The following is a 52,867-nucleotide window of genomic DNA, read 5'->3' on the forward strand; positions in this document are numbered from 1 at the left end:
TCCGTCAGTATGAAGCGATCCATATGGTCTTTGAAACACATCATGGCCCTTTAGAAAACTCAATTCCCAACAGCCCCCAAAAGGCTGTAGAAAACGTCGCCTTTAAAAAAGGCGACACCCAAAACTTTTATTTATCAAAATGCTCATCCCGACTGTCCTGCACCATGACCTCCCCTTTGGCCATGATGCAGGATATCGGCTGAAATAGTGCGGGCGTAACCAGCCGAATCAAGGCTATCGGGAAAGACACCCAGCAGTTTAAGTTCATCCACATACCGCGCGATCTGTATTTTCAGGTCGTTGCCCACGGGACTGACCCCCAGCACTTCGTGGCGCATCATCTGCAGGATCGTGTCCTGATCCATGCCGTCCACACGTCCATCCAGCAGGGCGGCGGCTTCCGCCATATGTTTCGGCAGCCAGTGCGCGGCATGCGACAGCGCCAGCACAAGGGCCACGGCAGCACCCGGCGTCCGCGCCAGCAGGTCCGTTGATATGCCCAGCGCCAGGTTGGTGCGTTCCGCGTACAACCCCTTCACACTATTGACCAGTTCCACCAGATCCAGCGCCCGGCTGTTCAGCAGCTGCCACGCCAGCGGATCATGCAGGGCTACGGCATCCACCGTGCCTGCAGCCAGGGCGTCATCAATCTGGTCTGGCGGCATGATCACCCAGTCGGGCGCCGTATCCGGGTTCAGTCCCTTGCGGCGCAGGATGACGGAAAAGAACAGCCGGTCTGCCATATCCGCATTCAGCACGGCGATCCTGCGCCCCACCAGATCCTCGATCTTGGCAATCCGCAACCGCCGGCGCACCAGCAGGCGGAATGTCCCCGCCTGCAATCCCATGACCAGCCGCGCAGGCAGGGCCGCATCCGCCTGATATGCCTGCAGCCATGACAGGACGGGAGCCACGGCGGCCATGCTGCGTCCCGCCCGCAGGTCGGCAATGGCGTCACGTCCCGTTACCGCGCCGGACCGCAGATGCACATCCAGCCGAAACTGGGAAAAGAAGTCCTGCCGGAGTGCGACATTGTACAGGATCGATACCTGGGCAAAGGGCCAGGAAAGCGTCAGGTCATGCGGTTCCCCATCCAGCAGCGCATCATCATGCCGCACGATACGGGCCTGCTGCCGACTTTGCAGCCACTGTGCGCCCACCACGGCGCACCCTGCCCCGACCAGCAGCGGCATAACCGCACGGCGCAGCAGCCGTGGCGGCTGCCCTTCCCTGTTATCATCGACCATTGGTTAGCGTTTCTCCTGCTACACGAAGGGATTACCGCGCTTTTAGCCGGTCCAGGTTCCCTTTTTCCCCTTTTTGAAAAAAAGTTCAAAAGGGGGGTTTACGCCCCCCCACCAGTGTGGCTATAAGCTGCTCAACGCTGATCCCGAATAGCTCAGTTGGTAGAGCAAGCGACTGTTAATCGCTGGGTCGTAGGTTCGAGTCCTACTTCGGGAGCCACCTTTCCTTAAAAATTAGCGCCAGAAATCATATGGTTGAAGATTGCATGCAATCTGGCCTGCGATTGAAACCATAAAGGCAATGTCCTTTCCGGGAATGCGCAGATCTGTCCCCTCGGTTCAGTCCTGCCCTGCCGCTCCGGCGCGGGGCATCAGATGTTCCAGAACCCGGGCAAGCACCCTTACAGCCGGATCGATCTCATGGTCCGGCGTGCCTGCGTATCCCAGCAGGAAGCCATGCTGCCTGTCTGCCCCCCGATAACATCGAGACAGGGGCGAGACCCGCACGCCTGCGGTCGCCGCTGCAACCATGCCGATACCGTCATCGAATACCGGAGCCAGATCACTGGCAGGTCGGACAACCACATGCATGCCACCGGAATCCGGTATCACGGTCATCAGACCGGCAAGGTGACGATCGACTGCTTCCATCAGCGCCTGCTGTCGCCCGGCATAAAGCAGCCGCGTCCGGCGCAGGTGCGAGATCAGATGCCCCTCAGCAATGAAACGCGCCAGCGCCCCCTGCCCCAGAAGCGGAGCAGGCGTGGAAATTCGTGACATGACCGTCTCCGCCACCGGTATAAGGGAGGTAGGAAGAACGATATAGCTTAGACGCAGGGCCGGAAAAAGCAGTTTGGAAAAACTGCCCAGATAGGCGACCCGCCCTGCCCGGTCCAAGGCGCGCAGTGGGGCCAGAGGGCGACCGGTATAGCGATATTCGCCATCAAAATCATCTTCGATGATCCAGCCGCGCATCCGTTGCGCCCAGGCCAACAGGGCCAGCCGGCGCGGCAGTCCCTGCACCATACCGAACGGAAAGTGATGGGATGGCGTAACAATCGCCAGCCGGGCATCCGGTGCGGCCGCCAGTGCAGCCTCGAGCGCAAAACCCGATTCATCAACACGAACCGCAACGGGTTGTACCGCGGCGGCAAGGAGGGCTTCGGCTATGCCGGGATAGCCCGGCTCCTCGATCCAGACCCGATCCCCCGCTGCCAGCGCGATACGGGCAAATAACGATACACTATGGCGCACACCGGACGTGATGACGATGGCATCCGGTTCACAGCCGAAACCACGCGCAGTCCCAAGATAGGATGCGATGGCCTGCCTCAGACCCGGATGCCCGAAGGGATGGCATGCGCCTGCCCTGTCCCAGGCAGGCCTGCGCCAGTCACGTTCCAGGAATTTTGCCCATAACGGAAACGGAAATGAGTCCCGGTCCGGTTGCCCGATCGGAAATGCAACAGGCTGCACGCCGAACCCCGGCATATCCAGGTCGGTTGCCGGTCCGAGCATTGCCATGGTGCGATCCGGCAGCATCGGGGGACTGGGGCCCATGGCGGCCGGCGGCGCGTTCACCGGCATAGGGGCGAGCATTTCATCAGGCAGGTCCTGGGCCACAGACAGACCCGACGCCGCCCGCGCCACCAGATAGCCTTCCGCCACGAGTTGGTCGAGTGCTGCCATTACGGTGCCCCGGGAGCAGCCAAGTTCGGCTGCCATCAATCGTGAAGACGGCAGCCTTGCCCCACAGGCAAGCCGCCCCTGCAGGATCGCACTGCGAATCTGATCGCGGATCTGCTGGTACAGGGCATCCGGTCCGCTCCCGTCCAGCGTAATGCCCAGCGGCACCGCCGCGCGCGTCCGTCGCCCCATAACTGGTCCATTCTGTTTTTCGCTATCTGGCACTTTTTCCCAGACCATTCCAGCACGATCCTTGGGGGTGCAACCACATCCCGGAATCAGCAACAATGAATGTACGGACACCATTGCCCCAGGATCAGGCGACTGACGATTTTCCTGTAACCCCCGCCAACCGGGTCAGACGCGCATCAACCCGTGGCCGTTATGACAGGACCACGATCCACGCCATACTGGATGCCGCCCTGCTGTGCCATATCGCCTATACTATTGAGGGTCGGCCCTATTGCACGCCAACCAGCTTCTGGCGCGAGGGGGATTATCTGTACTGGCATGGCTCGTCAGCCAGCCGGATGATCCGCGCACAGGCGCAGGGCATCGCGCTATGCCTGACCGTAACCCATCTTGATGCACTGGTCATGGCACGCTCGGGCTTTCATCACTCGGTCAACTACCGCTCTGCAATGATATTCGGACAGGCGCATGCCGTCGAAGACCCGACGCAGAAACTCGCGCTGATGGAACGGCTGATTGACCGTATCTATCCCGGTCGCTCCGGGATCATCCGCCCGCCTAACACCGCCGAGTTCAAGGCGACCACCATGATGCGCATGGAGATCGAGACTGCCTCCGCCAAGATCCGGGATACGCATGTATCTGACGACGAGGAAGATTACGCCAATGTTCCGGCCTGGTCAGCACTCTACCCGGTTACCCAGATACTGGGCGAACCCTCCCTGTGCCCCCGCCAGGCTCCTGACTTACCCTATCCGAAAGAAATGGCCGATTTTCAACCAGGCGCGCGCCTTGATGATGTCATGGCCAAAACCTATCGCTGCACGTTCGGGACATAGTCGGAGCTGATCCATCACTGGCCGTATTCAGGCTACACCTGAAAACGTCTTCAATCTGGATCATTGACAAATAATAAAGACTGGACCTGACATAAATGAAAGGTTGTTTACAAACAAATCACTGACAAGAAAAACAAAACTTTTTAGGTACTGCCTTTCCTGGAAGATGGTGTCTTCAGAATTTTTCTTAAAATATCCACAAAAAACCTATTCATTATTAAAAATGTTTTAAAATTATATCAGAAATACCAAATAAAATTAAAAATAAACATTTATAATTATTTGTTATGGATAAATTTACTGAAAAAAAACACCCATTCCGGCAGCCCATCCAGCCATAAAAACATGAAACTGATATTTATATAAAATATCAATTCAGTTTATTTTATACAGATTATAATACCTTGCATTATTTCTGTTTGGATCTTTTCCCTTATACGCTTCATATACAGGGTGATAGTGATCCTTCACCCACGAACAGACCTGTGGGGCCACCGTATGGTTAATGCAGCCGGCATGGGGCATCAGAACAAAAGGCGGGCGCTGTCTCAGGTCATCCAGATAATGATCTGCAGCCTGCGGACCAAAATATATCTCGATCTGACCACAGAAGAGTATCGGATCAAATGTCTCCATGTCAGACAGATAGTACAAGGAATGATCCGAATTTATATTCAGCACCTTCTGATGACCTACAATCTGGGAAACCCGTGCGGGGTCAGTCAGTTGTGCACGCTTCATGTCATTTATATTTGAGACAATGCCGCTGACCATCAAAAACGCGGCATAAAGATATAAGGGCATCATGCGCCACGAAAGGGCACCCCCAGCATCACGGTGCACAAGCAGGCATATCAACATGCCGGGAATAAGAAACAATGAAAAATAGTGGTAGAACCCATGACCGGACAATATCGCGGCCACCACTGAAAAGACAAACCAGAGCGAAAGCAGGCGTTCGCGCAGGTTCCCCCAACAGACATCCCTTCTGCCAAACCACACGACAAGCATGGGACAAAGGGGAACGATATACAGCGCAACCAGCGCGAACGTATACATACGCTCGTCTGAAGCGCCTCCATAATGCTGGAGGAAATGATGCTGCATGTCGAAATACGCAGCCAGTTTCCCATGCCCCGCAATCAGGAATGGCAGGAAAATACCTGTCAGCCCAATCATTCCACCTGCGACGCAGGCCAGGAATTCCACTACGGTGCAGACCCGCCCCAGAAACAGGTAAAGAATGATGGGGGACAGGACACAACCCGCCAGATAATTTATGTTGACGGCGATTGCCGATACAATCCCCGCCAGAAAAAACAGGGGGATTTTATGCTCCTGCACGCCTTTGCACAGCATGAGAATGACGGAAAGTTCCAGAGGGATCTGTAATACTTCCGTATTACCCCCCAGATAGTCCCCGATAATGCCTCCGATAGACAGATAGAATAACGTCTGCCATTTGTCTGTTCGATATGCAGAACTGAACATAAACGCCACGGAAACCATACTGACCATTGCCAGGATGGCGAAACGCCCATTCAGGATGGGTTCAACCTGCGTCCATATGTAATAAAAAACGTAAACAAGGTATGGCTTGTGATCAAATATATAATCGTATGGTAGTATATGGTAACGGAATATCCCCTTCCCGATCAGTGGATAAAAAGTGGAATCCCAATCAGTAAAAGGCGAAAGAAAGAAAGTCAGGACATAAAAGAAAGACAATGCAAACATTAATAAAATAGAAAATTTTCTAATTAATAATTTACATTTAATCACTTTTTATGTCCTTGCATAAAATACAGCTTATATCTCAATCTTCCCTACCAAACCCATGCCATCATACAATTCAGCCCAGGTTTAAGGGGGGCGTTATGACATTTCCGGCAATCCGTAACAAGCACCATATCCTGCAATAACAGACCTATCATGCCTCTGGATGAAAACTATCGACGGGGTATGGACTTATAATCATACACCTTGCCATCTGAATGCAATACGCGGTCATTATCCTGAATTCTCTTTATATAATCTTGATCAATATCATATCCAAGCATATCCAGAATCAGGTATTTTGTCATTAATGCTGTATAGTATTTATCATTATTCCGCATTACTTCTGCCATATTACAGTAATGCTTATCTTTATCCAGTATGTATACCGGGACCTTGTACTGATCATACCCACCGTACTGGATCCCATGCCCCTCCCCCACTATTTCCCCATGGTCGGAAATATAAACCAGGGTGTAATCCCCCAGCTCCTTATCCGCCATGGTGATAATCTGCTGCAGGATACGGTCTGTGCGATGCAGGCTCTGGTCATACGGGTCTGCATTGGGAAGCGCCCTGATATCTTCTTCCGTGCGGTCGTCACTATAGCTTTCGTGACTGCCCATAAGGTGGATAACAAAGAACTTCTGTGAAACAGGATCTGCAAATTTTTCCTTTATGACAGGCAATAATGACTCATCACGCCAGTTCACATGGTTGGTCGCATTATTGTAATCCTGCCGCGTCACATAATCACTGAATTCGGACACATAACCAAAAGTACGGGAATATTCCCCCCGACCGGGCTGGGATGCGATCCAGAATGTCCTGTATCCATTGTCCCGCGCCAGTTCGACCAGGTTTTTTTCCGCATACAGCGCGCCCTGATGGTCAGGATCATAAAACGAAACCAGCATGGGCACTGCCGCCCGCGTCATGTTCGCGGAGGAATGGGCCTGCCGTATGATGCAGATACGCCCTTCATCCGCCATGGCCTTCATATCGGGGGTCGTGTTCTGGGCAGTATATCCATAGGTGGTGTGCCGGTCGGCAAACGCGGCCTCTCCTATGACCAGAATGATATTTTTGCGCTTTCCCTCCGCTTTCCCTGTAATGGCGGGATCGATCAGGGTATGGGGAATAGCGGGCCTGTTGTCATCGCTCATCCCCAGACCGGTCATGTACACGAAATCCCCCACCACGCCGGGCAGAAAAAAACGCAGGTTGGCCGCCATTTCCGCAACATTACTGTTCTGACGTTCCACGTTGCTGCCGTGGCTGTGCTTCCAGCCCGCATGCAACGCCACAGTGACCCCTGCGCCGGCAACCAACAGCACAACGGGGCGGAAACGTACGCATTTCCATGTGAACACCATCATACCGACAAGAACAAGCAGCAGGACAACCGGCATCAGAACGCTGACGGAACTGACCATTGAAATGGCCTGATGGGTATTGGTACCCATAATCGCCTGCAGCATCGACCGGGTAACAAGGCCGTATTTGTAGGCAAGATAGAAATCAAACAGCGCGAACAGCAGCAAGATCGGGACGAAGATGGGAGAAAGAAAACACCCGAGCGACGCCAGAAGCGGCATCAGGAGGGACAGCAGGAATTCCTTTGAAACAGAATTCATGACATCCGCATCATGTCGCGCAACGTAGAAATTAATAAAACCAAAAATGATCGAAACACAAATTATGAACAGAATTTTTTTATTTAAAATATTAGGCCATGCATTCCTGAACATTTTTTAAATATTTTTCCCTACATCCCATATCGAAATATCCCTTTACGGAAGCTATCCCGAATTCCCCTGCCACATAAGATATACCGTTTACTGGCCGGATTACTGTCGCATCCAGACCTGCACCGTTATATCATTCCAAATGGGAATTCCTAGAATCACCGGGCATAGAGTAGGGTGATTTTACATTTTGAATTATTTCAAAACATATACTGTCTGCGCCATGATTGCCGGGTTTTCCGTTACAATACCCGGAAATCCACCATATCATTGGTTCAGCCAGATTTTGGAAACCCGGCCGTGACGTCACGTCAGGACCGGGCCAGATCAGGTCAATTCAGGGATTACAGGCCAAGCGTACGCTTCAGTCCCGCGCAGTAAGCATCCATGAACCGGCGCGACAGTTCCGCGTTGGGCACGAACATGTCAAAGACATGGTACGCCCCCGGCACGACCACGACCTCGGTCGGGACCCCTGCGGCCATCAGGCGGCGGCTATAGTCCAGATCCTCGCACAGGAACAGGTCCATCGACCCCACCCCGATGAAAGTGGGCGGCAGGCCCGACAGGTCCTTTGCCCGCGCGGCTGCGGCATAGGCTGGCGTTTCATCCCCCCCTGCCGCAGCCCCCAGATAGGCTTCCCATGCGTATTTGTTGGCCGAACGGGTCCAGACATATTCGCCAAAATCAGGCGCAGGATCGACCCTGGTCGCCGTGCGGTCATCCAGCATGGGATAGATCAGCAACTGGTACGCCAGCTTGTATTCCTTACGGTCGCGCGCCATCAGCGCAAGTGCCGCACTCAGCCCGCCACCTGCACTTTCGCCAGCCACGGCGACCCTGTCACGGTCGATACCCAGTCCGGCCGCGTTGTCGTGCACCCATTTCAGGACAGCGTAACAGTCCTCGATCGCGCCGGGATATTTCACCTCTGGCGCCAGCCGGTAATCGACCGAGACAATGACAAACCCCATTTTACTGGCCAGTACCTGGCATTTCGGATCATCAACTTCCGGATGTCCCGAAACCAGCCCGCCGCCGTGGATATAGACGATAGCCGGGGCATTGGGCCGCCGCACGCGGGGGCGATAGATCAGCACGCGCACATCCGGCGCCCCGGCGGGGCCTGGCACGTATTCTTCCTGCGTTTCGACGTCCGGCAGGGGGCGCCCTTCGATCAGCCGCACCGACGTCATGAAGATCTCACGCACTTCCGGCAGTGAACGACCGGACAGGCCATCAAAGGACGGCATTTTTTCCAGAATCGGCAGGAACTCGGGATTTACGACATTTTTGGGCATGGTGCAGCAGGTCCTCTTCCATCAGAAGCCGCCCGTGGGGGCGCCTTCACTACCTGCAACCGTCACGCACGCAAGCGCGGCCGGCCATGACAGATATCAAATAATTTTCTCTATATATGTATATAAAATATAAAATTATGAGATTTTTTTATCTGTTATATTTGTAAATTAATTCATTTTATTGAATAATATGTTGCATTCAGCATGTGGATATAATATATACTTCTCATTTCGCAATGAAACCCTCACAACCCGCAACATGATGCCAACAAGGTGATGCATTCACCCCGCCGCATCATCAAACCCCTGGCTCATACCAGCGTTTCCGTACGTTTGTGTCGCATCACGGCGGATGCCTGACCGCTGCGCAAGAACTTCTGGATTTTTTATAGGCATAGTTGGACATCAGAACACAAAAAAGGGCTACCCGAACTGATGCGGCATATATTCCCAAACCTTACCAAAAATAAAAGTTCACATTTGAATTTTTTGTATATATCCTATTTCAATTCCAGATAAGAAAGGTTTGAGGTTGTCGAACATTACGGCACTTGTTCTTGATGCCGCCCTGTTTGTTATTTTCCCGTGGGCGGTATGGCGACTGGTACATAGGGCAATTCCCATTGTTGTCCTGCCGATCCTGCTCGGGATCATGCTGGCGGTCATGCATGTGCCTGTGCAGGACATCGGCATCCCGTCCATTTACGGCAACAATCTCGGCTGGCTGGCCGTGCTCGTGCTGGCCTTTACCGCCGGGCTGGAAATGTGGCAGCCGCCTGATGCCAATGCATCCGCCCACACCATTCCGCCGCCACCGCTGGGCCGCCTGCTGGGCGGGGCACTGGTGGCATTGGGCGGGCCGTTCGTTATCGGCTCCTTTCTGGTCTATTATTTTTTTCTGCCCCTGCATGGGTGGCATCCGCCGCATGTCGGCCGGCTGATCGGGTCACTGGCCATCGGGCTGTGCATCGCGGTCAGCGCCCTGCCGGTACTGATTGGCATTGTGCGTGAACTGCCCCCGCTGCAACGCTCGATCGGGCAGCTTGCGCTCAAGCTGGCGGTGGTGGATGACGCGGCATTATGGATCGGGCTGGTCATCCTGCAATTCGCGGCCCGCGGCCCTGCGGCCCTGCATGGCTGGACGGGGCTGGAGGGCGTGGCGGTCGGCCTGCTCGTCGCCCTGGCCATCACCAGCAACTGGGCGACCCGCAACATGCGCAACCCGCCGCAATTCGTCATCTGGGCGGCAGTACCGGTCTATCTGGCGGCGGGATCATGGGCCAGCATGCAGCTTGGCCTGCATGAACTGATCGGGGCGTATTTTGCCGGTGCGCTCATGCCGCCGCGCTGGGTCGCGCGCCTGCCGGTGGAAGATGTCGGACGGTTTTCCCTGATCTGGCTGGCGCCTATGTTCTTTGGCCATAGCGGGCTGCACATCAATGGCGATGCGCTGACGTGGCCTTCGGTCACCGCATCACTGTTACTGGTGGTGATTTCGGTTCTGGCCAAGATGGGGTCAGTCTATGTCTTCCCGCCCGCACCCGGGCTGACGCGACGGCAGGCGCTGGGAGTGGGTGCCCTGCTGCAATGCAAGGGACTGATGGAAATCGTGGCCGCCACCATTTTGCATGCACAGGGCATGCTGTCAGATTTCGCCTTTGCTTCCCTTATGGTGCTGGCGGTAATTTCAACCGCGCTGACCGGCCCGCTGTTCCGGCTGTTCGCCCCACGTACGGGAGAATAGCGCCCCCCTATTCCGGGGTAATGTCATCCAGCCGGTCCAGCCGCCACAGGCCGGGGAACATCCGTATCCACGCGATCGTAATGGCCAGCGTGCCGATCCCGCCCAGCGCGACCGAGCCAACCGGCCCGATCAGGCTGGCCACCATCCCGCTTTCGAATTCGCCCAGCTGGTTGGATGACCCGATGAACAGCATGTTCACCGCCGAAACCCGTCCCCGCATGCTGTCGGGCGTGCGCAACTGCACCAGCGCGCCACGCACCACCACACTGACCACGTCCGCCGCCCCCAGCACGGCCAGCGCGATGATGGACACCGCGATGGAACGCGACAGGGCGAACACCAAGGTCGCCACGCCAAATATTGCCACAGCCATGAACATGCGCGCGCCAGCCCGGCGGTTGAGCGGCCGCCACACCAGTATGACGGAACACACCACCGCGCCCATGGCGGGTGCGGCCCGCAACAGCCCCAGCCCCAGCGGCCCCGCATGCAGGATATCACTGGCAAAGACCGGCAGCATGGCGGTCGCCCCACCCAGCAGCACGGCAAACAGGTCCAGCGAGATCGCCCCCAGCATATCGGGCCGGGCGCGCATGAAATGTGCGACCTCCACAAACGTAGCCAGCGAAAGCGGCACCCGTGGCCGGGGTGTATAGACAAGCCGGATGCATAACGTCCCAACACACGCACAGGCGAAGCCGATGGCGCAGACAAGGTAACATACCCCCGCCCCCGCACCGTACAGTAGCCCCCCCACCGATGGCCCCGTTACCGCCGCCGCCTGGAACAGCGAGGACGAAACCGCCGCCGCACGCGGAAACACATGTACGGGTACAAGTGATGGCAGGAAGGTCTGCTGGCATGGCATCTCGAACGCGCGGGCGGCGCCAAACACCATGACCATGGCGTAGATCATCCACGGCGTCGTCCAGCCGCCCAATGCGCCAATGGCCATAAGCAGGGCCGACAGCGCCTCGATACACTGGCACGTCACCACGATCATGCGACGGTTAAAATGGTCCGCCGCATGCCCGGCCGGCAGCAAAAGCCCCGCCATGGGCAGGAACTGCGCCAGCCCCACCAGCGCCAGCGCCGTCGTACTGTGGGTCAGGGCATAGATCTGCCAGCCCACCGCGACAGCCTGCACGCAGGCGGAAAAGGACGAAGCCGTGCGGGCGACAAGGAAGGCGGGCAGCCCCGGATGGCGGTGCAGGGGCACGACAGCCGGCGGCGGTTCGCCCCCTGACGGGGCCGATGAAACGGGGATGGAAGGCATGATGCCGTCATCCTAACAGCACCGATGCATAATATCCTACGCCTTTGCCTTTAAAAATTACGTTCCCGTGTTTGCAAATCGCCCCCAACGCAGGCAAAAGCTGTTCCATGACAGACCCTGTAAAGCATGCAGCCGTGCCCGGCACGGAAGGGGACATGGCGACCCGCGACTGGCTTGATATCCGGGCCGGTACCGTCGTGGATGCGCACCCCGTGCGCGAAACGCCGCAGCACACCTTCCGGCTGACCATCGATTTCGGTCCCCATATCGGGATCCGGTCGTCGGTGGTGCAGGTCAATCACCGTTATGTCCCTGCCCGGCTGGTTGGCCGTCAGATCTGCGCGGTCATCAACGTACCACCCCGGCAGGTCGGTTCGCTGCGTAGTGAAGTGCTGACGCTGGGCATGCCCGACAGTAATGGAGAGGCCGTCCTGATCCGACCCGACGGCCGCGTCCCCGATGGAGGAAAACTTTTCTGATGGCCACAAACTACGCAACCGTAACATGGGACCAGCTGCACCGCGATGCCCGCCAACTGGCCAGCACGCTGATGGCCCGTGGTCCCTTCAGGGGAATCGTGGCCATCACGCGTGGCGGCATGATCCCTGCCGCGATCATCGCCCGTGAACTGGACTGTCGCCTGATCGACACCATTTCCGTCGTTACCTATGACGAAGAAAAGATGGGCGAACCCTCCGTCGTCAAGAACGCCGATGCCGCAGGCGATGGCGAGGGCTTCCTGATCATTGACGATCTGGTCGATTCTGGCGTCACGGCGCAGCTTGTACGCAAGATGCTGCCCAAGGCCGTGTTCGCCTGCCTGTACGCCAAGCCCGCAGGCCGCCCGATCACGGATATTTTCGTAGTCGAGGTCCCGCAGGATACATGGGTGCTGTTCCCGTGGGATACCGCGCCGCTGTTCATCCCGCCGCTGGCCAGCAAATCGGTCGAAAAGGCCTGACCGGGGCTTCCGCCGCCCCATTACACGCCTTGTTGTTCGCCGCGCCCGTCCACACTGCTTGCCGCAGGGACGATGGGCGCGGTATTTTTTTTGCAAGAATGTGCTTGCCAGATCAGCAGTTGCCACATAGGTTCCCGCTCGTGGTCGCGGGGCGTGGCGCAGCCTGGTAGCGCGCGTGTTTTGGGTACACGAGGCCCCCGGTTCGAGTCCGGGCGCCCCGACCATATCCAGGGAGTACGGATAGCAATGCGAGCCCGGATTTACAGGCAGTCAAAACCCTCCACCCAGTCAGGGCAGGCAGGCACCCATACATGGGTGCTGGATTACGGGCAGAACCGCCCCCGTCATATCGATACCCTGATGGGCTGGACCGGCAGTGCCGATACCCCGTCGCAACTGCGCCTGCAGTTTCCCGATCAGGACAGCGCTGTTGCTTACGCCACGCGCGAAGGGATCGCCTTCGATATCGAAATCCCCACCCCGCGCATCCGTCGTCCCAAGGCCTATGCGGATAATTTCCGTTATGACCGGATCCAGAACTGGACGCACTAGGCCCGATCTGGCACAACCACAGGCTCGCGCCCTTAGCTCAGTTGGATAGAGCAACAGCCTTCTAAGCTGTGGGTCGCTGGTTCGAATCCAGCAGGGCGCGCCACTTTTCAATGACTTAGCGGCTTTCATTTTTGCATCTTTTGCAGATCTTTTGCAGTGCACTATGGCTCATTGCGGTTTTGCCTTACCCCAGACGGCCCCGTGTAGCAGCGATGGAGACCACCTTGCTGGTCTCCCGCTCCTGATGCTGTTCCCACAATTGCATACCCGCAATCGCGACCTCAGTGCGACGCGGCAAGTATGTGTCGATGATCCGTTGGCAATAATCGATCCCGTGGCCGCTAATCGAAGCGATCTGGGGCGTCGTGGCCCCTGCTTCTGCCAGGCGGACGATACCCGTACGGCGCAGGTCACGGCGTTGCCTGTGATTTTCATCAAGCTGCTCCCTGACTTCTTCTTTCGAAAAGCCTTCACGAAAAAGCTTTCTGGCCGCTCCCTGTGCCATTCTGGCTATGACCTGATCCCATGCACGACTGAAATTGCGCCGCGCCCACTTCTTTCCTGTCGGGCTTGGTACCAGCAGCTTCGGACTTTGCTTGCCAATTCGGCCGACGACATTGCCCGATTGGGACGCCGTTTCCTGATCGATCTGACGCATGCGTTCACGCAAGAGTCCGGCCAGACGTTCATGCACGGGCACATCCAGCAGCGTCCCCGTCTTGGATTGTCGCAAGGCTATGAACAGACGCCCGTCCCGTTCGGAAATGAGGGACGCATCCATGCTCAGCACATCGCTGGGTCGTTGGACGGTGTAAAGCAGCAGCATATAGGCCAGTTGGAGCGAGGGGCGGGCGCGGGCAAGAAACTCGTCCTCCATTTCATAGCTCCAGATCTGGACGCGACTGGCGATGTGCAGCCGGCCAAAGCGCTCGGCAACATTTTCAGTCACGATCCCCTGCTCCTTTGCCCGCGCCAGCAGGATCTGCAGCAGGGACAGGATCTGATTGGCTTTGCGCGGCGTACTGCGCATGCGCTTTTTGATCGCCATGATTTCCTGACGCGTGATCGCTCTGGCAGGAATGTCACCCCAGTCGTCACGCATACGGTCCAGGTATCCGCGATAGAGCCTGCGGGTGCTCTCGCGCAGCCTGCCCTGCACGTCTTCATCCCCAAGATAATCCACGATCAGGGCGGCAATCGAGCCGGGCACGATGCCTGCTTCGGTCACTGGATCCTGAAAGCTGAGGCGGTCAAGGGCCGCCTCACGCGTGTGACCAAGGAATTTCTTGGTCACACGGTCGTAAAAATACTCAATTACCGAACCGTCGCTGCGCTTATAGCGCGTGACGTTCAGCCCGGTTCTGCGGGAGCGTGGCATTCATTCTCTCCACTAGAGATGGCTTCGTGACCAGGCTTTCTGCAGAAACGGGGGCACTGGTTGCAGCCGGTGCCCCCACCCCGATTCCAGAAGCCTGATCGGCGTATAGGTCCAGCAAGTTACGATCCCACGTCAACCTGCCGCCCCGACCGCCGCGCGGACGCGCTGGCGGCCACCACCCCAGTTTCACCTCATCATCGAAGGTCGAAATGCTGACGCCCAGATATAATGCCGCCAGTTCTTTGGTCAGATAACGTGGCCAGAATGGCAGTTGATCAACTGCTGGCATCGGTCCCCTTCCCTTCGGCCGACCACGCCTGCACGCCTCGCGCGCGGATCAGCTTCATATTCCCTTCCCTGACCAGAGGCCCCCGGAAAACGATCCGGCAGGGACTGCCGCTTTCGATCACCTGGCCAAGGTACTGACCGGTCCCGTCGCCATAGATCTCCACGTCGTAGATCTCCTGCCCGAACTGGAGACCGCGCAGGCACGGATGCGCCTGATCGTTCAGGGCATGTGGTTTCAGTCCTTTGGACGCGTACGCGGCCGCGATTAAGACATTGGCGGCAGCCCGGCGATAGTTCTGCCAGTTGGGCACCAGTGCGCCGCCACGGATGGTCTCGACCATGGCATCGGGGCCACGCGGGTCATTGTATGATTCGCACAGCGCACGCGCGCCGGCTTCCACGACTTCGCTGGGAATGGTGCTCATGCGATATCTCCCATATTCGACAGGACCAGATCATCCTCGGTGATCTTGTGTTCGCGCATGAGCTGCTGCGCGCGCGCCAGTGCGGCAGCGGCTTCGTGCGCGTTGCTGGACCTGGACAGCGCTATCAGCTTCTTGAGGCGCTCCATGACTGCTTTCTGGCTCATGGAACCTTCACCGTCATATCGACCAGGCCGGCCGCGATGATCTGACGGCAGGCAAACTGGATAGCCTCGAACTGGTATTTCTGTGCGTGGGTCCAGCTATAAACGCAGTCCACACTACCTTCGAAAATGCAGTCGAGGCCCCTGCTGCCGGGTTCGTCCAGTCGGCGTTGCAGTTCGTCCTTGATCCGCCAGCGCCCATCATGCGTGGCGACCATCGCGGGCGTGAAGACTGAGCTACGGGGATCCCAGTCGGATCCAAGGGTATCCATCCAAAGTCTCAGCCACCTCATCCAGCATTGGTTGAAATCATAGAAGTCGCTGAATACGGGATGGGCCATATCCAGCCATTCGGGCCTAGTCTCACGGCACGTGATCGGACGCGGATCCTCCACTTCCACATTATCCAAGAAATCATCCTGCATGCCTGCGGCAACGGCCCGGCGATATTCCTGATACAGGTGACGATAGCCGTCCCGGCGGGGCGTACGGACAGTGCGGTATTTCTTGCGGCCGTCCTCGACATACTGGACGTATCTCTCATCGACCCCGCCATTCAGGGCCTCGATCACCGGGGCGTTTGCCCACTGGATGATGGCCTGCAGGGTGGCATCTGCGTCATACTCTTCCCGCTGATCCGCCTTGCGCAGCAGGTAATCCATCTCCGATTCTGATGCCCACTTGATGGCCGCATCGAAAGACGAGCACGCCTGATGGTGGGTGAACGTCATGTCGCAGCCGTCGCCGGTCAGGATCAACTTTCCCCGGATCCACATCAGGTTGAACCAGTAGGCCGAGCTGTTGGGACGGCTGAAATGGAAGGACCGGCACGGCGCTTCGCTCACGACATGATCGGCCAGACGGGATGCGTTGCCGTAGCTCATGCCGCTTCTCCCTCTTTCAAGGCAGCCCGGATATTGTCGTCCCTATCCTGCAGCCAGTCCGCATCCTCGTCAGGGCTTTGTGCTTTGTCCTTGAACGGATACTCGCCGTTCCATCCTTCTGTGGCCGAGTTGAAGCCAAGCAGATAACCCTGCCGCATCGCATCTTCCCGGACTTTCGCAACCTGCACTTCCATGTCGGTGCGGCGGACAAGGGGAAGTATGTATTCTTCGCCGCTCTTGCTACAGACATCGCTATATACAGGAAGACGAGGGTCGCGCCCGTGTATTTCCAACGGCATGTCGTCTGCGGCGCCATAGCAAACCGTCTCTATATCCGCGCACGGCTGGATGACGGTACCGATGGTGGCGATAGCCTTTTCCAATGGCTGTGCGCAGTTTACCGCGTGGTAAAATCTATCGCGCTGCGTATAAGTCAGCCGCCCCGGCACAAGATACATCGGTGCTTCGGTATCCTTCTCGGTCATGACTGTCCTTCCTCCAGCGCGCGCAGCAGCTGGGACGTATGTGTGCGGTCGGCGTCGGGCCGGTTGGCAAAGCGGAAGGTCGCGCCTTTCTGGATCTGGCCGGTTGGCTCCAGGCACCACTGGGCATGGATGTCGGCGGCAGCGGCAGCGGCAGCGGCAGCGGCAGCGGCAGCGGCAGCGGACATGAGGATCAGGCGGCAAGGTTCGGTCCACATGGGGAATGGCGGCGTCATGTCGCGTCGGTCGATCCTGCCGTCACGCAAAAGCATGTCGCCCCGCGATCCCTCGCGCAGCTGCTCCACCACCACATGTGTCCACCAAAGCGAAACCTCGATGCGGATCTCGTGCGCCCTGAAATGCGCGACCAACCGTTCCCATGCCGCCGGCCGCTGTGGCAGCAGATCACGCGGATCTGTCGTCAGCGTAGGGGCGGCACTGCAGGGCATGCTGGCGAGAAAATCGACCAGATCAAGCTGCTGGGGCATCATGGGAGCGCCCCCATTTTCTGGGGCATGCCGTAGGTCGTGATGAACCGGCCATGGTCATCATATCCGAACCTGGCCAGCATGCCGCTGCGCACCAGGTCATTGAGGATCCGCGTGACGTGGCTCTGCCGTTTCAGGCCGGGCATGAAGCGGCGCACGGTCGTGGCCGGCACGGCAGGCGCGTGGGTGTAGCGGATGGCGTCGCGGTGGGCGTCCAGCACCTTCTGGCGCATGCCGATGTGGACTGTCTTCATGGCAGGCACTCCAGAACGATCAGCCCCAGAAATCCCCACACCACGCAGCACAGCAGCACATGGGCACCGACTTCCTGCGCCGTCGGCAGGTTATGACGGACATGTTCGGGCAGATGGATCATGCCTGATATCCCCCGCTGTCAGCCGTTTTCTCATCTTTGATGGCCAGAACATACGGCGTCAGATGCTCACTGATGTCGCCCTGCATATCGATACCCATGTCGAGCAGATCGACCGCTATACGTGCCGCATTTTTCCCTAGCAGCGGGAGCACGTCAGCCCCGCGCAGCTTGGCTATGCTGGATCCATAGCCAGAAGATGTGCCCAACGGGAAAAGGCATCTGGGTAATCTGGCGACCTCATCGAACGCCCTCACTGCATCCCGATATTGCTGACGCAGTTGCATCACAGTTTCCAAGTTACAAAGCCTCATGTCCGAACCTTCCCGGCCTTTCGTCGCGCGGCGATCATGGTGGCTTCGATCTCGCCACTGGCGTTGTCGATGGGGGCGGCACGCAGCAGCAGGCTTTCCATGTCCATCCAGCGGGCATCGGCCTGGCTGCTGGCATGGCGGAAGGCCTGCGCGATGCCTTCGGCCTTTGCCTGTTCGGCATCGATCATGAATCGGTTGTGCTGGTGCAGCAGGTTCATGGCGACGGACTGGTTGGTCAGGGTCGAGCGCGATGCCAGATCGCGCGGCGCCATGGGGCGGAAAATGTCGGTCATGCCGCAGCTTCCTTGTCGTTCGGTACGTGGCTGGCCACGCGGTGGCAGCCGATCTGGTGGGTAATGATGTCCTCGGCATCCATGGCGCGGGTGAGCAGCACAATGCACTGGCGGATGCGCCAGCGTTCAGCGTGGGTGAGGACAATGCCGGGAGCGGGGTTTGTGCACAGCACCAGGCGCAGCTGGCGTTCGCATTCCTGCCGACGCAGGACTGCGGTCTGCAGGTCACGCGCCTCGCTGGGGGCGATCGTGGGGAGCGGGATGGTCATTTCCCCTCCCCCATGCCTGCGATCTTCTCGGCAAGGATCGCGGCCAGCAATGTCTCCCATTTCCTATGGATATCGATGACAGCCCCGGCTTCCATATCCGATGCATGGGAAGGCTGGCCGCTGAGGGCGATAATCAGATCGAGCGTTTTTTCCCGCCGGGTGCTGCGGAGCACATGGATACGGAACGGCCTTTCATCGCGCAGGGCGGACCGTTCGGCTTCGGCAATCAAGGCGCGGGCACGGGTCTCATCCGCTGCGGTAAAGGCAAGGTAGGGTTCGAAGCGGGAGCCATCCAGACGCAGGGTGCGCAGCTCGATGACCTTTTCCGGCGGCTCGATGCGGCTCAGGTCGCCGTTCATGCGCCTGCCTCCAAGGACAAAACGTGGGGGATAGGCAACCGGGGAAGGCTGTTGTCAGCATTCCTCTCGCCTTCCATCATCGGACTTGTCACAGACTCGATGAAGGAAAAATTATGTCCGAAGATATTCCACCACAGATAGAAATGGCTCTTATTCAATCTGCCACTACTATTCTTGCGGAAAAAATTCGCGCCCGAACGAATTACTTCCTCAACTCGGCTGATATACCTGAGAAAGAATTCAAGGATAGACTTGATGCCATATTCATGAGGGACAGCGTTGCTGACGAAATGGCTTACTTGATGCAAGGTATGGAAGAAGGATACCGTATGTTTCTGGCACAACGAAAAGAATAACGTCCTAGCCATTTTGATTATCTTTCCGCTCTGAATTTGCGGAAACTCGACGTGCCCTCGCCTCTTCCACTGTCTCGCCAGGGCGAGGGCGACCTCCTTTACTTTGATCTGCCTTTAACTGGCTTGCCTCACTGACTTCATCGCCGTTTATGATCCCCTCGGCGACACAGGCGACCAGCAGCCGGTCGCGTGCGGCATCAATCTTCAGGATATCGGCAAGGGTGATGGTCTCCGCACCGATCATGAGCGCATCGAGCAGGTCCAGCAGGTCATAGGCCCGCTGCTGGCGGCAGTTGGAGGCAGCGGACCGGATGTCATCGTCAAGGACGCGACCCGCTTCCAACTGTATGCGCAGATTACGTGCGGACGACATCATGCCGATGCCGAAGTCAAGTTTCAGATGAGACGCCGGTCCTGAGCCTTTCCAAACGAAACGCTTCGGGGTGTCCGACGGGGATAAATTGGAATCGGTAGACATAAAAAACCTCCATCGCGGGTGGCGATGGAGGTAGTTAGCTTTAAGCGCTAAAATCTGTCCAGATATTTTTAGCGTAAAACGCTAATTCATTCTGACTGGACGTCCCGCCTCGATAAGTTTTTGCCCATTTCCAACCAAGCCTCTACAGCCTCGGGGCTTTTCTCACTAAACACTTCGTATGCGCGCTTCATCCATTCTGGCAAACGTGCATCCCCTGGCGCAAAAAAAAGTCGGTCTGCTGTTACGCCATAAACCTGCGCCAAAAGCTCAAGATCTTCTACCTTCACGGCGGTCTCACCACTTTCCCATTTTGCGATTGTGGCTTGGTCCATACCCGCCAGATCAAGGCGAATTTCTCCTATCCTGTTAGCAACAGCTTGGCGTGATAGCCCCTTACTCTCTCGCCATGCACGCAAGTGAGGCATGCGATAATGAACGGTTCGCTTACGTTTACTCATAGCCGCAGGATGTTCTGATTCACTGCTTACCTCCTATCGGGCTATTAGCGAAATTCGCTTGACCGCAATTTAGCTTTATGCGCTAAACGAAGCATGATGCTTAAAGATATCCGCAAAGAGCTCGGGTTGACGTTGGAGGAAGCCGCGACACGTTTGGGTGTCCATTTTTCGACTTGGCATAAGTGGGAAAAAGGGAACGTCCCTCCTCACCGGGCGATCCAGATTGAGGCTGTCTTTGGCATCTCCCGGGCAAGAATACGCCCGGATTTCTTTGATCCGACCGCAACTTGTCCCGTGATGCCAGAGCACAGGGGGGCAGCATGAGCGTGCAAACCCATGTTGCCCACTTTCCGATTACGCCGCACTCATGCGCAGAATCGCTGATAGCCACGGTATCGGATCGTTCATGCTGCTCTTTTCGGGCAATGCGTCGACCCGGAATTTCATCTTGGTCACGATCTCGCTTGGATAAGCAGGAAGGCTGGTCGCGTTCGCTTCCCGGATCACGACTACGGCCTTCACCACAAAATACCATTTCTGGTTCTGGTTATCGAACAGGCGTGTGTATTTCAGGGAATACACTTCACGGATTGCCATCTTTTACCTCTGTTTTGGGATGGTTAGCGGATACGATGCGACCAGAGCCATTCACCCAGACTGGGAATGGCGTTGCCGCTGGCGGGATCGGTCGCGGATGTGACCTGTCGGTATTTGATGACCTGCGTTTTCTGGTCAAAGGCGCGTCGGATATTGATATCGACCACCACGGTCACGCGCTGATTGACGACGTAGGTGAACGATTCAACAGTTCCGACGCACGTTTCCGGTCCGTTCTGATCCTCGTAATCCACCATGACATTACATGGAGAAATCGGGATCAGGATCGTGTCGCGGGATGGTTCCCGACGGCGACTGTTAGGCAGTTCGATGTCATCACCGGCATATTTGGGCTCACGCGGACACAGCGGGGCTTTTTCATCGAGATACGCGCGCAAGTCCTGTATTTCCTCCCCTGTTTCGGGATCGTACGCATCAAGGATGCGGTCGGCGCGAAACATGCGCTGCGCGTTCCGCAGATGGCAGAAGGCTGTCAGATACAGCGGTACGACCGCGCGTGTCGGCGTCCATCCCAACGTGTAGGACAGGACATCTATGTTGCGGTCCGTCGGTGTTCCGCTGCCGCCCAGATAGCTGATGTGCAGGGGAATGCGGATGCTGTCCCTGCCGTCAGCACCGATTTCGAGATTATCGACAAATCCATCTGTGTACCGCCCCAGCCGGGCGTGCTGGGGCAGTTGCTGAATACGGACCGCTGCACCCCGGGAATGGTCCTCAGCTACGCCGCTGATCCGGGCGGCTCTGCGTCGACCGAATATGCTGATGCACAGGCACACTGGCACGGTAGCGCAAAACGCAACCAGCAGAATCAACGACAAATTATCGCCACTCATCATCTTTCCGATGGTCGCGTGATAGGCGTCTTCTATCTTTCCCCATATCCATGTGCCGACCAACAGCACGATTATTATGCCAATCAGCGCGGGCATTGTCCTGCCCGCATAAGCGTGGGTTTTGGGTGCACGAGTTCCTCCATGGCGTGTGTTGCAACAACCATGGTGGACCAAGCGGGTCGGCCGGACAATCGGCCGGCCCGCAAGGGTGTGTTCCTGCGCATGATGACTGAGCACCGGGGGGACGCATGACCGGCATTCCCGACCGCATCGAAATCCTGAAACTGGCGGCATCGCTGCTGCCCAGTGATCCGCAGGCGACCGTTCGGTCGCGGATTGCGGATGCACTGAGCATTGCGGCCCTTCTGGAAGATGGACTGTTAGCTGGGCAGTCGCTTGACGCGCTCAGCAGCACGCTTGTCCCGCTCCTCAGCAGAAAGCCTTCGGACGGGACGCTTTCGCTGCTCTCTACGCCCGTCGACCGCCTCAGCGATCTCGGACAGCAGGTCGAGCATGGAATCCTTGTCAGAAGGGACGGTGTGCGCAAAGGCGTCGAACAGGCGGGCGATGAGGCCCTCGCGGGTAAGTTTCCTGTTGGGGTCGGTCGCCATGATGAATCCTCTCCTGTCTCTGGTGTGGAAGCCGACAGGCTAGAGGATGCGGGGGATGGCGTCATGTCATCCCCCGACATAGCTGCTGGTCCCGATGACTTCGCCGAAATGTCTGCTCAAAGGACAAACGAAACAGCTTGGCTGGTCAGCCCTTTCGAAGGATGGAAACCCAATCTGCTGCGACGCGGCTGGAATGTATTGTGGCGCTCTCGAGTTGCGGCGAGACCGTCGTGATACGGGGCGGCTGGTTTTCCATGAACCTAACATATTCAAGGGCTTTCTGGCGCATGGGGGCTGGAGCACCTTCAAGCAAAATTCCAACCAGACCGCGTAGATACCGCACCTCGGTTTCAAGCATCTGCAAATTATTGGCGACACGCTGCGGCGTGAGTTCAGCCATTTCCGAATCCTCCATGGATGACGTTGCAACAACCATGGTGGGCCAAGCGGGCCGGTCGAGCAATCGACCGGCCCGTAAGGGCGGTCATGCGCCTGCAGGCCAGACCTACGTACCGAGTGCTCCCGCTTACGCGGTCGAGCCGGTGCGTGACCCGTTTCCCTCAACTTTTGGAATAGGAAATTGCCCTCATGTCGAAGGGATTTAGCTTCTTGGGTGCTGTGCAGAACAGGCGCGCACAATGCTTGTCGATGGCCATCCAGCACACTGATGCCAACTGCATCAATGACGATGTGGATTCCGTGATCAAGACCGCGGCGGCGTTCGAGGATTATATCCTCCATGGCACAAAGCCCGCAGTCGATAACGGGCTGGACGCAGACGATGGTGCATCTCAGCCGGTTATCGGCCTCAACGCCGGTCTGGGCACGCTTGATAATGAACCGTTGCTGGTTATGGGGGTGGATAAGGCTGCTGACAAAGCCGATGCAAAGCCGACCGGGACCGCCCAGGACAAGGCAGCTTACGACATCGAGCGCGAAAAGCGGAATGCCGAAGTCGCGTTGGCTACGGCTGCCCGGTGTGGCCTGAACGTGAAGCGTATCGATGTGAAGAACGGTCGGCTGGTCGCTGACTGGAGCGTCCCCTTTCAGATCAGTCCGTTCCAGGCAATCGCCTGTGAAATTGCTTGTGATGCGATTACTCGCGGCCTGCAGGAAATTTACCGCCATGGGCAGATCTGCAGCATCCGTTATGACCGGAGTGGTTTTCCGTGCGTGTCGTGGTCGCCGACAGTAGGCGCCGCGGCCTGATGACCCGTCGTTCACCCACCGCCATGACCAGCGGCGCAACCTGCCAGTGGATTGAGGGGACCGTGCGCCATGGCGTGCGGCCCGCGTTCTGCGGCAGGCCTGCGTGCGTGCGACGTGTGTGGTGTGGTGAACATGCGGTGCGTGTGTTCGCGGCCCCAGTGGCTGCGGATCAGGACGCACCTGAACAGAATGAGGTGTCAGCATGACTGCCGCGTCAGGTCTGTTGTGGTGCGTGTCCCTTCCGTCACCCGCGATGGCTGGGACACGCGCCGTTTCCCGTAAACTCCTTTCCTTCCGATTCCTGATCTCATCTGCATCTGATCGAGATCATGGAGGATTCTGGTGGGAAAAGATCGGTCTTTTTGGGGAAACATGTTTCCCTCGGTAAGCGCCCCCAACCCAAAAGCGGCCATTCGTGAGCGACTGGCAGCAATCATCCGCAACACGTTCAGCATGCACCGCTTTGCTGCGGAAAAAGCTGCGCGTGCGTCCAGCAGCACGCCGCGCTGCACCAAGAACTGGCTGGCGGGGAAGAACGTGCCGGATGCACCAACGCTGATCGAACTCATGGCCTCATCTGACGCGCTTGCAGATGAGGTGATGGCTCTGGTCCATGAACGACGCCAAGCGCGAGAAGGTCGATAATGTCGTGGTTTAAGCTGAAATTCTGTCGATTTGGCGTTGGTCGTGATGATGGACCTCCCCCGTCATTCCGCATGGGCTGGATCCGCCTGTTCTGGTGGCCGCACGACTGGCTCGACCTGGTCAACGCTCTGGAAAACTCTCTGCGAAAGGCGAAGCAGGCGAACCAATGCGCCAAAGGTGTGCTGGAGGATGACCAGAAATGACAGGACAACTGCCAACAGTTGCCGATTTCGACGCCGGGGCCGTGCCGCCGTGGTCCATGATCCGCACCATGCCGGCCGAGGCGCGCGGCGTGGCACATTCCCTGATCGACACCCTCAAGGCCAACCGGATGATCGTGCTGCGCAGCGGCACGCACATGCTGACGGATGCCGAGGTTGCGACCTTCATAAGCGAAAGCCCGGACGTGCTGGCCCGCACGCTGCCCATGATCGAGCAATGGGGCTTTGCCGCGCGGGATGATGATGGCGCGCTGTACAGCCCCCATCTGCTGCAACGCGAGATCCGCCGGCAGGAGCGTGCGCGCCGGCGTGCCCAGCGGGACGAGGCCCTGCGCCAGTTCGAGGCCGCGCAGGCGGCCGGGTCCATTCCTGCGGACGATACGCTGCGCGGCTACAAGGCCCGGATCAATGGTGGCAATGGTGGCCGCCCGCGCAAAGGGGAAACACCGGAGCAGGCACGCGCCCGCCGCGCACAGGAAGCCGAGAATGCCGTCCGTCAGCGCCACATGCCGCTGATGGTATCTGTGCCGGCCACCCAACCAGCAGAAACCGAAAACCGAAACCAAAACACAAATCGGTTTTCGGTTTCCGGGGGCTCGGTTTCAAAACTGGGTTCTTCGGTTTCCGTAGATATAGATAAAGATAAGGATATTAATTCATCTATATCTGAATCTGTCGAAACCGATTTGCCCCAAACCGATGCCGTCATCGAACGCGGCGCCATCGATCGGACGGTCAAGGCGGTAATGGAGGCGGCAGGCTTCCCCAGCTACAGCACGCGCCGGCATGTCGGCATGGTCCGCAAATGGCTTCAACAGGGCATACCGGAAGCCGTGATTGTCCAGGCGGTGACCGATCACACGGCTGACATGCACGAAAACCGAGAAGTTCCCCAGCACGCAGGCTGTTTCGACAAGCCCGTGCAGGCAGCATGGTCCCAGCACCAGATTGCAGCTGACCTGCCAGAACCGCCGCCGTCACCGGTCATGCAGGAATGGGAAAAGCAGGCCCGTGAGGATCTGGCCGAGGACCGGCGCAAATGGTCTGACTTGATGCAGCAACTGGGCGACTACGGCCGCGCCAAGCAGGAATGGGCACAGACGGCCGCCAGCCTTGGCAGGCCACCTGAACTGACCCTTGAGGCCTATCTGGATGCCTACCGGCCGCAGGACGTGGCTGCATGAACATGAGGCGGCACAAGCATGTGCGCGAACTGATCGCGCGTGCTCGTGCCAAAGGCTGGCGCGGCAGCCTGACCAGCAAGGGGCATATCCGCCTGATGCATGACCGTGCGGCGCGGTTTGTCATCGCGCCTGGCACGCCATCGGATTACCGATCGTGGAAAAACACGCTGGCGCAGATGAACCGGCTGGTACCAGCCTAGCCTGCATGTGGATTATTTCGCGGTCTGTGGCAGTCCACACCCATTAAAACTGACGGAAAACAGGAATTGGCGACTCGGCTACTGACCTGTGTACAAAAGGGGCATATATTGTGGCCAATTCCTGGCCGCTGATCGATCCTGCCTGATGCCCAGATGCAGCAGGTTCCGCAAAGAGACGATGACGCCGGGAGTCCTGCTTACTGAAAGGCTTCGCGTGTCAGTCGCCGCCCTTTCCCGCCGTCGGGCACAGTCGCCCGCTCAGTCCGCCTACCGTCCCGATTTCCGTCCGTCGGAGACACGTATCGCCCACCATGACCTTGCGCTGGTGGATGTCGAGATCACCAAGAAATCTCGCCCTGTCGAGGTCTGGCGTCGGTGCGCCGGGCTGTATGGGCTGCTGCGTTCCAAGGCGATTACCGAAGGGCAGGTCCAGTCTGCCCAGTTCTGGGCAACCGATTACGAAATCAGTGCCTTGGGCGGAACCGATCCGGAAATGGAACACGGTGCAAAACGCGGTGACATTCATGACGCCATGATCGGGCGCATGGGATCCGCCGCGCGCCGTGACTACATCCGCCAGCGCATCGGCGCGCGCGGCGAGCAGCTGTTGGTGCTGCTGATGATCGATGGACTGTCGATTACGGCGATGGCAAAACGCCTGCACCGCGACGTGAAAAGCACCAGCGGCGCGGTATGTTTCCTGCTGGAGCAGTTGACCGAACATTATGACGGAATGCCCGGACCATTATGGAAAGGTTGACCGTGTCACGGTTTTAAGTCATTTATGGCAAACTATCGTTATGCGTGGGTCCAGAGAATGGACGCCACGCTTTTTTTATGCCCGCTCGGGTATTCCCAACATAGAGCCATCAGATGAAATCACAGCTGCCGACCCTGTCGCGCGGCGACATTGTCCTGCGCGGTAACCGGCACGGCATTGTCGTGACCCTGACAAAGCGGCGTCTGTTGGTCGTGCCGCTGGAATGGAACCCGTTCCCGCGCCATCGCGCGGATGTCGGGATCGGCACGCTGACCTCGCAGGTCTTGTTCCATGACGCGATTGCGCGGTGCGGGGATCGCCAGTGGGTCAGCCGGGAAGCCCAGCATTTTGCAGGCCGCGTGTCTCCCGTTGTCGTGACAGCGATCGTGAACGCCATCCGTCGGGAAGAAGTCGCCCGTCAGACTGAGCGGCTTCCCGCCGGCCTGGTCAAATCGACACTGGCCTTTGGTCCCATGATGGGCAGTCGCGGGCGGCGCGTTGGTGCGCCTTCACTGGGATAGCGACAAGCAAATGTCAGTTAATGGGTTGACCACTCTTTTCCATCATCGCCAGTGCTTTTTGGAGAGACTCAATCAATATTTTAGCAGTCGGGGCCGGCATTCTGAGATGTGCCACCGGGAAGGGGCGTAGTCCCTCCTGACTGGGCTTTCCGGCAGCTAAGGTCACAGCGATGACACTACCGGCATGGCCGAAATACGGAATGTGATCGGTAAACACAATCGGGGCTTCGCGACTGGCAATAAGAAATTCTTCAATTTGCTTGGCGTCAGCATCCGACATTTTCTCATTCCTTTCCTTAAAGCCCGTTAAAAAATCTACCTTGAGATCAATGGGTTGGTAAGGGGCTCAAATGAGACAAAACTGGCAGATATTATGCTGAATGTAACAAATGGCCCCCGTACTATGTGGACGGCTGAATGATCGATGTGATCCATGCGCTGAGCGCAATGCCGATCGCCCGGTTCTTCGATCTGCTCATTCTTGCGGGATGGATCGTGGCGCAGCCCATGCTGTGCATTGCCATCTGGCGCGCCCGATAGCCGCAAGGATAACTCAAAGTTATCTGGCAGCGCCGGATCGGGCATCCGCAAGATAACCCCACGCAGGGGCCTGATAGCCGCAAGATAACGTTAGTTATCTGGCGGATTTCAGGGGGGCTTAACCACCCCGTTTTATAATGAAATCATATGGTTAGCGGAGACCGCGCCATGCCGTCCACTGATGAGGCCCCAAAAGCCCCTCAGAACTCGGCCGACAATCTGCTGATCAAGACATGGCTTCACAACCGTGGTGCGAACACGCGCCGCGCGTATGAAAGCGATGTCCGCGCCTTCCTTGCGCATGTGGGCAAACCACTGGCGCAGGTGACGGCGGCCGACCTGCAAAGCTGGTACGACAGCCTGACGGGAGCGGACGCCACGCGACGGCGGAAGCTGATGGTCATCAAGTCGCTGCTGTCCTACGGCGCTGCCATGGAAATGCTGCCTCGCGATGTGGGGCCTGCCGTCCGTGTGCCGAAGATGCGCGACAGCCTGCATGAGCGGATCCTTACGCAGGAACAGGTGCGCGACCTCATTGATGGGGAAACGGACCCGCGCAGGCGCACCATGTTGCGCGTCCTGTATGCCACCGGCCTGCGCATCTCCGAGCTTTGCGCCGTCCGGTGGAAAGACCTCAAGCGCCGCCAGCAGGGCGGTGTCGCCCATGTGTTTGGCAAGGGCGGCAAGAACAGAACCGTCGAGATCCCCGCCAAGGTGTGGAAGGAGATCGTGACGCTGCGTGTTGATAGTCGGCCTGAAGCGCCGATGGTCCCCGGCCACGATGGCGGTCCGCTTAGCGTCGATGCGGTCCACCGCTCCGTTAAGCGGGCCGCGAAGCGCGCAGGCCTGCCATCGCAGGTTTCCGCGCACTGGCTGCGCCACGCGTACGCCAGCCACATGCAGGACAACGGCGCGCCGGCGCATGTAGTGCAGCAGCAGCTGGGCCACACATCGCTGGCGACCACGACACGATACAGTCACGCACGCGAAGGCGCGGGCGCTGGAAAGTTTCTGGACTTGTAGCGCCACGCGCGCCGGTCCCCTCACCTGTGAAGCAAGGAAGCCTCATGAAGCCGAGCCGCAAGCCGCGCCAGCCCGCAACGGATGTCACTGTCTGGGAGCGTGCCGCCGCGCATTATCGTCGTATTGCGGGCCGTGACCGTCGCCCTGGCGTGAAGATCTGGGCCAGCGACCGCGCGGCGGAATGCGCGGCCAACATGCGGCGTGCTCAGCGGGAGGCCGCATGATGGTGCCCGAAGGCTACATGCAGGATTCCGCCGGGCGCCTCGTGCCGCGCGACAAGGTGAAGCCCGAACACCTGATGGTGGATGAGCTGGTGCGCGAGCTGTTCGGCGGCGCGACCGATCTGCGCAAGGCCCTCAGCGGGTTTCGTTTAAAGGCGTTCGAGGAAATTCGCACCGTCCTGGCGCTCATTGCCGAGAAGTATGGCACCACATATGGCGGCCAGAAGGGCAACATCACGCTGACCAGCTACGATGGCCTGAAGAAGCTCACCATCGCGATGGGCGATTCCATTTCGTTTGGCCCGGAACTGCAGGCCGCGAAGTCTCTGATCGACAGCTGTCTGGGGCGTTGGTCCAAGGGCGCGGACGAGAACCTGCGCGTCATTGTGACGGATGCGTTCGAGGTCGGCAAAGAGGGCAAGATCCGCACGGACAAGATCCTCAGCCTGCGCCGCCTCAATATTGATGATGAGGAATGGCTGCGCGCGATGCAGGCCATTTCCGACAGCATCCGCATCGATGCAACCAAGGCTTACATCCGATTCCATGAGCGCAACCGGCCGGAAGATGATTTCCGGCAGGTGCCGCTGGATATCGCCCGGGCTTAAGAAGATTTAACAAGCAATATTTCAGTAAAGATCAGAACTTACATCATCATATTGCTTTTCTAATGTGTTGTACCAAACTTTCTGATCATCAGACAATTCTCCCCCAGAAACAAGCTCGTCCATTTTTTTGCATATGTTAAACAATCTTTTGTATTTAAATTCCGACTTAACTTCCTCTGATATGTAAATTGAAATGTAAGTTTTGTATTTTTCATGACTCACCTCTCCTTCAAAGATTTTATCCATTATCTGCCTTCCTTTTATAATAACAGTAACAGAAGAAGATAAAAGAAACTTCACCCTATCTCCATTTAATACTCTTTTTGAACCAGAATTAGACCCTATATCAGAGATGGCAGCTATGCTATTATTTGAGCTTTCAGCTATGCTTGTTATTATATTCAAGAAATGAGCATCTTTTGCAGTTTGATTATTAGTATAAGATGATTTCCATGCGAAAAATATGGATGCAGCAGCAAGTATAACAGTTGCCCACGTGCCGCACGATCCGTACATTGAAAGTCTGCTGTTAATGTCCAGAGAACGTGGGTACACATACGTAACCGCATAAAATGGGAAAACAACAACAAACAAAAATAAAGTGAATAATAGAATTAAAAATACTTTTTTATTTGTAAAATATTTCATATATATATCCAGTCTTATTAATTATACACAAACTCATAGAGAATATCATTAATGTCCCCCACACACCATGTGCATATCAGCGTGGGCTTCATGTTCGTGTGCCTACTGTTCATCGCCATCATCGTCGCCCTGTTTGTATGGCTGTCGTGGTCGAACCGGCGTGCCAAGCTGATCAAGATGCAGATCGAACAGCGGCATGAAGAACAGATGGAGCAGATCCGGCGCGGACATGATGACCAGATCGCCCGGCGCGTCATGGACAGTACGACCCGGGCGCCATCTGTACCGCGCATGTCAGCACAGCCTGCCTCCCCTTCGCTGCGGCCTGCCGCATCCAGTGGATACGGATCCGTAAATACGGGCTCAAACCCCGGCGCGCCGGTCATCGTACACACCGGTGCGTCACGCGGATCCGACAATGGTTTTCTGGAAGGTGCGCTACTGGGCGGCATTGCCGGATCAATGATGGGCGGTCGCGACCATGACACCATCATTGAACGCGATGTCAGTGCACCAGCAGCTCCCACGCCTGATCCATTCGCAGGCAGTGGTAACGACGCCGGATCCAGTGGTGGTGGTTTCGACTACAGTAGCGGTGGCGGCGGTAGCAGTGGTGGCTTCGACTGCGGCGGCAGCAGCGGCGGGTCCGATGGCGGTGGCTGCGACTTCTGACCATGGGTGATTTCAGCATCAAACTGGATACGTCACGTATCCAGCGTGAGCTGTCGGACATGCAGAAGCAGATCCCGTATGCCACATCCGTCGCCGTAAACAGCCTGGCCTTCGATGCCATGCGGCTGGAAAACAGCGCGATGTCGGAAATCTTCGATCATCCGCGCCCCTTCACCACACGCGCCACGCAGGTGGACAAGGCGACGAAAAGCAACCCGACGGCAGTCGTATCGCTACGGGACCAGCAAGCGAAATACCTGACCCCGTATGAAACCGGCGGCGACCACTGGGTCGGTGCCAGGGATGGCGCTGGTGACCTGCTGGTGCCGGTGGACGGCAGGACGGATGCATACGGGCAGATCCCACGTGGACTGATCAAGCGCCTACTCGCGCGGCCTGATGTGTTCGCCGGCACGATCCGTGGCGTTCGAGGGATCTGGCAACGCCCGTTACGCGGTGAACGTCGGAATGGCGATCGCGGCACAAAGGGGAAACTCAATGCTGTCGGCGAAAAGCGAACCGGACTGAAACTTCTCTACGTGTTTCGGCCCAACCGGGACGTGAACAAGCATCTGGACTTCGAGCAGCGCGCGGTGGAGCTGGTCCAGCGTGAAGGCCCGAAGGCGATCGAGGCGGCGATCCTGAAAACCATCAGCACCGCGCGCTGACAGAGATGCCCTACCCCCCCCTGCTTGGGTCCCTCCTGGGGGGTGCCGGCATCGCGGGTATTGCGCGAGCCCGTACGATCTCTAGCTGAGATAAAATTTTCAGGTTGCAGTTGCAGTTGCACTTTCCGTGAAAAAATCCTCGATCAGCCAGAGTGAAGCCGCGCGCCGCGCAGGCGTAAGCCGTGCGGCAATTCAAAAACATCTAGCGTCTGGCAGGATTGTTTCTGACGGCAAGCGCGTGGACGTCGCGTCGTTCGAGGAATGGCTTGCCGAGCGCACCGACCTGCAACCTGACCTGCAACCAGAGGTGCAACCCGGGTTGCAGGTTGCAGATGAGGTTGCACCCATCAATGAGCTGCGGCCGGACCTGATACCGGACGAAGCGTGTCAGCAGATCGAGAAAGGGCTGGCTCCCTACACGACGCAGGAAGCCAACCGGATTGAGAAAAACTACAAGGCGCTCATGCGCAAGCTGGAATACGACCTGAAAGCTGGAAAGGTCGTTGAAAGCTCGAAGGTGGTCGAGACCGTCGGCGAGGAATACGCCCGCGTGCGTACCAAGCTGCTCGCCATGGCTGCCGAGAAAGCCCCGTCCCTGCACCGCTGCAAGACCGTGGCCGAAGTGCAGGACCGCCTGACCACGCTCGTGACACGCGTCCTGGAAGAACTGACTGCGGATGGCGATCCTATCACCGGGCAGCAGCCTCTATGAGCGGGGGCTGCAGCTATTCCGGGCCGAACTGGCGCGAGTGCGCCGGGAGACACTCAGGCCGCCGCCGCGCCTGACCCTGAGCCAGTGGGCGGCGAAGTATGCCGTCCTCTCGCGGGAATCCAGCGCGGAGACGGGCCGTTTCGAGGCCTTCGCCTACCAGAACGGCATCATGGATGCCTTCACGGATCCGGCTATCGAGCGGATCTACGTCAAGAAATCCGCCCGTGTCGGCTACACCAAGATCCTCGATCACGCGATCGGCTATTACCTGCATCAGGATCCCTGCCCGATCCTCGTGGTCCAGCCACGGGAATCGGACGCCGAGGACTACAGCAAAAGCGAAATCGCTCCGATGCTGCGGGACACGCCTGTCCTGGCAGCCCTGACGGGCGATCCCAAATCCCGCACGTCTTCCCAGACGCTGCTCAAGAAAACCCTGCTGAACGGGTCCTCCCTGACCCTGGTCGGTGCCAACAGCCCGGGCGGCTTCCGACGGATTACAGCCCGCGTCGTCATGTTCGACGAGGTCGATGGCTATCCCGTCAATGGTGCCGGATCTGAAGGTGACCAGATCGCACTGGGCACCAAACGTACGGAGACATTCTGGAACCGCAAGATCGCGGCTGGCTCTACGCCTACCATCGCGGGCCTGAGCCGGATCGATGACCTTTACGAACTGGGGGACAAACGTCGCTACCATGTCCCCTGCCCGCATTGCGGCGAGAAACAGGTGCTGGAATGGGGCGGTCCCGACACGCCCCATGGCATCAAGTGGGACAAGGACAGCAACGGCAACCACCTGCCGGAGACCGCGCATTACGTATGCCGGCACAACGGCTGCATCATTGAGGAAGTCGACAAACCCGGCATGGTCGACGCCGGGGAATGGATAGCGGAAGCCCCCTTCAAGGGGATCGCATCCTTTCATATCTGGGCCGGTTACTCCCTGTTCCCCAATGCCAGCTGGTCCAAGCTGGTGGCGGAGTGGCTGGACGTAAAGAACGATCCGCGCAGGCGTCAGACCTTCATCAACCTGGTGCTTGGCGAAGCCTACGAAGATCGCGGAGACGGCGCCCTCAATGAAATGACGCTGGTCTCCCGGGTCGAGACGTGGCCCGGGGAAGTCCCGGACGGTGTGGCCATACTGACAGCCGGCGGCGACACCCAGGACGATCGTGTCGAGCTGGAGATCGTCGGATGGGGCCGCAATGAGGAACGCTGGTCCATTGCCCATATCGTCATTGAGGGCGATCCCGACGGGCCGGAATTATGGGAGAAGGTGGACGAAGCCCTGAAGCGCGAATGGTTCCGCGCCGATGGCCGACCTTTCACTGTCATGGCGGCCTGTATCGATTCAGGCGGCCATCATACGCAGAAGGTCTATGAGTTCTGCCGCGCACGCCTAGGCCGCAAGATCTGGGCAATCAGGGGCGAGTCAGCGCGCGGCGGAGCACGGTCGCCAGTCTGGCCCACCAAGCGCCCCACATCACGCAACAAGGCGTCATTCCGTCCGATCGTCATCGGCGTGAACGCTGCGAAGGACGTGATCCGCAGCCGGTTGCATCTCTCACAGCCCGAGCCGGGAGAGCCTGCACCGGGTTACATGCATTTCCCTGCAGACCGGGACATCAACTATTTTGCCCAGCTGGTGGCTGAGCGGTCTGTCCGGAAAAACAAGAATGGCCAGATCTACCGGGTCTGGGAACAGATCCCGGGCCGCGCAAACGAGGCGCTGGATCTCGCAGTCTACAGCTACGCTGCCCTGTGCGGGCTTATCTATCGCGGCCTGTCGCTGAACAAGCGCGCCGAGGTGATGGAGGAAGAAAAGGCCAGCGGCCGCATCCCATATGCATCCAGGCCAACACCATCGGCACCTGCCAGCCCCGCACTGGCACCGGCTGACGAGAAGCCCACGGCAGCGAGACCTGCCCGCAAGGCCAGAGCGCCTGAACCTGCCGAAGGTTCGACCACAGGCAACCGCCGTTCCCGCTGGAATTATTAATGGTGAAATCAGTCTTCCCCGTTCCACGGGGCACATGGGCCGGCATGACCGAAGCCCAGGTTACGGCCGCGCGCAATGCGGCCCAGCAGGCGCTGCTGTCCCTGCTCAACGGCACGCGCCCCATGTCCGCCGGATACAGCCAGGGCGATGGCGGCCGCAATGTCTCCTTCGCTGGCGCGTCCGAGGCCCAGCTACGCAACAACCTGCGAGAACTGAACGCCCTGCTGGGTGTCGGCACATCCCGCAGGGCAATGAGGATCCGCTACCGTTGAAAAAGCCCGGACTGCTACGTCGCGCCTGGAACAGCCTGAGCGGCACAGGGGCAGGTCAGGGTGCGCGCGCTTCCTTCCCCATGACGCTGCCGGGTAACTGGATGGGCGGCATCGGTGGCCTGTTCGCCTATGACGGTGCGGACATGATGGGCAACGAGAGTTCCGAATGGAACCCGTGGCTGCGTTCCCCCGATGCCGAGATCAATCTCGACCGCGACCGCATGGTCGCCCGTGCCCGTGATCTTTACCGGAACGACGGCTGGGCACGCGGCAGCATCAACCGGATCACCGACAACGTGGTCGGTGCCCAGTTCCGCCTTGTGGCCAAGCCTGACTACCGTGCCCTCGCATGGCGGTATGGCAGCCGTTTCGATGCTGTGTGGCTGCGGGATTTCCGGCAGGCTGCCGAAGCAGAATGGCGGATGTGGTCCGAACACCCGCAACTGTTCTGTGACGCGGCCCAGAAGCTGACAGTAACCCAGCTTTTCCGGCTGGCCTTCATGCACCAGATGAAGGATGGCGAGGCCCTTGCCGCCCTGAGATGGTTCCCCGAACGCATCGAACAGGGGGCGGATTACGCCACGTCACTCCAGCTGATCCATCCTGACCGCCTGTCCAATCCCTACCAGCAGATGGACACGCACAATCTGCGCGGCGGCGTGGAGATCGACGACAATGGCGCCCATATTGCCTATCATATCCGTCAGGCGCACCAGTTCGATTATTTCGATGCCGCCGAAAGCATGATCTGGGACCGTCTGCCCCGCTTTACGCCATGGGGCAGGCCGATCGTCGTTCATTCATTTGACTTCGACGATGCCGGCCAGCATCGCGGGCTGAGCGTGTTCATTCCCATCCTGAACCGCTTCCGCATGCTTGGCCGCTACGATCAGGCGGAACTGCAGCAGGCCCTCGTCCAGACCATATTCGCCACCTTTGTTCAAAGTCCATACGACCCTGAAGACGTACGCGGGAGCATGGAAGACGGGGAGCTGACCGAATACCAGAACCTGCGGCAGACGTGGCACAAGGACAATCCGATCACCATTGGTGGTGTCCGTGTTCCCGTCATGCCCCCGGGCGAGGAAGTCAAGACAGTCGCATCCACCCGGCCGAATAGCGGGTTTGATGCATTCCAGAGCACATTCCTGCGCAATTTCGCGGCAGCGATCGGCACATCAGCCGAGCAGCTCAGCATGGATTACAGCAAGACGAACTATAGTTCCTCGCGTTCTTCCATGCTGGAAATGTGGAAAACCATGCACCGGCGCCGCAACGACTTCTCGGTCAGCTTCGCCAATCCGATCTATGGCGCGGTGCTGGAAGAAATGTTCGATCAGAACCGCCTGCCACTGCCGCGCAATGCCCCAGACTTCCTCGAGGCGCGCGGTGCCTATTCACGCTGCCAGTGGATCGGTCCGGGCCGTGGCTGGGTTGATCCCGTTTCCGAACGGCAGGGTGCGGTGCTGGGCCTTGATGCCGGCTTCGGCACGCTGGAACGCGAGTGCGCGGAGCAGGGTCTCGATTACGAGGAGGTCCTCGATCAGCGCCATACCGAGCGACAGATGATGAGAGAGCGTGGCCTGCCCTTCCCGCAGTGGGCGGTCGGCGCGCCCGTCAACCAGACCACACAGACACCGGATCCAGAATGAGCCGCCTTCCCCACCTGGCGCAGCGGATGTTCAATACACCGATTGCGATCCATCCCCAGAAAGCCGAAATCGTGGTCGCCGCTTTGGCGGACCGTCTCGGCATCGCGCACATGTTCCGCGATGGCAAGGCGGTTGCAATGGGGCCTGGCCTCATTGCCCTTGATGAGGAAGACCGCGCGCCGGACAAGGCATACGACGTGGTCGGTGGCGTGGCCGTCATCCCCGTGACCGGCACGCTGGTCCAGAAGCTGGGCTCGCTGCGGCCATTCTCGGGCATGACCGGCTATGACGGGATCCGCCTCAACTTTCTGGACGCCCTCAATGACAAGTCGGTCAAGGCCATCGTGCTGGACATCGACAGCCCGGGTGGCGAAGTCGCCGGCTGCTTCGACCTGGTCGACCTGATCTACCAGGCACGCGGCCAGAAGCCGATCCACGCGATCCTTGACGAAAGCGCCTACAGCGCGGCCTACGCGCTGGCATCTGCCGCCGATCGTATCACTGTCCCCCGCACGGGCGGCACCGGTTCGATCGGCGTCATTCTCATGCATGTCGACATGTCACAGTCCCTGTCCAAGGCGGGCGTGGTGGTCACCATGGTTCGATACGGTGCCTACAAGGCCGAAGGCTCGGAATACGAAAGCCTGTCGGAAGGCGCCCTGGCACGTATCCAGGCCGATATCGACCAGATGGGCACCCTGTTCTGTGACACCGTCGCCCGAAATCGCGGCCTGAAATCATCCGTGGTCCGGGGCTTCGAAGCCCGGACCTTCATGGGCAGCGCAGGTGTCGATGTCGGGCTTGCCGACAGCGTCTGTGCCCCGGATGCCGCGTTCGCGGACCTCGTCCGCTCTCTCTGACCTGCCTTATGGCAGTCTGCTCCAAGGAACTGACTTATGGCGAAATCCCGCCTGAGAAATGCCCTGTCCTTTTCCCATCTCATCGGCGGCGCATCTGCTGGCCGTGGCGGCCGCCGCGCGGCCGATGATGACGACGATCTTGACGATCAGGAAAACAATGCCCCGCCCGGCGCCGATGAAGGCGATCAGAACGACGATGACGGCAATGCCACACCGTCCGGTCGTCGCCGTGCACGCGGGGAAGATGACGACGACAATCCCGGCGATGACAATGACGGGGACAGCCCGTCCGGTCGTCGTGCGCAGGGCAACCAGAACGACGACGATGGCAATGCAACCCCGTCCGGCCGCCGTCGCGCCCGGGGGGATGATGGTGAAGATGATGAAGACGACGAAGAAGATCAGGACGATCCGCAGGCCAGCGCCGCCCGCTCCCGCGAGCGCGCCCGCTGTGCTGCGATCTTCGCAACCAAGGCCGCAGCCAGTCGTCCGGACCTTGCCGCTCACCTTGCCTTCAATACGTCACTGCCCCGTTCCCAGGCTATCGGTCTTCTGAGGACCGCAGCCGTTGGCTCGACGCGTCGTGGCGGGGCACTGGCGGATGCAATGGCCACATTCGGCCAGCAGCGCGTCAGTGCCGATGCGCCAACTCAGTCCAGCCGTTCCCGGATTGATGCCAGCTGGGATGCGGCTGCCCGCCGCGCCGGCGTCGTTCGCGGCTGATCTTCTTCCTCTCTGATACGGAAAGGCTACCAGAATGGTCAGTCCTGTTCTGAACGAACATTTTTATACCGGCGCCTTCCTCGTCCGCGAAGCCAACGGCTATCTCTCGCGTGACAAGGGAGAACTGGTGAACGAAACAACGGCCGACGTCTCTTATGAGGCAGGTCTGGTGCTGAGTGACGTCACCACCGCCGTCGCCGATTTCGTGGTCGGTGGCAGCAATACCGGCAATGGCACCATTGGTGCGATTACTGTTGCCGACGGCACCACGCCCACGAACTACGAGATCGTGTTCACCGATGCCACAGACTTCACCGTTTCCGGGCCGGACGGCTCGGAACTGGGCGCAGGCACGGCAGGGACGGCGCTGACGGTCGGTGGCCTGACCTTCACCGTCACGGCTGGCACCACGGCTTTCGTGGCCGGTGATTCCTTCACCATCGTCGTGGTGCCCGGTGGTCCCAAGCAGTACGTCCCCTACACCGGGGCAGCCGCAGCCGCAGCCATCCTGTTCGACCGCGTCTATGTGGAGGCCGACACGGCCAAGCATGTGGCGGTCGTAACCCGCATGGCCGAGGTCAACGGGCAGGAACTCTGCTGGGACCCTTCGGTCACGTCCGCCGCCAATGCCTCGACCCTGCAGTCCGAGGCCCTGAACCAGCTGGCGGCACTGGGGATCGTCGCGCGCTAACGGCGCGGACCGCCTGATCCCCCTCTTTCACTGATTTTCTGGCCCACCTGAAACCCGACTGCCGCAAGGCAGCCGGGTTTTTTGCGTGCGCCCTGGACTGGCATATGAGTGTTCTTAACGTCTTCCGGCAGGACCCGTTTACGTCCATCTCGCTCACGAGCTACGTGGACCGTGTTCCCTTCCTGCCCACCGGTATCGGTGACCTCGGTCTGTTCGAGGACCTGCCCATCCGGACCACGGCGCTGGCTGTCGAGCATCGTGACCAGCAGCTGATCGTCATTCCGACCAGTGAGCGTGGCGCGCCCCTCGTCGAACGTCGGACCGAAAAGCGCAAGATGCGCTACTTCGAAGCACCGCGTCTGGCCCATGGCGACACGGTTTACGCCACCGAGCTGCAGAACGTGCGCCAGTTCGGCACGGAATCTGTCCTCATGCAGGTCCAGACCGAAATCGCCCGCCGCCTGTCCGGTCCCACGGGCCTGACGGCCAACATGGAATATACCTGGGAGCTGCATCGGCTGGCAGCGGTCCAGGGCCTGCTGCTCGATGCCGATGGCTCCCTGCTGTTTGACTGGGCAAAGGAATTCGGGATCACACGGCCGAAGGAAATCGGGTTCAACCTCGACGCGGCAGATCCCGTCCTTGGCAGCCTGCGCCAGCAGTGCAACAAGATCGTGCGTTACATGGCGCGGCAGGCACAGGGCGCGTGGCTTCCTTCCACCCGCGTCATGGCCATGTGCGGCGACGATTTCTGGGATGCGCTGATCGCCCACAAGGACGTGCTGACCACCTACTTCAACTGGGAAGCCGCGCGTGAACTGCGCAAGGGCACCGCGTTCGAAGCCATGGATTTCGGCGGGATCAGCTGGTTCAACTACCGTGGTTCGAACGATAACTCCACCATTGCCGTGCCCACGGACAAGGTGAAGTTCTTCCCGCAGGGTGCCCCCGGCGTATTCCAGCGCGCACTGGCCCCGGGTGAAGCGGTGGAGTGGGTCAATACCCTTGGTCGGCCGATCTACATCATCCCGATCTTCGATCGTGACCGTAACTTCTGGTGGCGGATGGAAGCCTATTCCTACCCGCTGCACATCTGCACGCGTCCGGAAATCCTGATGTCCGGTCGCCTGGGCGCCTGATCGGTCATGTCGCTAGACTGGGCCGGGCTGGTTCTCGGCCCCAATCTCCGGATCTTCGGCGAGGATCCGGAGAAAGACGGTCCCGTAACATGGACGTCCCTCTCCAGCGGCATATCGCAGGATGTCCCGGCCATCTTTGACGAAGGGTACAAGCCCCTCGCTGTCATCGATGATGCTGACGGGTTGCTTCCCACGAACATTACCACGGGTATCCCGCATCTGGGGGTCTGCCTGGCTGACTTTCCTGTCGCCCCCCTGCAGGGCGACACGATGGTCGTGCGCGGCAAAACCTACGAAATCCGTGAAGTCCAGCCGGACAGTCACGGTGGTGCCGACATTTTCCTGAACCTTGTGAGCCTCACAGCATGACCCTCTATCGCGTGCAGCTGAAAAACGCTGCGTTGCAGGCCCTTATCGCGGCGAAGACACTGGCCGGGTCCAATGTCATGGTCGACCGCAGCCTGCCTGCCACGCCTGACAAGCTGCCGGCCATCCTGATGACTGCCCCACGTGACAGGGCTGTCAGCACCGGCCGGAACCAGCCCGGCTTCACACGGGTGACAACCCTCGCCATCCGCGCCCTGCTCTGTGGCGTAACGCCTGCGGAAGTATCCGCCAACCTCGACATCTTTGCCGAACAGATCGAGCGGGCGCTCATGCTCGATGTGGATCTGCAGGCGATGGTTACGCAGGTCACCAGTCTCGATACCGAACTGATGATCAACAGCGCCACCCGCGAACATACCGGCGAAGTCCGGATGCTGTTCGGTCTGGAATACATCGAATACTACCCCCCTGCGGGCACGCCGCTGACCGAGGTCACCGGACAGATGCAGGCGAACGGCAATCCCGATTTCGCCGACATGCAGGTGCCGCTTACCCTCAACTGAGGTTCCCCCGACATGTTTGTAAAACCCGCCCCGGGCCGCGCCGTGCGCTGGCCCGGCACGATGCGCTTGCTGAAAGCGCAGGGCGAGAACGTGCCCGAAAGCACCTTCTGGCTCCTGTGCGAGCGCAATGGCGATGTGGTCAAGGCCACGCCGCCCGCAGCGTCCGCCCCGGCCGTAGCTGCCAGCACGCCGCCCAAGACCTCGACTGACGGCGCTGCCGCGAAAATCGAGGTGCCGGCATGAGTGGCTCCATCACGGTCCCCAACTACCCCGACACGAACCGCGTGCCGGGGTTTTATTTTGCCCTGGACAATTCCAGGGCGAATACCGCGACCCAGGTGCGCCGTGTGCTGATCGTGGGCCAGATGCTGGCCACCGGCAGCGCCACGGCCGGCACGCCGTCCCTGTCCGCCGGTCCCTCTGACGCCATCGCCAAATACGGTGCAGGCTCCCAGTGCGCCCGCATGGTGCAGGCTTACCGGCAGGTGGACACGGTCAATGAGCTGTGGGTGCTGCCGCTGGCCGATGAGGCCGATGGTACTGCCGCCACCGGCAAGATCCTGCTAACAGGCACGGCCACGGAATCCGGCACGCTGTGGCTCTACGTTGGCGACAGCCTGGTCAGCACCGCCGTCACGGCAGGTGACACGGCCGCCACCATCGCGGAGAACGTGGTCACGGCTGCCGCCTCGGTCAGCAACCTGCCCGTGTCTCTAGCGGTGGACGCGACCACGGCAGGCCAGATCGATGTCACCGCACTGAACAAGGGCGAGGTTGGCAATACCTTCCTGCTGGGCCTCAACCTGCTGGGCACGGCCGGAGCGCAGGCCACGCCGGGCGGTATCACCGTCACGCTGACACAGATGACCGGCGGGGCGCAGAACCCCTCCACCCTGGCATCGGCACTGGCTGGCATTGGTGATCGCGTCTACGACCTGATGCCGCATCCCTTCATGGATGTGACCAGTCTGACCGCGTTCAAGACGAACCTGAACGATGTGGATGGGCGCTGGTGCCCGCTGGAGCAGCTCTACGGTCAGGCCATCACCGCCTATCGCGGCACGTATGGGGACGCCACGGGGCTGACCTACCTGCCCGACGACCAGCACCAGACCATCATGCCCATTTCGGACAGCCCGTCCGACGTATGCCAGTGGGCGGCCTGGATCGCGGCACGCACGGCGCTGTCCATGCTGTCGAACCCGGCGCTGCCGATCACCGGCCTGTCCATCCCGGCCATGCCACCGACCGACGCAGGCCGGTTCATCCGCGACCAGCGCAACAGCCTGCTTTACGACGGGCTGTCGACGTTTACGGTCAGCGACAGCGGCACGGTCATGATCGAACGCCTGACCACGACCTACCGCACGAACGCATCAGGACAGGCGGATAACAGCTACCTCGACATCGAGACACTGCTGACTGCCCAGGTCTGCCTGCAGGACCTGCGCAGCTATCTGGCCGCATGCGTGGGCGGATACATCCTCGTGGCCGACGGGTCCAAGATCCCGGCCGGTGCGCAGGCCACCACGGCGGCGCTGATCGGCAAGCTCGCAGCCGCCCGCTACCAGTGGCAATCGACCCAGATGTGGGTCCAGAACCCCGACGAATTCGCCGCCGCCGTCGTGGCGACCAACGAAGGCGGGGGCGGAGTCAAGCTGTTCCTGCCCTACCAGTTTGCGAACCAGCTCTGGGTCATCGCGGGCGACTGCCAGTTTACCAAGCCATAAGGGGGAACCGATGTCGGGAACCGTCTATCGCGGCCCCCTTGCGGGCCTTGCGACCCTGTCCATCAACGGCGACACATGGAACGTCGTTGGTGAGGCACAGTACCAGCCCTCGGGCAATGCAAACGAAACCCTCAAGGGGCAGTCGGCCGTCGAAGGCTTCTCCGCCATGCCCGGGCAGGGCTTCATCCAGGCCACCCTGCGTATGCGCCGCGACCGCAAGGTTGGATCCTTGCAGGGCGCATCCGGCCTGACCGTCGTGCTGACGCTGGCCAACGGCGTTGTCGTGACCTGCGTCAACGGCTGGCAGACCGAGGAACTGAACGTCAACACGCAGGAAGGCACGTTCGAACTGCATGTTGAGAGCGACACCGTGACCGAGGATATCGTCTCGTGAGCCATACCCCCCATCATCATCTGCGCGACGAAGAGGTGCTGGCCATCATGGCCGCACCGCAGGATGACATGGCCGACGGCGCGGACGATGATAGCCTGATCGTGCTGGATGAGCCGATTGTTCTCAAGGGCGGTCAGGAATTCATCGAACTGCAGCTGCGTGAGCCGAATGTCTACCACCTCCTGTCGGCCGCGCAGGTGATCGGCAAGCGGCCGACCACGGAATCGGTTTACGATTCCCAGATGCAGCTGGTGAAGCTGGTCAGCGGCTGGCCACTGCAGGCCGTACAGGACCTGCCTTCGTCTGCCCTGGACCGTGCCGTAGCCTATGTCACGTCCTTTCAGGATGCGGCGCGTCGGCCGGAAGGTGCCGATCCGGACCTGTCCCCGTCCATGACTTTAATTTTCGAGGACGGGATTGAGGCGGTCGGACGCAGCTTCTCCACCATGACCCTGCACGAACCCAAGGTGAAGGAACGCCGCACCGCCAAGGCCTTCGAGGCCCGTGGCACGGCGGAAGGTTTCCTGCGCGCCGAGATCAGCCTGGTCGAGAATGTCAGCGGCTGGCCGCAGGCCGCCATCCTCAAGATGCCGATCAGCAAGTTCGCGCGGGCTGCGGATTACCTGACCGGTTTTTTTATGAGTGGCCCGGAAACTGGGACGAACTAGGCGCGGACCTGTCCCAGTTCTTCCGGGGCTTCACCCTTCATGACTTGGAGGCCCTGACCGGCACGGAAATGCTGGGATGGGTGACCCGCGCGCATCGCATCAACGACGCGCGCAAACGGGAGGCTCAACGTGGCAAACGCGGGCGTTAAGTTCGTCATATCGGCGGCGGATCGTGCGAGCGCCACGCTGGAAAAGATCAATACCCGAATCGCCAGACTGCAGGCCCCCGTACGCCGTGTGCAGGCCGCCTTCGGGCGGTTCGCCAGCCTGTCCGGCCTCAACCGCCTGAAAAACGGTTTCGTCGGGCTGGGACGCGAGGCGCTGGGGGCGTTCCGCTATATCGGCCAGATCGTGCCGGTCATGGGCATGCTGACCAGTGCCGCCAGTCTGGCGGGCATGGCGCGGCTGGTCAGTACGTGGGGACAGCTGGGGACCAACCTGCGCGCTACGGCTGGCAGCATGGGCATGGCGCCGCAGCGCCTGCAGGCCATGCAGAACGCTGCAAAGCTGTCCGGCAGTTCCGCTGAGGCCATGACAGGCGCATTGAAAACCCTGTCCACCACCCGGTGGAATGCCCTGAACAACATGGACCCGCAGGCAGCTGCGCAGTTCAGTGCCATCGGTCTGGATCTGCGGAAGTTCCAGAACGAAGCCCCGGACAAGTTCTTCAACCGTGTGGCCCATGCCATCCGGGGGCTGCGGGATCCTGTCGCCCGAACGGTCGCGGCCACGACCCTGCTGGGCAGTTCTGCAGAACAGATGCAGTCGATCTGGCAGGAGACAGACGAGCAATGGCAGAAGGACCTGGAGACCGGCAGAAAACACGCCTACATGACGAAGGACATGGCCGATCGGGCGGACCTGTATCGTCGGTCTCAGGAAAGCCTGAACGAATCAGTCCACCACTTCGCCGACAGCGTTGCCGATGCGGCATCCCCTGCCCTGGTGGACCTCAACAATTTCCTTGAGGATCTGATCGACCGGAACCGCGACTGGATCGCGCAGGACATCGGTCGTTACGTCCAGCAGTTCTCCTACTGGTTCCGCAATGGCGGATGGGACCAGATCAAGGGGGGGATCAAGGGGGTCGAGGATACGGTCACCGGCGTGGTGGACAAGCTGGGCGGCTGGAAGTCCGCAGGACGCATTGCTCTGGGTGCCATTGCTGCCATCTATGCCATGCCGGTCATAAGCGGCCTGCTGATGCTGGCGGCGACCATCCTGTCCGTGGCGGGGGCATTCACAAAGATGGGGACTGCCGCGAAAGGGGCATCCCTTGCTTCCCGGTTCGCACCGGGTGCCCCCGGTGGCGCGCGCGGGCGTATGCCTTTCCGCGCTTCACCGACCGACATCCTCAGCGGACTCGGTATCGCCTATGACATGTATGAAGCCTACCAGCACGGCAACCTGATCTCCGGTGAAGGCGAAGGGGTGCTGGACAAGATCCCCGGATACACGCGATTCAATCGGTGGTGGAACCATAAATCCGGTGCGGACGTCGCCCCGCTGGCTCAGCCGGTGCAGGACGCCGCCCTTGCGGCGGCCAAGCAGTTCGGCCTTGACCCGAAGCATTACATCGCCCTGCTGCGCAAGGAACATGGCGGATACCGCAATGTCTCCGGCGCGGGGGCATTTGGCCCCAGCCAGCTCATGCCCGCCACGGCGCGCGGCCTTGGCCTGCCGGATTCGGTCAACGATCCCAATTATGACTGGCGGCAGAACCTGACGGGCGGGGCCTACTACTACCGCACCCTGCTCGACCGCTTCCATGGGAATTACGAGGCAGCCGACGCGGCCTACAACGCCGGACCGAACAGCAGACGGGTGAACGAATTCGCCCGGACGCATGACCTGTCCGTGCTGCCAGACGAGACGCAGGACTATGTCGCCGGCATCGCCAAACTGGCCCAGATGCCATCAGGTCCTGCGGCATCAATGCCGTCCGGCAGCGGAAACGATGGCGGCACCACCACCCATGAAATCAAGGTGGGGATGGACATGCAGCTGCCACCGGGTGCGAAAGCCCGGATCATCGATGCCCCACCGGGCACAACACTGACCCAGCGCACGCAGGTCCAGCGCGCCATGGACCCTGCCCTCAGCTCAACAGGAAACTGACATGTCCGGCACCCTGACGCGCCTTGCGGAAGAATACCTGCAGTGTTCTTTCCGGGGCGTGCCATTCGTGGTGGTCGGCAGCGGCGGCCAGAACGGGCGCAATACCTCCCTGCACCGTTATCCATACCTGCCCACGCCATGGGTGGAGGATCTCGGCCGCGCACCGCGTCCCTACCGGTTCCGGGGCTTCCTGTGCGGGGCGGAATGCTTCGCGCAGCGCCAGCTGCTCAGCATGGCGGCCGAGACCGCTGGCACCGGCCTGCTGATCCATCCCACCATCGGGGCGATACAGGCCAGCCTGCTGCGCTTCGACTGGTATGAACGCGACGGCGTGATGGGCGTCATCGATGTGGAACTGGAGTTCATTGAATCCAGTTCCTACCTCTCGACCACCATCATGCTGGCGCTGGACGCCGCCATCGGGATTGCCGCGACAGCGTTCAGCAGTGCTGCGTCATCGGATTACACTTCGGGCACCACCGCCTCGTATGATTACGGCACGTCCGTGGTGCATGCGGGGCGCACGGTCGCCTCCAGCTGGGCTACGGGCGCGCGCACGGCCATCCGCTCCCCCAGTACGTTCTCGGCCGCCATTGCAACACTGCCGGGCAATAACGGCCGATATGCCAGCGGCAATGCAACACAGGTCAATGAGGATGCAACGGTCAGTTCTGTCCTGTCCGATCTGACGGCAGGCGGCCAGACCATAGAGGCCGGCATCGCTGCCGTCTCTGCTTCCACGGACGGCCCGACACTGGCCGCCGCGATCCTCGCCCTGACGGAACTGCTGCGCAGCGCCATCACCGATCCCGGCACCCAGATTGCCCAGCTTGCGGCTCTGGCCGTGTACGAGATCGACACCCTTACCTCGGCAGCCCCGATCGGCGGAGCCATTTCCACCGTGCAGACGGCGACAGCCATGCTGTGCCGGCAGGCCGCCCTGATCTCGATCGCGCAGGCCTGCGCGGACTGGCAGCCCACCTCCTCGGCCGAGGCCGTCACCCTGCGGGAACAGGTCGGCCTGCTGCTTGATGACGAAGCCATTGCCTGTGCCGATGCCGGGAACGATGTCAGTTACCAGGCCATCCGCGCCCTGCGCGCGCAGGTGCTGCAGGACCTGTCCACCCGCGCGGCCCAGCTGCCCGACGTCATGACGGTTACGCGCAATGCGCCCCTGCCTGCTCTGGTCCTGGCGCAGCAGATCTACCGCAACGCCTCGCGCGCGCCTGACCTGATCCGGCGCGCGGATCCCATCCATCCGGCATTCATGCCCACCAGTTTCGAGGCCCTGACGTCATGAGCGGCGCGCTGACCACCCTGTCCGACTTCGTGGGGTGGAACACGGACCAGTCCGATCAGGTCTCCGTTGTCATCATGCGCGGCAGCAAGGCCTGGCAGATCACCACATGGACATCGGTGGTCATCCGCATGGGCGTGGAAATCATGCCCTGGACGGCAGCCCTGAGCATGACCACGCAGGGATCCAGCCCCCTGTCGAAAGTCAACATAAGCGAGGGCGACAGCTGCAGGCTGCTCATCGGGAAAACGCTGGTTTTCACCGGGTATGTACAGACCGTGGTGGAGGATATCGCCCCGGACCATCATACGTTCGAGGTGCAGCTGGCATCGAAAAGCGTCGACCTGGTCGAGTGTGCGGCCGAGTTCAGCACGTTCCAGATGAACAGTACCAACGCGCTGGATATCGCCCGGCGCGTCTGCCAGTTCGCTCAGATTGATGTGATCTCGGTCAATGGCGCGGGTGACACAGATATTCTCGCCTTCGCGGTCATCTTGTCGGAAACCGCCTATGAGGTGATCGAGCGCGTCAGCCGCCTCGCTGCCGTGATCTTCTATGACCGGCCCGATGGCAATATCTGCATGTCCGCCGTGGGCACGCGCCGCGCTGCCAGCGGGTTCACGCTGGGCAGCAACATCGAACGGCTGCAGCGGGTCCGCAGCATGGCGGGGCGGTATTCCACCGTGCAGGCCATCGTCATGGGTGAGGTCACACTGTTCACGTCGCCCGGTGCTGACAACGCCTACGATGAACAGATGCGCGTCCTGAGCGCGCCCGCAAATGCAAAGGCGACCGATCCCGGCGTCACCCGCACGCGCAACATGCTGGTGCCGATCGAAACCGGCGACCGCAACGGCATCATCGCAAAGAAGCGCGTCCAGTGGGAGGTCAACCGGCGTTATGGCCGCGCCTATCCCATCACCCTGACCTGCGACAGCTGGCGCGACAGGGCGGGCAATCTCTGGCTGCCCAACACGCTGGCCCGGGTGGACCTGGGTGATGGCAATCCGCAGGACCTGCTGATCGGGGAACTGACCCTGCGCCAGACGGTCGATGACGGCACGCATGCCGATGTGGTGCTGATGGACCCGCAGGCCTACTCGCCAGAGCCGATCATCAACCCGCTGTTCCAGAGCGCCTTCATGCAGGCGATCCAGTCCAACCAGTCCGCCGGGCAATCATCCGGCAATATTGTATCAATGTAGGAACGCGATGATCAGTTCGGCCATGCGCACCATGCGGCGTGTGATGATGATGGTCGGGATCGGCCGCCTGCTCGCGGATACGAACGAGACACCCGGCACCCCCACGGTGCAGGTTGCCCTTGCCGCAGGCGAGATACGCGGCGACGTGCCGCTCATGCAGCAGTACGGGCTGACCAGCCGCCCGGTGCCCGGGTCGGACGCCATCGTCATTTTCGTGGGTGGAGACCGCACGCGCGGCATCGCCATCGCCACTGGCGACCAGCGCGGCAGGCCGACCGACCTGCAGCCCGGGGAAGTCTGTCTCTACCATCCCCAGACCGGCAGCCGGATCTGGCTCAAGGCAGATGGCTCCATCGCCCTGGACCCGTCCAACGGAAAGACCGCGGTCACCGGCGATCTGACCGCCACCGGCACGATCACCGGCAACGAGGTCGAGGCGCAGGGCATCAAACTGTCCACCCATCCCCACAACGGCGTGCAGCCGGGCAGTGGTAATTCCGGGCCGCCCGTGGCCAGCTGACAGGGTTTTTCATGGATATCGCAATCGTCTGGAACGTCCGCGAGGCACGCGGCGACTGGCCCATCGTGTCCAGTGATCTGGGACTGGACAACCCGCTGCGCACGGCCGTCATGGTGTCGCTTTTCACAGACCGCGTGGCACCGGTGCAGCCAACAGCCAATGATGTGGCCGCTGGCGTCCAGTCCCCCGCCGGCGCACCTGGCACGGTCGATGCGGATCCGCGCGGCTGGTGGGGCGACGGGTTCAGCGACATCCCGATCGGCTCCCGCCTGTGGCAGCTCAGGCGCGCCATCAAGGTCGGCGCAAGGGCAGTCCCGCGCGAGATCGAGGCCATCTGCACCGAGGCCCTGCAATGGCTGGTCACCGATGGCGTGGCCCAGAAGGTGGACGTCTCCGCGTGGTGGAGCGCCAGCGTGCCCAACATGGCCGAGTTCACCGTCACCATCACCGAACCGGGCGGATCATCGCAGCAGTTCACCTTTTCATGGGCCTGGGAGGGCCTGACCTGAATGCCCTATGCACGGCCGACGCTTTCGGAACTGCGCCAGCAGGCCCAGCAGGACGTCATCAATGGCGGCATTCCGGGTGTGGTTGCCCTGCTGCGGTTCTCGGTCCTCAATGTGCTGGCCATGGTGCTGGCGGGCCTTGCGTGGCTGCATTACGGCTATATCGACTGGATTGCCCTGCAGGCCGTGCCGTGGACGGCCACGGGCGAATACCTGGCCGCATGGGGCGCACTGAAAGGCGTGACCCGCAAGGCGGCAGGCTATGCCTCGGGCACCGTGTCCTTCACCGTGACCGGCACGGCCGTCATTCCGGCCGGGACCGCCCTTGTCCTGACCGGCGGCGTGGGCGCCACGACCACGGCCGACAGTGTCACCACCAATGGCACGACGCTCGCCAGCTGGACCGCCACCACGGCAGGATCAGCGGGTAACGTCGCGGCCGGGTCCATCGCCACCCTGTCCAGCCCGGTCGCGGGCGTGCAGACCACCGGCACCGTGGTGGCCCTGACCACCAGTGGCGCGGATGTCGAAACCGACGACGCCCTGCGCACCCGGGTCATGGATGCGTACCAGCAGCCGGGGGAATGCGGGAACGAGGACAATTACGTGACCTGGGCGCTGGATGTCACCGGCGTTACGCGCGCCTGGTGCAATCCGCTGGGTTACGGTGCCGGCACGGTCGTCGTCTACATCATGCTCGATGACGCCAACGAGGCGACCGGCGGGTTCCCGAATGGCACGGATGGCAGTGCCACGGGCGACACCCGCTACAAAACGGCCACGGGCGACCAGCTGACGGTCGCCAATGCCATCCAGTCCGAACGGCCCGTCACCGCGCTGGTCATCGTCTGCGCGCCCATCGCGCAGCCCGTGGATTTCGTGATCACGGATCTGGGCACCGGCAACACCACGGCCAACCAGACCGCAATCACCGAAGCCCTGCAGGACATGTTCCTGCGGCTGTCCGCGCCCGGTGGCACCATCAATCCCAATGACTGGGAGGAAGCGATCGCGGCCATCGGGCTGGACAGCTTCGAGGTGCAGTCCCCGGCCGGCCCCGTAACCGGTGCCAATGCGGGCGCAATGCCCGTTTTGGGCACCATCAGCTTCGCGGCGTAATCCGATGGCCCTTCCCTCATTCTCCGCCGCCGATTTCCGCGCGGCCCTCCTGCGGCTGCTGCCGACCGGGCGCATATGGTCCCGCGAACCGGGCAGCATGCCCTATCAGCTGGCCACCGTGTGGGCACCGACATTCCAGCGCAGCAGCGCGCGCGGCGCGAACCTGATCACGGACGGGTTCCCCTCCACGACGGTCGAGCTGCTGACGGAATGGGAGGCAACACTTGGCCTGCCTGATCCCTGCGCCGGCACCAGCCCGACACTGGAACAGCGCCAGGCGCAGGTGGTCGCACGCCTGACGGACAGTGGCGGGGCGTCAAAATCCTATTTCATCGCCTTCGCCAAGGCGCTCGGCTTCGACATCACCATCACGGAATTCGTGCCATCGCGCTACGGCAAGACCTACGGGGGCACCTACGGTGGCGATGACTGGGCTTTCGCCTGGCAGGTCAGCATTCCCGCCTTCACGCTGCGCAACCGCCAGTATGGGGACGTGTACGGCGAACCCTACGCCACATGGGGCAGCACGGTCATCCAGTGCGAATTCAGTGCCCGCAAGCCCGCACACACCATCCTGCTGTTTGATTACAGCGCAGGCAATACGCCGGGCAGGCTGGGCAGTTTCATTCTCAACATCGATACCCTTGGGGAATAACCGATGCGCCTCTCCATGCTTCGCGTGGCATCCATTGCCGCCCTGCTCTGTGCCTCGGCTGGTGCATGCCATGCGCAGAACGTCGAGATTTCGTTTCAGGCCAATGCCGTGCTGGGGGCGGATGCCCTTAATGAGATCCAGAAAAACAAGGTCAGCGTAACGAACGGCACGGCCACGAACCTGACGGCCAGTGCCCCGACCATCACCGGGGGCAGCGCCAGCGGCACGGACCTGACCGCCGCCGTCGCCACGGCGTTTTCGGGTTCGGTGTCCCGCGCCCTGTCCGCCCATCTGGGCGACCGGGTCAACGTGCTGGATTTCGGCGCGAAGGGGGACGGTACGACCGATAACGGGACCGCGTTCACGAACGCCATCAACGCGGCGCAGGCCAACGATCAGGATGTGGATTTTCCGTATTCCTCCACCGGTTACGTGGTCAACACGGGCATTTTCCCCAACACCACCAAGGGCCGTTTCAACTTCAACGGCAACGTGTTTTCCGGCACGGCGCTGGGCACGCCCGGAACCGGGGCCGGCACCTTCAATTCGCTCTATACCAATCCCTGGCTGATCGTCACCGGGACCAAGGAAGAAATCGACCCGGCCGCGCTCTCCCTGCCATCCAGCGGCTCGGCGCTGATCGGGCGGGCGCTGGAATGCCTGCCAAACCGGCCCAACACGTCCGACACCGTCAAGACCGGACGGATGGTGGCCTGCCTGTATATCGGGGCCGATACCGGGACAGGGGGCGCATCGGGCACAACTTACAGCATGGAACTGCTCAACTCGGTCCTGAACCTCAGTTCCAGCTCGGGTGCTGCGCAGGAAATTGACGTCAATTTCAACGGCAAGGTGCTGGATGGGGGCGTTTCGCGTGGCCTGTTCATCACGGGCGGCGGCGCTGCAGGCAACACCACCAGCTCGGTGGCGATCGATATCCAGCACAGTGACTATTCCGGGGGCCTGCTGCCCTGGTCCACCGGGATTTCCATCCGGAATGCAACGGTCGGCCTTCGGACCTATGCGCGATCCGATGGCACCGGGTTCCTTTACCAGGGCTACAACGCATCGGGAACGCTCGTCAGCGAGATTGACAATAACGGATATGGCACCTTCGCCAACATAACCGGCACCACCCTTGCCGGAACCGGGAACGCGTACGCCTGCATCAATTCGTCAGGGCAGCTCTACCGCAGTTCCACGGCCTGCGACTGACTTCCCTTCCCATCTTTCTATCAAGGAGCTACAGGAATGCAGCTTGCCATCGCATCGAATACGGTGAGCGAGGCCAGCCGTGACATCATGCCGACAAGCGGTACGCCGGGCTGGCTGACGGACGGCAATCCCGCCACCGGCGTGCCGGCCAGCGGGGACGCCGCCTGCAACATGAACATGATCATGGCCGAAATCATCCAGCCGATACTGGATGCTGGCCTGACGCTTGACGCGACCGACTGGGGCCAGCTGTCGGCCGCGATCAAGATCCTGATCCAGAAGGGCATCACGGCCGCCGACCTGGTCGCCCTGGACCAGATCGCCTGCCAGCAGGGCACGAACGGGTATCTCAAGATCCCGGTCAGCGCGACCCAGTCCATCCTGATCCAGTGGGGGACGTTTACCGGCGTCACGGATAACGGTCCGACCAACGGGATTTACGAATGCTCGGCCGGTATCGTTGTCTCATGGCCAATCGCCTTTTCCACGCTGTTCATTGCCCTGGCCGGCAACGCCACGGACGTGACGGGATACGGCCAGCAGGAACAGGCATGGATCTGGTCATCGAACGTGAGCGGCGGGAAATTCTCGGTCGCCTGCCGCACGCAGAACGCGACAATGACCGGCTCATACATCGCAATAGGGATGGCGTAAGACAGACATGACCGACAGCACGCAGACGGCGGCACAGACACCGCAGGCCAAATTCTCGCCCGCGACGGACGGCTTCTACCTGGTCGGGATCAGCAGCGTCATCCCGACCGATGCGATTGACGTCAGCGCCACCGACTATGCCGCCCTCATGGCGGCGCAGGCAAAGGGGGCGACGATCAGGGCCAATGCCAACGGGGCGCCCGAGGCCATCGCCGGCAATGGCGACGTCATTGACCTGACCACCGTGGCGACAGCCGCGACCTTCACGTATGCCCCGCCCATCACGCTGCAGCAGCAGGCCTCCACGGCGTTCTCCGCCGCGTCGGACCTGATGTGGG

The 52,867-nt window shown here is 60.1% G+C and carries 71 protein-coding genes and 3 tRNA genes (1 of these 74 cut by a window edge); 50 read left to right on the top strand and 24 right to left on the bottom strand.

Features of this window, described 5'->3' with window-relative positions; all coding sequences use genetic code 11:
• The coding region (locus MSKU9_RS18530) for a hypothetical protein (RefSeq protein ID WP_227002386.1) at positions 1 to 203 on the top strand (203 nt) is incomplete at its 5' end.
• Here the strand turns inward: MSKU9_RS18530 and MSKU9_RS05820 are convergent.
• Positions 144 to 1,247, bottom strand: a complete 1,104-nt coding sequence (locus tag MSKU9_RS05820) for an ABC transporter substrate-binding protein (protein ID WP_141260403.1) — start codon at positions 1,245 to 1,247, stop codon at positions 144 to 146. The genes MSKU9_RS18530 and MSKU9_RS05820 overlap by 60 nt on opposite strands.
• A 141-nt stretch (positions 1,248 to 1,388) precedes the next feature.
• Between MSKU9_RS05820 and MSKU9_RS05825 the strand changes: the two genes are divergently transcribed.
• Positions 1,389 to 1,464 (top strand) — tRNA-Asn (locus MSKU9_RS05825).
• 119 nt (positions 1,465 to 1,583) lie between these two features.
• Here the strand turns inward: MSKU9_RS05825 and pdxR are convergent.
• On the bottom strand, positions 1,584 to 3,122 hold the full coding sequence (gene pdxR / locus MSKU9_RS05830) for a MocR-like pyridoxine biosynthesis transcription factor PdxR (protein WP_141260404.1): 1,539 nt from the start codon (positions 3,120 to 3,122) through the stop codon (positions 1,584 to 1,586).
• 95 nt (positions 3,123 to 3,217) lie between these two features.
• On the opposite strand from pdxR, the gene MSKU9_RS05835 reads away from it, so the two are divergent.
• Entirely contained in the window at positions 3,218 to 3,961 is a 744-nt protein-coding gene (locus tag MSKU9_RS05835; protein WP_141260405.1) for a pyridoxamine 5'-phosphate oxidase family protein, read from the top strand.
• A gap of 375 nt (positions 3,962 to 4,336) precedes the next feature.
• Here MSKU9_RS05835 and MSKU9_RS05840 read toward each other — a convergent pair whose 3' ends face one another.
• The 3 genes from MSKU9_RS05840 to MSKU9_RS05850 all read right to left on the bottom strand — a co-directional run bounded on the left by MSKU9_RS05840 (position 4,337) and on the right by MSKU9_RS05850 (position 8,786).
• Positions 4,337 to 5,743, bottom strand: a complete 1,407-nt coding sequence (locus MSKU9_RS05840; RefSeq protein WP_141260406.1) for a hypothetical protein — start codon at positions 5,741 to 5,743, stop codon at positions 4,337 to 4,339.
• Between the two features lie 167 nt (positions 5,744 to 5,910).
• Positions 5,911 to 7,374, bottom strand: a complete 1,464-nt coding sequence (locus MSKU9_RS05845; protein ID WP_162515725.1) for a phosphoethanolamine transferase — start codon at positions 7,372 to 7,374, stop codon at positions 5,911 to 5,913.
• A gap of 455 nt (positions 7,375 to 7,829) precedes the next feature.
• A complete protein-coding gene (locus MSKU9_RS05850) occupies positions 7,830 to 8,786 on the bottom strand; it encodes an alpha/beta hydrolase (protein ID WP_141260408.1) in 957 nt (318 codons plus the stop codon).
• Between the two features lie 532 nt (positions 8,787 to 9,318).
• Between MSKU9_RS05850 and MSKU9_RS05855 the strand changes: the two genes are divergently transcribed.
• Complete coding sequence (locus MSKU9_RS05855; protein ID WP_141260409.1) at positions 9,319 to 10,530, top strand: cation:proton antiporter; 1,212 nt, start codon at positions 9,319 to 9,321, stop codon at positions 10,528 to 10,530.
• A 7-nt stretch (positions 10,531 to 10,537) separates the two neighbouring features.
• On the opposite strand, the gene MSKU9_RS05860 is transcribed toward MSKU9_RS05855, so the two are convergent.
• Entirely contained in the window at positions 10,538 to 11,806 is a 1,269-nt protein-coding gene (locus MSKU9_RS05860; protein ID WP_141260410.1) for an MFS transporter, read from the bottom strand.
• 107 nt (positions 11,807 to 11,913) lie between these two features.
• On the opposite strand from MSKU9_RS05860, the gene MSKU9_RS05865 reads away from it, so the two are divergent.
• From MSKU9_RS05865 to MSKU9_RS05885, 5 genes are all read left to right on the top strand, one after another.
• Positions 11,914 to 12,285, top strand: coding sequence for a tRNA-binding protein (locus MSKU9_RS05865; protein ID WP_141260411.1), 372 nt, complete (start codon positions 11,914 to 11,916; stop codon positions 12,283 to 12,285).
• Positions 12,285 to 12,767, top strand: a complete 483-nt coding sequence (gene gpt, locus MSKU9_RS05870) for a xanthine phosphoribosyltransferase (RefSeq protein ID WP_141260412.1) — start codon at positions 12,285 to 12,287, stop codon at positions 12,765 to 12,767. The genes MSKU9_RS05865 and gpt overlap by 1 nt, the downstream gene beginning before the upstream one ends.
• A gap of 147 nt (positions 12,768 to 12,914) precedes the next feature.
• Positions 12,915 to 12,991: transfer RNA gene (locus MSKU9_RS05875), tRNA-Pro, on the top strand.
• Positions 12,992 to 13,013: 22 nt separating this feature from the next.
• Positions 13,014 to 13,319, top strand: a complete 306-nt coding sequence (locus MSKU9_RS05880; protein WP_019086625.1) for an ETC complex I subunit — start codon at positions 13,014 to 13,016, stop codon at positions 13,317 to 13,319.
• 26 nt (positions 13,320 to 13,345) lie between these two features.
• Positions 13,346 to 13,422 (top strand) — tRNA-Arg (locus MSKU9_RS05885).
• Between the two features lie 81 nt (positions 13,423 to 13,503).
• Here the strand turns inward: MSKU9_RS05885 and MSKU9_RS18360 are convergent.
• The 12 genes from MSKU9_RS18360 to MSKU9_RS05940 form a co-directional block, all read right to left on the bottom strand.
• On the bottom strand, positions 13,504 to 14,697 hold the full coding sequence (locus MSKU9_RS18360) for a tyrosine-type recombinase/integrase (RefSeq protein WP_193557645.1): 1,194 nt from the start codon (positions 14,695 to 14,697) through the stop codon (positions 13,504 to 13,506).
• Positions 14,698 to 14,972: 275 nt separating this feature from the next.
• The gene (locus MSKU9_RS05895; RefSeq protein ID WP_141260413.1) at positions 14,973 to 15,410 is read right to left on the bottom strand and encodes a hypothetical protein; all 438 of its coding nucleotides are present in this window, start codon (positions 15,408 to 15,410) and stop codon (positions 14,973 to 14,975) included.
• Complete coding sequence (locus MSKU9_RS05900; protein ID WP_227002387.1) at positions 15,407 to 15,574, bottom strand: DUF2786 domain-containing protein; 168 nt, start codon at positions 15,572 to 15,574, stop codon at positions 15,407 to 15,409. The genes MSKU9_RS05895 and MSKU9_RS05900 overlap by 4 nt, the downstream gene beginning before the upstream one ends.
• Positions 15,571 to 16,455, bottom strand: a complete 885-nt coding sequence (locus tag MSKU9_RS05905) for a hypothetical protein (protein WP_141260414.1) — start codon at positions 16,453 to 16,455, stop codon at positions 15,571 to 15,573. The genes MSKU9_RS05900 and MSKU9_RS05905 overlap by 4 nt, the downstream gene beginning before the upstream one ends.
• Complete coding sequence (locus MSKU9_RS05910) at positions 16,452 to 16,940, bottom strand: hypothetical protein (protein ID WP_141260415.1); 489 nt, start codon at positions 16,938 to 16,940, stop codon at positions 16,452 to 16,454. The genes MSKU9_RS05905 and MSKU9_RS05910 overlap by 4 nt, the downstream gene beginning before the upstream one ends.
• Complete coding sequence (locus MSKU9_RS05915; RefSeq protein ID WP_141260416.1) at positions 16,937 to 17,428, bottom strand: hypothetical protein; 492 nt, start codon at positions 17,426 to 17,428, stop codon at positions 16,937 to 16,939. Before MSKU9_RS05915 ends, MSKU9_RS05910 begins: the two co-directional genes overlap by 4 nt.
• Positions 17,425 to 17,679, bottom strand: a complete 255-nt coding sequence (locus MSKU9_RS05920) for a hypothetical protein (RefSeq protein ID WP_141260417.1) — start codon at positions 17,677 to 17,679, stop codon at positions 17,425 to 17,427. The genes MSKU9_RS05915 and MSKU9_RS05920 overlap by 4 nt, the downstream gene beginning before the upstream one ends.
• The gene (locus MSKU9_RS18750; RefSeq protein WP_264371839.1) at positions 17,676 to 17,801 is read right to left on the bottom strand and encodes a hypothetical protein; all 126 of its coding nucleotides are present in this window, start codon (positions 17,799 to 17,801) and stop codon (positions 17,676 to 17,678) included. The genes MSKU9_RS05920 and MSKU9_RS18750 overlap by 4 nt, the downstream gene beginning before the upstream one ends.
• The gene (locus MSKU9_RS05925; protein WP_141260418.1) at positions 17,798 to 18,085 is read right to left on the bottom strand and encodes a hypothetical protein; all 288 of its coding nucleotides are present in this window, start codon (positions 18,083 to 18,085) and stop codon (positions 17,798 to 17,800) included. Before MSKU9_RS05925 ends, MSKU9_RS18750 begins: the two co-directional genes overlap by 4 nt.
• A 23-nt stretch (positions 18,086 to 18,108) precedes the next feature.
• Positions 18,109 to 18,405, bottom strand: a complete 297-nt coding sequence (locus MSKU9_RS05930) for a hypothetical protein (protein ID WP_141260419.1) — start codon at positions 18,403 to 18,405, stop codon at positions 18,109 to 18,111.
• A complete protein-coding gene (locus MSKU9_RS05935) occupies positions 18,402 to 18,674 on the bottom strand; it encodes a hypothetical protein (RefSeq protein ID WP_141260420.1) in 273 nt (90 codons plus the stop codon). Before MSKU9_RS05935 ends, MSKU9_RS05930 begins: the two co-directional genes overlap by 4 nt.
• A complete protein-coding gene (locus MSKU9_RS05940; RefSeq protein WP_141260421.1) occupies positions 18,671 to 19,033 on the bottom strand; it encodes a hypothetical protein in 363 nt (120 codons plus the stop codon). The genes MSKU9_RS05935 and MSKU9_RS05940 overlap by 4 nt, the downstream gene beginning before the upstream one ends.
• Positions 19,034 to 19,146: 113 nt before the next feature.
• Here MSKU9_RS05940 and MSKU9_RS05945 point away from each other — a divergent pair, with 113 nt between their 5' ends.
• Positions 19,147 to 19,389, top strand: coding sequence for a hypothetical protein (locus MSKU9_RS05945; RefSeq protein ID WP_141260422.1), 243 nt, complete (start codon positions 19,147 to 19,149; stop codon positions 19,387 to 19,389).
• 4 nt (positions 19,390 to 19,393) lie between these two features.
• Here the strand turns inward: MSKU9_RS05945 and MSKU9_RS05950 are convergent, their stop codons facing one another.
• Together MSKU9_RS05950 and MSKU9_RS05955 are read right to left on the bottom strand one after the other, a co-directional pair.
• Positions 19,394 to 19,867: a hypothetical protein gene (locus MSKU9_RS05950; RefSeq protein ID WP_141260423.1), complete on the bottom strand. Its 474-nt coding sequence runs from the start codon at positions 19,865 to 19,867 to the stop codon at positions 19,394 to 19,396.
• Between the two features lie 86 nt (positions 19,868 to 19,953).
• Positions 19,954 to 20,325, bottom strand: coding sequence for a helix-turn-helix domain-containing protein (locus MSKU9_RS05955; protein ID WP_141260424.1), 372 nt, complete (start codon positions 20,323 to 20,325; stop codon positions 19,954 to 19,956).
• Positions 20,326 to 20,421: 96 nt separating this feature from the next.
• On the opposite strand from MSKU9_RS05955, the gene MSKU9_RS18890 reads away from it, so the two are divergent.
• Positions 20,422 to 20,649 (top strand): helix-turn-helix domain-containing protein, encoded by a 228-nt coding sequence (locus MSKU9_RS18890; protein ID WP_227002388.1) that lies wholly within the window; start codon positions 20,422 to 20,424, stop codon positions 20,647 to 20,649.
• Positions 20,650 to 20,679: 30 nt separating this feature from the next.
• Here MSKU9_RS18890 and MSKU9_RS05965 read toward each other — a convergent pair whose 3' ends face one another.
• On the bottom strand, positions 20,680 to 20,922 hold the full coding sequence (locus MSKU9_RS05965; RefSeq protein WP_141260426.1) for a hypothetical protein: 243 nt from the start codon (positions 20,920 to 20,922) through the stop codon (positions 20,680 to 20,682).
• A gap of 23 nt (positions 20,923 to 20,945) precedes the next feature.
• Positions 20,946 to 21,872, bottom strand: coding sequence for a WYL domain-containing protein (locus tag MSKU9_RS05970; RefSeq protein ID WP_141260427.1), 927 nt, complete (start codon positions 21,870 to 21,872; stop codon positions 20,946 to 20,948).
• Between the two features lie 152 nt (positions 21,873 to 22,024).
• Between MSKU9_RS05970 and MSKU9_RS17890 the strand changes: the two genes are divergently transcribed.
• The 9 genes from MSKU9_RS17890 to MSKU9_RS06020 all read left to right on the top strand — a co-directional run bounded on the left by MSKU9_RS17890 (position 22,025) and on the right by MSKU9_RS06020 (position 27,127).
• A complete protein-coding gene (locus MSKU9_RS17890; protein WP_154670670.1) occupies positions 22,025 to 22,621 on the top strand; it encodes a hypothetical protein in 597 nt (198 codons plus the stop codon).
• A 354-nt stretch (positions 22,622 to 22,975) separates the two neighbouring features.
• A complete protein-coding gene (locus MSKU9_RS05985) occupies positions 22,976 to 23,596 on the top strand; it encodes a hypothetical protein (RefSeq protein ID WP_141260430.1) in 621 nt (206 codons plus the stop codon).
• Positions 23,596 to 23,802 carry a hypothetical protein gene (locus tag MSKU9_RS05990; RefSeq protein ID WP_141260431.1) on the top strand — a complete coding sequence of 69 codons (207 nt, stop codon included), beginning with the start codon at positions 23,596 to 23,598 and terminating at the stop codon, positions 23,800 to 23,802. Before MSKU9_RS05985 ends, MSKU9_RS05990 begins: the two co-directional genes overlap by 1 nt.
• A gap of 166 nt (positions 23,803 to 23,968) precedes the next feature.
• Positions 23,969 to 24,241, top strand: a complete 273-nt coding sequence (locus MSKU9_RS05995) for a hypothetical protein (protein ID WP_141260432.1) — start codon at positions 23,969 to 23,971, stop codon at positions 24,239 to 24,241.
• Positions 24,241 to 24,444, top strand: coding sequence for a hypothetical protein (locus tag MSKU9_RS06000; RefSeq protein ID WP_141260433.1), 204 nt, complete (start codon positions 24,241 to 24,243; stop codon positions 24,442 to 24,444). The genes MSKU9_RS05995 and MSKU9_RS06000 overlap by 1 nt, the downstream gene beginning before the upstream one ends.
• The gene (locus tag MSKU9_RS06005; RefSeq protein ID WP_141260434.1) at positions 24,441 to 25,646 is read left to right on the top strand and encodes a hypothetical protein; all 1,206 of its coding nucleotides are present in this window, start codon (positions 24,441 to 24,443) and stop codon (positions 25,644 to 25,646) included. The genes MSKU9_RS06000 and MSKU9_RS06005 overlap by 4 nt, the downstream gene beginning before the upstream one ends.
• Positions 25,643 to 25,846 (top strand): hypothetical protein, encoded by a 204-nt coding sequence (locus MSKU9_RS06010; protein ID WP_141260435.1) that lies wholly within the window; start codon positions 25,643 to 25,645, stop codon positions 25,844 to 25,846. Before MSKU9_RS06005 ends, MSKU9_RS06010 begins: the two co-directional genes overlap by 4 nt.
• A 214-nt stretch (positions 25,847 to 26,060) precedes the next feature.
• Positions 26,061 to 26,606, top strand: a complete 546-nt coding sequence (locus MSKU9_RS06015; protein WP_227002389.1) for a hypothetical protein — start codon at positions 26,061 to 26,063, stop codon at positions 26,604 to 26,606.
• A 113-nt stretch (positions 26,607 to 26,719) separates the two neighbouring features.
• Positions 26,720 to 27,127, top strand: coding sequence for a hypothetical protein (locus MSKU9_RS06020; protein WP_141260437.1), 408 nt, complete (start codon positions 26,720 to 26,722; stop codon positions 27,125 to 27,127).
• Positions 27,128 to 27,140: 13 nt separating this feature from the next.
• On the opposite strand, the gene MSKU9_RS06025 is transcribed toward MSKU9_RS06020, so the two are convergent.
• A complete protein-coding gene (locus MSKU9_RS06025) occupies positions 27,141 to 27,407 on the bottom strand; it encodes a hypothetical protein (protein WP_141260438.1) in 267 nt (88 codons plus the stop codon).
• Between the two features lie 137 nt (positions 27,408 to 27,544).
• On the opposite strand from MSKU9_RS06025, the gene MSKU9_RS18755 reads away from it, so the two are divergent.
• From MSKU9_RS18755 to MSKU9_RS06040, 4 genes are all read left to right on the top strand, one after another.
• Entirely contained in the window at positions 27,545 to 27,667 is a 123-nt protein-coding gene (locus MSKU9_RS18755) for a hypothetical protein (RefSeq protein WP_264371840.1), read from the top strand.
• A gap of 147 nt (positions 27,668 to 27,814) precedes the next feature.
• Positions 27,815 to 28,690, top strand: coding sequence for a tyrosine-type recombinase/integrase (locus MSKU9_RS06030; RefSeq protein ID WP_141260439.1), 876 nt, complete (start codon positions 27,815 to 27,817; stop codon positions 28,688 to 28,690).
• A gap of 44 nt (positions 28,691 to 28,734) precedes the next feature.
• Positions 28,735 to 28,914: a hypothetical protein gene (locus MSKU9_RS06035; protein ID WP_019085778.1), complete on the top strand. Its 180-nt coding sequence runs from the start codon at positions 28,735 to 28,737 to the stop codon at positions 28,912 to 28,914.
• On the top strand, positions 28,911 to 29,519 hold the full coding sequence (locus tag MSKU9_RS06040; protein WP_141260440.1) for a DUF3164 family protein: 609 nt from the start codon (positions 28,911 to 28,913) through the stop codon (positions 29,517 to 29,519). Before MSKU9_RS06035 ends, MSKU9_RS06040 begins: the two co-directional genes overlap by 4 nt.
• Positions 29,520 to 29,540: 21 nt before the next feature.
• Here the strand turns inward: MSKU9_RS06040 and MSKU9_RS06045 are convergent, their stop codons facing one another.
• The gene (locus MSKU9_RS06045; RefSeq protein ID WP_141260441.1) at positions 29,541 to 30,167 is read right to left on the bottom strand and encodes a hypothetical protein; all 627 of its coding nucleotides are present in this window, start codon (positions 30,165 to 30,167) and stop codon (positions 29,541 to 29,543) included.
• 51 nt (positions 30,168 to 30,218) lie between these two features.
• Between MSKU9_RS06045 and MSKU9_RS06050 the strand changes: the two genes are divergently transcribed.
• The 26 genes from MSKU9_RS06050 to MSKU9_RS06175 form a co-directional block, all read left to right on the top strand.
• The gene (locus tag MSKU9_RS06050) at positions 30,219 to 30,839 is read left to right on the top strand and encodes a hypothetical protein (RefSeq protein ID WP_141260442.1); all 621 of its coding nucleotides are present in this window, start codon (positions 30,219 to 30,221) and stop codon (positions 30,837 to 30,839) included.
• 2 nt (positions 30,840 to 30,841) lie between these two features.
• On the top strand, positions 30,842 to 31,507 hold the full coding sequence (locus tag MSKU9_RS06055) for a hypothetical protein (RefSeq protein ID WP_141260443.1): 666 nt from the start codon (positions 30,842 to 30,844) through the stop codon (positions 31,505 to 31,507).
• Positions 31,508 to 31,634: 127 nt separating this feature from the next.
• Positions 31,635 to 32,219, top strand: a complete 585-nt coding sequence (locus MSKU9_RS06060; protein WP_141260444.1) for a helix-turn-helix domain-containing protein — start codon at positions 31,635 to 31,637, stop codon at positions 32,217 to 32,219.
• Positions 32,185 to 34,221, top strand: coding sequence for a phage terminase large subunit family protein (locus MSKU9_RS06065; protein ID WP_141260445.1), 2,037 nt, complete (start codon positions 32,185 to 32,187; stop codon positions 34,219 to 34,221). The genes MSKU9_RS06060 and MSKU9_RS06065 overlap by 35 nt, the downstream gene beginning before the upstream one ends.
• 44 nt (positions 34,222 to 34,265) lie before the next feature.
• Positions 34,266 to 34,493 (top strand): gpW family head-tail joining protein, encoded by a 228-nt coding sequence (gene gpW / locus MSKU9_RS06070; protein ID WP_162515726.1) that lies wholly within the window; start codon positions 34,266 to 34,268, stop codon positions 34,491 to 34,493.
• On the top strand, positions 34,490 to 36,145 hold the full coding sequence (locus MSKU9_RS06075; protein ID WP_227002390.1) for a phage portal protein: 1,656 nt from the start codon (positions 34,490 to 34,492) through the stop codon (positions 36,143 to 36,145). Before gpW ends, MSKU9_RS06075 begins: the two co-directional genes overlap by 4 nt.
• Complete coding sequence (locus MSKU9_RS06080) at positions 36,142 to 37,005, top strand: S49 family peptidase (RefSeq protein WP_141260447.1); 864 nt, start codon at positions 36,142 to 36,144, stop codon at positions 37,003 to 37,005. The genes MSKU9_RS06075 and MSKU9_RS06080 overlap by 4 nt, the downstream gene beginning before the upstream one ends.
• 36 nt (positions 37,006 to 37,041) lie before the next feature.
• Positions 37,042 to 37,728, top strand: a complete 687-nt coding sequence (locus MSKU9_RS06085; RefSeq protein WP_141260448.1) for a hypothetical protein — start codon at positions 37,042 to 37,044, stop codon at positions 37,726 to 37,728.
• Between the two features lie 34 nt (positions 37,729 to 37,762).
• On the top strand, positions 37,763 to 38,419 hold the full coding sequence (locus tag MSKU9_RS06090; RefSeq protein ID WP_141260449.1) for a head decoration protein: 657 nt from the start codon (positions 37,763 to 37,765) through the stop codon (positions 38,417 to 38,419).
• Between the two features lie 104 nt (positions 38,420 to 38,523).
• Positions 38,524 to 39,558 carry a major capsid protein gene (locus tag MSKU9_RS06095; protein WP_141260450.1) on the top strand — a complete coding sequence of 345 codons (1,035 nt, stop codon included), beginning with the start codon at positions 38,524 to 38,526 and terminating at the stop codon, positions 39,556 to 39,558.
• A gap of 6 nt (positions 39,559 to 39,564) precedes the next feature.
• The gene (locus MSKU9_RS06100; RefSeq protein WP_141260451.1) at positions 39,565 to 39,927 is read left to right on the top strand and encodes a head-tail joining protein; all 363 of its coding nucleotides are present in this window, start codon (positions 39,565 to 39,567) and stop codon (positions 39,925 to 39,927) included.
• The gene (locus tag MSKU9_RS06105) at positions 39,924 to 40,448 is read left to right on the top strand and encodes a hypothetical protein (protein ID WP_141260452.1); all 525 of its coding nucleotides are present in this window, start codon (positions 39,924 to 39,926) and stop codon (positions 40,446 to 40,448) included. The genes MSKU9_RS06100 and MSKU9_RS06105 overlap by 4 nt, the downstream gene beginning before the upstream one ends.
• 12 nt (positions 40,449 to 40,460) lie before the next feature.
• A complete protein-coding gene (locus MSKU9_RS06110) occupies positions 40,461 to 40,691 on the top strand; it encodes a DUF2635 domain-containing protein (protein ID WP_141260453.1) in 231 nt (76 codons plus the stop codon).
• Positions 40,688 to 42,178, top strand: coding sequence for a phage tail sheath subtilisin-like domain-containing protein (locus tag MSKU9_RS06115; RefSeq protein WP_141260454.1), 1,491 nt, complete (start codon positions 40,688 to 40,690; stop codon positions 42,176 to 42,178). Before MSKU9_RS06110 ends, MSKU9_RS06115 begins: the two co-directional genes overlap by 4 nt.
• Positions 42,179 to 42,188: 10 nt before the next feature.
• A complete protein-coding gene (locus MSKU9_RS06120) occupies positions 42,189 to 42,572 on the top strand; it encodes a phage tail tube protein (RefSeq protein WP_141260455.1) in 384 nt (127 codons plus the stop codon).
• A complete protein-coding gene (locus MSKU9_RS06125; protein ID WP_227002391.1) occupies positions 42,569 to 43,240 on the top strand; it encodes a phage tail assembly protein in 672 nt (223 codons plus the stop codon). The genes MSKU9_RS06120 and MSKU9_RS06125 overlap by 4 nt, the downstream gene beginning before the upstream one ends.
• Positions 43,241 to 43,369: 129 nt before the next feature.
• Positions 43,370 to 45,358: a transglycosylase SLT domain-containing protein gene (locus tag MSKU9_RS06130; protein ID WP_141260456.1), complete on the top strand. Its 1,989-nt coding sequence runs from the start codon at positions 43,370 to 43,372 to the stop codon at positions 45,356 to 45,358.
• 1 nt (position 45,359) lies between these two features.
• Positions 45,360 to 46,658 (top strand): DNA circularization protein, encoded by a 1,299-nt coding sequence (locus MSKU9_RS06135; protein ID WP_141260457.1) that lies wholly within the window; start codon positions 45,360 to 45,362, stop codon positions 46,656 to 46,658.
• On the top strand, positions 46,655 to 47,860 hold the full coding sequence (locus MSKU9_RS06140; RefSeq protein WP_141260458.1) for a phage baseplate assembly protein: 1,206 nt from the start codon (positions 46,655 to 46,657) through the stop codon (positions 47,858 to 47,860). Before MSKU9_RS06135 ends, MSKU9_RS06140 begins: the two co-directional genes overlap by 4 nt.
• Positions 47,861 to 47,867: 7 nt before the next feature.
• Positions 47,868 to 48,380: a phage baseplate assembly protein domain-containing protein gene (locus MSKU9_RS06145; protein WP_141260459.1), complete on the top strand. Its 513-nt coding sequence runs from the start codon at positions 47,868 to 47,870 to the stop codon at positions 48,378 to 48,380.
• A 65-nt stretch (positions 48,381 to 48,445) separates the two neighbouring features.
• Positions 48,446 to 48,889, top strand: coding sequence for a phage GP46 family protein (locus MSKU9_RS06150; protein ID WP_227002392.1), 444 nt, complete (start codon positions 48,446 to 48,448; stop codon positions 48,887 to 48,889).
• The gene (locus MSKU9_RS06155; protein ID WP_141260461.1) at positions 48,890 to 50,005 is read left to right on the top strand and encodes a baseplate J/gp47 family protein; all 1,116 of its coding nucleotides are present in this window, start codon (positions 48,890 to 48,892) and stop codon (positions 50,003 to 50,005) included. It abuts the gene before it with no gap.
• 4 nt (positions 50,006 to 50,009) lie between these two features.
• Entirely contained in the window at positions 50,010 to 50,660 is a 651-nt protein-coding gene (locus MSKU9_RS06160; RefSeq protein WP_141260462.1) for a YmfQ family protein, read from the top strand.
• A 3-nt stretch (positions 50,661 to 50,663) separates the two neighbouring features.
• Positions 50,664 to 51,875, top strand: a complete 1,212-nt coding sequence (locus tag MSKU9_RS06165) for a glycosyl hydrolase family 28-related protein (RefSeq protein WP_141260463.1) — start codon at positions 50,664 to 50,666, stop codon at positions 51,873 to 51,875.
• A 36-nt stretch (positions 51,876 to 51,911) separates the two neighbouring features.
• Positions 51,912 to 52,529 carry a hypothetical protein gene (locus tag MSKU9_RS18535; RefSeq protein WP_227002393.1) on the top strand — a complete coding sequence of 206 codons (618 nt, stop codon included), beginning with the start codon at positions 51,912 to 51,914 and terminating at the stop codon, positions 52,527 to 52,529.
• Positions 52,530 to 52,536: 7 nt separating this feature from the next.
• On the top strand, positions 52,537 to 52,867 hold the 5' portion of the coding sequence (locus MSKU9_RS06175; RefSeq protein ID WP_141260464.1) for a hypothetical protein. The gene runs 203 nt beyond the window's last position; 331 of the gene's 534 nt are visible here — the first part of the coding sequence; the start codon lies at positions 52,537 to 52,539; its stop codon lies beyond the right edge, outside the window.

The organism is Komagataeibacter diospyri (assembly GCF_006538165.1).
GTDB classification, from domain to species: Bacteria; Pseudomonadota; Alphaproteobacteria; order Acetobacterales; family Acetobacteraceae; genus Komagataeibacter; species Komagataeibacter diospyri.

Excerpts from the sequence above, each read along its gene's own strand:
- MSKU9_RS05820 (WP_141260403.1), bottom strand. The coding sequence starts at position 1,247 with ATGGTCGATGATAACAGGGAAGGGCAGCCGCCACGGCTGCTGCGCCGT.
- pdxR (WP_141260404.1), bottom strand. The coding sequence starts at position 3,122 with ATGGGGCGACGGACGCGCGCGGCGGTGCCGCTGGGCATTACGCTGGAC.
- MSKU9_RS05835 (WP_141260405.1), top strand. The coding sequence starts at position 3,218 with ATGAATGTACGGACACCATTGCCCCAGGATCAGGCGACTGACGATTTT.
- MSKU9_RS05845 (WP_162515725.1), bottom strand. The coding sequence starts at position 7,374 with ATGAATTCTGTTTCAAAGGAATTCCTGCTGTCCCTCCTGATGCCGCTT.
- MSKU9_RS05850 (WP_141260408.1), bottom strand. The coding sequence starts at position 8,786 with ATGCCCAAAAATGTCGTAAATCCCGAGTTCCTGCCGATTCTGGAAAAA.
- MSKU9_RS05860 (WP_141260410.1), bottom strand. The coding sequence starts at position 11,806 with ATGCCTTCCATCCCCGTTTCATCGGCCCCGTCAGGGGGCGAACCGCCG.
- MSKU9_RS05865 (WP_141260411.1), top strand. The coding sequence starts at position 11,914 with ATGACAGACCCTGTAAAGCATGCAGCCGTGCCCGGCACGGAAGGGGAC.
- gpt (WP_141260412.1), top strand. The coding sequence starts at position 12,285 with ATGGCCACAAACTACGCAACCGTAACATGGGACCAGCTGCACCGCGAT.
- MSKU9_RS05880 (WP_019086625.1), top strand. The coding sequence starts at position 13,014 with ATGCGAGCCCGGATTTACAGGCAGTCAAAACCCTCCACCCAGTCAGGG.
- MSKU9_RS18360 (WP_193557645.1), bottom strand. The coding sequence starts at position 14,697 with ATGCCACGCTCCCGCAGAACCGGGCTGAACGTCACGCGCTATAAGCGC.
- MSKU9_RS05895 (WP_141260413.1), bottom strand. The coding sequence starts at position 15,410 with ATGAGCACCATTCCCAGCGAAGTCGTGGAAGCCGGCGCGCGTGCGCTG.
- MSKU9_RS05900 (WP_227002387.1), bottom strand. The coding sequence starts at position 15,574 with ATGAGCCAGAAAGCAGTCATGGAGCGCCTCAAGAAGCTGATAGCGCTG.
- MSKU9_RS05905 (WP_141260414.1), bottom strand. The coding sequence starts at position 16,455 with ATGAGCTACGGCAACGCATCCCGTCTGGCCGATCATGTCGTGAGCGAA.
- MSKU9_RS05910 (WP_141260415.1), bottom strand. The coding sequence starts at position 16,940 with ATGACCGAGAAGGATACCGAAGCACCGATGTATCTTGTGCCGGGGCGG.
- MSKU9_RS05915 (WP_141260416.1), bottom strand. The coding sequence starts at position 17,428 with ATGATGCCCCAGCAGCTTGATCTGGTCGATTTTCTCGCCAGCATGCCC.
- MSKU9_RS05920 (WP_141260417.1), bottom strand. The coding sequence starts at position 17,679 with ATGAAGACAGTCCACATCGGCATGCGCCAGAAGGTGCTGGACGCCCAC.
- MSKU9_RS18750 (WP_264371839.1), bottom strand. The coding sequence starts at position 17,801 with ATGATCCATCTGCCCGAACATGTCCGTCATAACCTGCCGACGGCGCAG.
- MSKU9_RS05925 (WP_141260418.1), bottom strand. The coding sequence starts at position 18,085 with ATGCAACTGCGTCAGCAATATCGGGATGCAGTGAGGGCGTTCGATGAG.
- MSKU9_RS05930 (WP_141260419.1), bottom strand. The coding sequence starts at position 18,405 with ATGACCGACATTTTCCGCCCCATGGCGCCGCGCGATCTGGCATCGCGC.
- MSKU9_RS05935 (WP_141260420.1), bottom strand. The coding sequence starts at position 18,674 with ATGACCATCCCGCTCCCCACGATCGCCCCCAGCGAGGCGCGTGACCTG.
- MSKU9_RS05940 (WP_141260421.1), bottom strand. The coding sequence starts at position 19,033 with ATGAACGGCGACCTGAGCCGCATCGAGCCGCCGGAAAAGGTCATCGAG.
- MSKU9_RS05945 (WP_141260422.1), top strand. The coding sequence starts at position 19,147 with ATGTCCGAAGATATTCCACCACAGATAGAAATGGCTCTTATTCAATCT.
- MSKU9_RS05950 (WP_141260423.1), bottom strand. The coding sequence starts at position 19,867 with ATGTCTACCGATTCCAATTTATCCCCGTCGGACACCCCGAAGCGTTTC.
- MSKU9_RS05955 (WP_141260424.1), bottom strand. The coding sequence starts at position 20,325 with ATGAGTAAACGTAAGCGAACCGTTCATTATCGCATGCCTCACTTGCGT.
- MSKU9_RS18890 (WP_227002388.1), top strand. The coding sequence starts at position 20,422 with ATGCTTAAAGATATCCGCAAAGAGCTCGGGTTGACGTTGGAGGAAGCC.
- MSKU9_RS05965 (WP_141260426.1), bottom strand. The coding sequence starts at position 20,922 with ATGGCAATCCGTGAAGTGTATTCCCTGAAATACACACGCCTGTTCGAT.
- MSKU9_RS05970 (WP_141260427.1), bottom strand. The coding sequence starts at position 21,872 with ATGCCCGCGCTGATTGGCATAATAATCGTGCTGTTGGTCGGCACATGG.
- MSKU9_RS17890 (WP_154670670.1), top strand. The coding sequence starts at position 22,025 with ATGACCGGCATTCCCGACCGCATCGAAATCCTGAAACTGGCGGCATCG.
- MSKU9_RS05985 (WP_141260430.1), top strand. The coding sequence starts at position 22,976 with ATGTCGAAGGGATTTAGCTTCTTGGGTGCTGTGCAGAACAGGCGCGCA.
- MSKU9_RS05990 (WP_141260431.1), top strand. The coding sequence starts at position 23,596 with ATGACCCGTCGTTCACCCACCGCCATGACCAGCGGCGCAACCTGCCAG.
- MSKU9_RS05995 (WP_141260432.1), top strand. The coding sequence starts at position 23,969 with ATGTTTCCCTCGGTAAGCGCCCCCAACCCAAAAGCGGCCATTCGTGAG.
- MSKU9_RS06000 (WP_141260433.1), top strand. The coding sequence starts at position 24,241 with ATGTCGTGGTTTAAGCTGAAATTCTGTCGATTTGGCGTTGGTCGTGAT.
- MSKU9_RS06005 (WP_141260434.1), top strand. The coding sequence starts at position 24,441 with ATGACAGGACAACTGCCAACAGTTGCCGATTTCGACGCCGGGGCCGTG.
- MSKU9_RS06010 (WP_141260435.1), top strand. The coding sequence starts at position 25,643 with ATGAACATGAGGCGGCACAAGCATGTGCGCGAACTGATCGCGCGTGCT.
- MSKU9_RS06020 (WP_141260437.1), top strand. The coding sequence starts at position 26,720 with ATGAAATCACAGCTGCCGACCCTGTCGCGCGGCGACATTGTCCTGCGC.
- MSKU9_RS06025 (WP_141260438.1), bottom strand. The coding sequence starts at position 27,407 with ATGTCGGATGCTGACGCCAAGCAAATTGAAGAATTTCTTATTGCCAGT.
- MSKU9_RS18755 (WP_264371840.1), top strand. The coding sequence starts at position 27,545 with ATGATCGATGTGATCCATGCGCTGAGCGCAATGCCGATCGCCCGGTTC.
- MSKU9_RS06030 (WP_141260439.1), top strand. The coding sequence starts at position 27,815 with ATGGTTAGCGGAGACCGCGCCATGCCGTCCACTGATGAGGCCCCAAAA.
- MSKU9_RS06035 (WP_019085778.1), top strand. The coding sequence starts at position 28,735 with ATGAAGCCGAGCCGCAAGCCGCGCCAGCCCGCAACGGATGTCACTGTC.
- MSKU9_RS06040 (WP_141260440.1), top strand. The coding sequence starts at position 28,911 with ATGATGGTGCCCGAAGGCTACATGCAGGATTCCGCCGGGCGCCTCGTG.
- MSKU9_RS06045 (WP_141260441.1), bottom strand. The coding sequence starts at position 30,167 with ATGAAATATTTTACAAATAAAAAAGTATTTTTAATTCTATTATTCACT.
- MSKU9_RS06050 (WP_141260442.1), top strand. The coding sequence starts at position 30,219 with ATGTCCCCCACACACCATGTGCATATCAGCGTGGGCTTCATGTTCGTG.
- MSKU9_RS06055 (WP_141260443.1), top strand. The coding sequence starts at position 30,842 with ATGGGTGATTTCAGCATCAAACTGGATACGTCACGTATCCAGCGTGAG.
- MSKU9_RS06065 (WP_141260445.1), top strand. The coding sequence starts at position 32,185 with ATGGCGATCCTATCACCGGGCAGCAGCCTCTATGAGCGGGGGCTGCAG.
- gpW (WP_162515726.1), top strand. The coding sequence starts at position 34,266 with ATGACCGAAGCCCAGGTTACGGCCGCGCGCAATGCGGCCCAGCAGGCG.
- MSKU9_RS06080 (WP_141260447.1), top strand. The coding sequence starts at position 36,142 with ATGAGCCGCCTTCCCCACCTGGCGCAGCGGATGTTCAATACACCGATT.
- MSKU9_RS06085 (WP_141260448.1), top strand. The coding sequence starts at position 37,042 with ATGGCGAAATCCCGCCTGAGAAATGCCCTGTCCTTTTCCCATCTCATC.
- MSKU9_RS06090 (WP_141260449.1), top strand. The coding sequence starts at position 37,763 with ATGGTCAGTCCTGTTCTGAACGAACATTTTTATACCGGCGCCTTCCTC.
- MSKU9_RS06095 (WP_141260450.1), top strand. The coding sequence starts at position 38,524 with ATGAGTGTTCTTAACGTCTTCCGGCAGGACCCGTTTACGTCCATCTCG.
- MSKU9_RS06100 (WP_141260451.1), top strand. The coding sequence starts at position 39,565 with ATGTCGCTAGACTGGGCCGGGCTGGTTCTCGGCCCCAATCTCCGGATC.
- MSKU9_RS06105 (WP_141260452.1), top strand. The coding sequence starts at position 39,924 with ATGACCCTCTATCGCGTGCAGCTGAAAAACGCTGCGTTGCAGGCCCTT.
- MSKU9_RS06110 (WP_141260453.1), top strand. The coding sequence starts at position 40,461 with ATGTTTGTAAAACCCGCCCCGGGCCGCGCCGTGCGCTGGCCCGGCACG.
- MSKU9_RS06115 (WP_141260454.1), top strand. The coding sequence starts at position 40,688 with ATGAGTGGCTCCATCACGGTCCCCAACTACCCCGACACGAACCGCGTG.
- MSKU9_RS06120 (WP_141260455.1), top strand. The coding sequence starts at position 42,189 with ATGTCGGGAACCGTCTATCGCGGCCCCCTTGCGGGCCTTGCGACCCTG.
- MSKU9_RS06135 (WP_141260457.1), top strand. The coding sequence starts at position 45,360 with ATGTCCGGCACCCTGACGCGCCTTGCGGAAGAATACCTGCAGTGTTCT.
- MSKU9_RS06140 (WP_141260458.1), top strand. The coding sequence starts at position 46,655 with ATGAGCGGCGCGCTGACCACCCTGTCCGACTTCGTGGGGTGGAACACG.
- MSKU9_RS06145 (WP_141260459.1), top strand. The coding sequence starts at position 47,868 with ATGATCAGTTCGGCCATGCGCACCATGCGGCGTGTGATGATGATGGTC.
- MSKU9_RS06155 (WP_141260461.1), top strand. The coding sequence starts at position 48,890 with ATGCCCTATGCACGGCCGACGCTTTCGGAACTGCGCCAGCAGGCCCAG.
- MSKU9_RS06160 (WP_141260462.1), top strand. The coding sequence starts at position 50,010 with ATGGCCCTTCCCTCATTCTCCGCCGCCGATTTCCGCGCGGCCCTCCTG.
- MSKU9_RS06165 (WP_141260463.1), top strand. The coding sequence starts at position 50,664 with ATGCGCCTCTCCATGCTTCGCGTGGCATCCATTGCCGCCCTGCTCTGT.
- MSKU9_RS18535 (WP_227002393.1), top strand. The coding sequence starts at position 51,912 with ATGCAGCTTGCCATCGCATCGAATACGGTGAGCGAGGCCAGCCGTGAC.